Below are 56,948 nucleotides of genomic sequence, written 5' to 3'. Positions count from 1 at the left end.
ATGGGATTAAAATCATAGATTTTTCGTCCTTACAGTGTACGTTCCTTGTAAGCCGTGGGACCAATTGAAAGCCAATGTCTTTCAATTTAAATCGAGCCAAGGTCTCAATTTCATCCTCTTTCACGGCTAAGGAACTACACTTTCAGTCCTATAACCTGCTCCCATGATATATTTCAATCAAAATTTATAAGATTTTTTTCAAAGTAAAAGGCGTACACAACTCTTATTAAGATTTGCGTACGCCTTTTTAGCGGCCTTTTGTCTCAGCCTTTTTTCTTTAAAATTGATGAAACCAGTTAAAAATTGGCAGCATATTGCTTTCATTATCTTCGTCTGTCATCATTTCCGGATGCCATTGGACACCCAAAATTTTGTATGAGGATTTTCGCGTATCAGTTTCGAAAGCTTCAATCACACCGTCATCTGCCCAGGCTGTTGCTTTAAGACTTGTTGATAGGTCTTCGATTACTTGGTGATGGTAGGTATTGACATGTAAAACTTTTTGCCCATTGAATAAGTTGGCTAAGGTGCTGTCTTTTTCAACAGTGACTGAGTGGTGAGGGTATTGCATGCGCCCCCATTCTTGGATATGTTGCACAGCGCTTGCTTGACCAACGGGGTATTCGCTTAAATCTTGGTAAACGGTACCGTTTAAAAGGATATTGATTAATTGGAAACCACGGCAAATACCTAAGATGGGAATGTCTTTTTTGACAGCTGCTTCAAATAACGCTCGTTCCCAACAATCACGTGGGGGATAGACATTGCGTAGTTTTGGTGAAGGTTCCCTGCCATATAATAGGGGGCTAACATCTTGTCCACCAGTAAAAACGATGCCATCTAGATGGGCAATATACTGCTCTGCTAGCGATACATCCTTTTGAAGTGGGATGATAATTGGCATGTGTCCGGCTTTAGTTAAACTGCCACTATAACCATGTGGTGAATAGTCACGCATGAATTCATCCCAATCATGCTCTAATGCATTGTGATTGCCCGTGACGCCAATTAATCGTTTGTGTATAGGTACATTTTTATTCATAGTGTCACTCCAGACTTTAGTGTTCAAACTATTATACCAACAAAGGTAGGGGGATGGTCAAATAAGACTACTTTGGCCGTGATAGTTACATGTGTTAGCAGGTGATAGAAAATAAACATTACAAATCATATAAATAGTATGACATTTTCATGAGACTAGTGGTATATTAGGTCATAAGAAAATGTCAATCGACAAAATCGTTCAAGGAAGAGGGAAATACGTATGAGTTTATCAGTGAACCTACCAAGTTTTACAATTGGACCGGATGCCTATGATGAAATCGGTAAATATGCTGGTTTTTCCGGCGAAACTGTGGCAATTATTGGCGGAGAAACGGCACTTTCCAAAAGTCTTGATCGTTTAAAACCAGCGATTGAAAAGGCAGGTTTAACCATCACTAGTATCGAATGGTATGGAGGCGAAGCGTCATATGGTAATATTGACCGTCTTGTCGCTTTAGATGAGGTGGCTAAAGCTGATATGATTTTGCAGTAGGTGGTGGTCGTGCAATTGATACCGGGAAAACAGTGGCTGATAAATTACATAAGCCAGTATTTACGTTTCCAACTATTGCGTCAAACTGTGCGCCAACCTCTGCCGTTTGCATTCTATATTATGACAATCATGAATCAGCAGGATCTTATCGTATTGATGCTCCAGCCGTACATGCCTTTGCAGACACAACAATTATCGCTGAAGCGCCGGAACAATATATCTGGGCAGGAATAGGGGATGCCCTCTCTAAAGAGGTAGAAGCATCTTTCTCAGCTCAAGGACGTGATTTAGCTTACAAGAATACTATGGGCGTACATATTGTCCAAGGTACGAATGAACGCATTATGGCGAATGGTATTGAGGCGCTCGCAGCTGCGAAAAAACAGGAACTTTCTCCAGCTATTGATAATATCATTTTAGAAATTTTAGGGACTACATCCTATACTTCAGTCTTGGTCGACCATGCCTATAATGGACATTTTGCACATTCATTCTATTACGGTGTGACCGTTCTACCGCAAGGCGAAAAACACTTACATGGTGAAATTGTTTCCTATGGTGTATTAGTTGTCCTTCAATTAGCAGGTGAAACTGAACGACTAAACAGATTACGCAAGTTCATGATTGAAGTTGGTTTACCAACATCACTAAAAGACCTTGATATTACTAGCGAAGCAGATTTAGCGCTTGTGTTAGATAAAGCTATGACAACGGACCATGTTGATGTTTCCCCATTTCCTATTGATCGAGCTATGATTGAGGAAGCTATTCAAGCTGTTGAAGCATTAAATGATTAATTAAATGTACTTATCCCTGAGATTTTATCTTGGGGATTTTATTTTTCTATTTATGAAGGAGTATAGTAGAATTAAAGGTGAAATCTTGATATACTAGCAGTCTGAAAGCAAGAAATATGCGAGAATCACTTTTCTAAAGCCTGAAAAAGTGGTACTATTGAGTAGTTGCTTTACAGTTCTACATATAAATTACTATATAAAACGAAGAAGACAAGCAAATGCCAAGAACAATCGCGGTATATTGTCTTATTTTTTTGAGAGGAGCCAAATTTAATGGATTTAAAACAACAAGTAGCTCAGGTGATTCATTCGAGCATTGAAACTTCATTATCAATCGAAGAAATTCAGAATCTTTTAGAAATTCCAAAACATGACGGTCATGGAGATATTGCTTTTCCAATTTTTATCTTTGCAAAAGAATTACGCAAAGCGCCGCAAGCAATTGCACAAGACTTAGCACCACAAATGCAAGGTGACATTGTCGATCACGTTGAAGCGGTTGGACCATATATTAACTTTTTCTTAAACCAAACATTGATTACACAAGCAATTCTTGAAGAAATTTACCAAGCGGGTGAACATTTTGGTGAATTGACAATCGGTCATGGTGAGAATATCACTATTGATATGTCTAGTCCGAATATTGCAAAACCAATGTCAATGGGACATTTACGTTCAACAGTAATCGGTAATGCAATTGCAAATATTGTGACAAAAGTTGGCTTCAATCCAATCCGTATCAATCACTTAGGTGACTGGGGTACTCAGTTTGGTAAATTAATTGTAGGTTATAAAAAATGGGGTTCTGAAGAAGCAGTTCGCGCAAATCCTATTGCTGAATTATTAAAATATTACGTCAAATTCCATGAAGAAGCTGAAAAAGATGCGAGTCTTGAAGATGAAGGACGTCTTTGGTTCAAAAAATTGGAAGATGGCGATCAAGAAGCATATGAATTATGGGATTGGTTCAAGAATGAATCACTAAAGGAATTCCAACGTATTTATGATATGTTAGGTGTTCAATTTGATTCATATAATGGTGAAGCATTCTATTCAGATAAAATGCCAGCTGTAATTGATGAATTAGAAGCACAAGGATTATTGAAAATTGACCAAGGCGCTACAATTGTAGACTTAGAAGCTTACAATTTAAATCCTGCCTTAATAAAAAAATCTGATGGTGCGAGTCTTTATATCACGCGTGATCTAGCAACAGCTATTTACCGTAAGGATACTTATGACTTCTCTCAATCTTTATACGTTGTAGGGAATGAACAAAGTAATCACTTCAAACAATTAAAAGCCGTGTTAGAATTGATGGGTTATGATTGGGCAAAAGATATCAACCATATTCCATTTGGTTTGATTACCCAAGATGGTAAAAAACTATCTACGCGTAAAGGAAATGTAGTACTTCTTGAAGAAGTATTAAACGACGCGATTGATTTAGCCCTAAAACAAATTAATGAAAAGAATCCTGATCTTGCTAACAAAGAACAAGTTGCACATCAAGTAGGGGTTGGGGCAGTTATTTTCCATGATCTTAAAAATGATCGTTTAAATAATTTCGACTTTAATCTAGAAGAAGTTGTACAATTTGAAGGTGAAACTGGTCCTTACGTACAATATGCAAATGCTCGAGCACACTCAATCTTACGTAAAGCAAACTTTGATCCTGCAACAATTGCTGAAGGAAGCCAATTTAATTTAGAGAGCGAAGAAGCCTTCCAAGTATTGAAGGAATTAAACCGCTATCCTGAAATTATTGCCTCAGCATATGAAAAATATGAACCAAGTGTAATTGCCAAGTACTTATTAAGCTTGTCTCAACAATTTAATAAATACTATGCACATACACGTATTTTGAGTGAGGATGATCAATTAACAGCACGTTTAGCATTAGTTTATGCCCTGACAAAGGTTATTGAATCTGGACTTGGTATTTTAGGTGTGGAAGCACCATCAGAAATGTAACGCAGTTATTTCTCATGAAAACGAGTGAACCTAATCCGGTCACTCGTTTTTTTATTTTCATATTCTTTCATGAGATTTTAAGATAGCGCTTGAATTTTCAGTTTTCTATGCTTATAATAGTGAAAGCATAAAATCCTATGAAGATGAGTGGTCGAAAGACCGTTTATGTTTATACATGAATAAAAGCAATTCTAAAGGTCAACTTGCGAATGACCTTATTTTTTTGGGAAAAAATGGGGAACAGAAAAGAAGGAGATGTTTGTTATGGCGATTAAATCTAGACCACTTTTATTGGATGTAGAGGAAAAACCCTCTTTAGTTAAAGGATTATTATTGAGTTTTCAACATGTTTTTGCAATGTTTGGAGCAACAGTTTTGGTGCCGATTCTTTTAGGGATGCCCGTATCTGTTGCTCTTTTTGCGAGTGGGATTGGGACCTTAATTTACCAAGTGGCAACACAATTTAAGGTGCCTGTATATTTAGGTTCATCATTTGCCTATATTACTGCAATGCAAATTGCAATTAAACAAATGGATGGCGATGTTTCAGCAGCGCAAACGGGTGTTATTATTGCAGGTTTGGCTTACGTTGTGGTGGCCATAGTGATTCGTTTTATTGGTACAGGATGGATTGATAAGTTATTACCACCAATCGTTATTGGTCCTATGATCATGGTAATTGGTTTAGGCTTATCCGCAAGTGCTGTTACCAACGCTGGTTTTGTAGCTGATGGTGAAGTTCGCAACGTTGTTGTTGCAGTTGCAACTTTCTTAATTACAGCGTTTATTCAAACTCGTGCCAAAGGTTTCTTCAAAATCATTCCATTCTTATTAGGAATTATTGGTGGGTATATTGTTGCAGCGTTGTTTGGTTTAGTAGATTTCCAACCTGTATTAGATGCACCTTGGTTCTCAATTCCAGACCTATACTTACCATTTGAAACAGCTACTTTTAATTCATATCGCTTATACTTTGGTCCAGAAACTTGGGCAATCTTACCAATTATTTTGGTAACAATTTCTGAACATATCGGTGACCATACCGTGTTAGGGAAAATTGTTGGCCGTAATTTCTTGAAAGACCCTGGATTAAGCCGAACTTTAATTGGTGATGGTGTTGCAACAGCAGTCTCTGCATTTATTGGTGGGCCTGCGAATACAACATACGGTGAAAATACTGGTGTAATTGGTATGACACGTGTGGCTTCAGTTTCAGTTATTCGTAACGCTGCAATCATTGCAATTATCATGGCTTTCCTAGGTAAATTTACAGCGTTAATTTCTACTATTCCAAGTGCAGTAATCGGTGGTATGTCAATCTTACTTTACGGTATTATTGCAAGTAACGGTTTGAAAGTTATGATTGAAGAACAAATTGATTTTAACCAAGTACGTAATCTTATCATTGCGAGTGCAATGTTAGTAATCGGTCTAGGTGGCGCAGTGTTAGACTTAGGTTTTGTAACTTTATCAGGTACATCCTTATCTGCTATTGTAGGTATTTCATTGAACCTAATCTTACCAGCAGAAGTACCTTATGAAGAAGATACACACGTAAAAGAATAATTATACATTTAAAAAATTTAATTAAAAAAGCGTTAGCTTCGAAAATGAAGCTAGCGCTTTTATTTTTTAATCTCTGGCGTAGTCACTTAAATTACCTTGTAATTCAGGATGTGTTTCGACTTCTTTAAGCATATTATTACTTGCAAGTACAATAAATAAGAATAAGAAAGCTGTTTGCAACCAGAAAATGGTTAAATCGAACATGCCGTGTAATAGTACGACTGATCCAAAACTACAAATCAAGGCTAAACGTCTTCGTAAAATGGGATACTGCCGCATTTTATTAATATTACGTGCCAAGGAAGCAATAGGTATAGCAAGAATGCCCGTTCCAATCACCCCGTAAGATAAGAGGGTATCTAAGATGATATTGTGCGCATGTTGTGTGTATTTCTCACCATAATCTTGCCATATCATCAAGTAGGTTAAGGGACCTTGTCCGAACCAAAAGTTATCTCTTAAGCCTTTTAGTGCAATATCCCAAATCACGAAACGATCTTCAAAGGCAAAGCCTAGATCTTCAAATCGTGGCAATAAACCGGATTTAATAGCGATTAAGACCGTAATGGTCCCCGTCAGAAAAGTACCCACAGCAATTTTTTTGTAACCCATGATGTAGTAAAACACAAACAAAGTGCCAATAACCACAAGTAAAGAAGTTCTTGTACCTGTGTAAATAGTAGCAAATAAATTACAAAAGCCAATGAATAAGAATACAAATTTCTTTCTTAGTTTTGTTGTTCGCATAAATTTATATAAGGCGATAAAAAAGAAAAATTCTAACATCATCGCATAATAATTGGGATTCGCAAAGGTAGCCTCGGCACGTCCATTATGAACACGATTGATTTCTGGTGAGATGAAACTATAATCCCACTCTGGTACCCAGTTTAAATATTCCATAGTAGCAAAAATGAATATAATAAATGATGCAATCAATGCGATATTCAATAATTCTTCTACGAAATACGGTTGGATGACTTGTTGATAGTAGTTAAAATATAAAGCAATCAGGATATAAGCAATTGATATCCCAAAACCTGCCCAGTTTTGATAGACAAACGAAATAACTGCAGAATATGCGATAAATATCCAAATTGAGGTAGGTACTTCATTTTGATGTTGAGGACCAATTAAGCCCAACATGGATAAAAATATGAATATGACTGCAAAAGTAACTAAGGTAATATAAAAAGGAAAGAAGTTACTAATAAATAAAATCGATATCAGTATGGATTGAACTGGCCAGGCAAGTTGGTCAACTGGTTTTTTTGCCAAAAACTCACCTCCATTAGTTATTCCACTCCTTATTATATCAACAATTTTAATAAATAACATCTTAAGGCAATAATATTATTAGATTTTTAAAATTGCCCACATGCAAGCAGTAAAATTAAAATATAAAAGGTAAAATGGTATACTATTTTTATGAGAAGTTAGGAGGTTGACAATGGAACGTTTAATTTGGACAGGCCTAGATGAAAGCCAATTTCGTCGTTATAAATCCTGGATTAATAAATCATTTCCTGGTATATGTGGGACATATTGTGCGGCAGTTTTAACGCATCATACAGTCTTACAGGACACTGGTCACTGGATGAGTAAACAGCAATTACTGAATGCTGTCGAAACTGTAGTCGATGACTTTCACTTACATGAAGGTACATTTTATTGGAATGTAGCAGCTGGACTTAACAGTATTTTTAATTTTAAACATTATCGCGCAAAAACAGGCTTAATTCCTGATAAGGCTGTGCCTGAATTGATAGACCGTTATCAACAACCGGTGATCGTAGGTACCTTAGCGGTTTTAGGTTCACCTTACAAAAATCATTGGCTACTTGTATATGCGTATGCCTATGATAATCACAACCAACTCTATTTTAAAGCTTATGATAATCATGGCAGTTACAAAGCGGTTATTCCGGCTAAACATACGAATGCCTATGTTTATTTGGAGCCAATCCTTCAAGAAAAGGATAGCCAAGTGAATATTGAAAATAGACATGATGAAATCAACATTAAACCTAACCTAGCTAGAATTTCTTTCTTAGAAAAACAAGCGAAAGAAGCAGCAGATCATCAAAAAAAATTAATTTTCGGAAAAGAGTGGGATGAATGGAAAGATATGATTATATAACTATTGGTGGCGGTAGTGCCGGTATATCAAGTGCAAACCGTGCAGCCGAATATGGTGCCAAAGCATTAATTATTGAAAAACGTGATGTTGGTGGTACTTGTGTGAACAGAGGTTGTGTGCCAAAGAAAATTTCTTGCATGGCACTATGCTAAGAGAACAAATTAACGATTATGCTAGCGCATATGGACTTAATTTTGTAGAACAAGGACCTGTAGATTATAGTGAATTAAAGAAAAATCGTGATGCTTACATCGAACGTGTACATAAGGGATATGACGCTGGTTTCCAATCACGAGGCACGCATTATCTTGAAGGAGAAGCTAAATTCATCGATAATCATACTGTAGAAGTGAATGGTGAATTATATACTGCACCACATATTTCAATCGTAACAGGTGGACGTCCACGTCTAATAGGCCTACCAGGAATTGAATTAGTAGATACTTCAGATGATTTCTTCGAATGGACCAGTTTACCTGAAAGTGTCATCATTATTGGCGCAGGTTACGTGGCAACTGAATTTGCTGGTGTATTGAATGGGTTAGGTGTTCAAACAACGCAAGCTGTTCGTTATGACCGTCCATTGCGTGCCTATGATGCAGATATTGTTGAAGTCCTAGTGGATCAAATGACAAAATCAGGCATTCAATTACTGACAAATCATGACGTTTCCTCAATTGAAGAAGCCGCTAATAATCAATTACAAGTAAACTTTAAAAATGGCGCAACAGCTGTTGCTGACAAAGTAATATATGCTATTGGCCGTACACCAAATACGGATAATATCGGGTTGGAAAATACAGATGTTGAATTGACAACATCGGGTCACATCAAAGTTGATGACTATCATCATACCAATGTTGAAGGATTATATGCTTTTGGCGATATTATTGGTAAGGTAGAGTTAACACCGGTTGCTATTATGGCTGGTAGAACCTTATCTGACACGCTATTTAATGGTGCTGAACCATACTTATTAGATTATAATACCGTTCCTACAGTAATCTTTACACATCCAGCAATCGGCTCAATCGGTTATTCTGAAGAAGCAGCTAAGGAAGCTTTTGGAGAAGATAATGTAAAAGTATACAAATCAAACTTCACACCAATGTATTCTGCAGTTTCTGAACATCGCCAACCAGCCCGCATGAAATTAGTGACAACTGGGGAAGATGAAAAGGTTGTCGGGGTACATGGTATTGGTTACGCTGTAGAAGAAATGATGCAAGGATTTGCTGTAGGCGTTCGCTTAGGCTTAACTAAAAAACAATTTGATCAAACAATTGCAATCCATCCTACAGGGGCAGAAGAATTCGTTACCATGCGTTAACACACCAAAAAAGGCCTCTAAAAAGGCGTACATAATTCTTAATAAGAGTTGTGTACGCCTTTTTACTTTGAAGAAATGCTTATAAATTTTGATTGAAATATATCATGGGAACAGATAAAAGGACTGAAAGTGTAGTTCTTTAGCCGTGAAAGAAGATGAAATCGAGACCTTGGCTTTCAATGGTCTCATGGCTCACAAAGAACGTGCACTGTAAGGACGAAAAATCTATGATTTTAATTATTTGTTCCAGCCACTTTTTATTGATGAACCCGTTCGATTAAAATTTCAAAGCCGACATCGGTTACTGTATAGGTCACATAATCGATAGATGCAGATAAAATTTCAATGCTAAATGAATCATCTCTAGAACCAAGTAAATCTTCATAATAATATTCAAATTCCACTTGTCTTGGTCCATTTAAAAGATCCAAATCATCAATAAATCGTTGGGGTAGATGAGCTCTTTTACCTGTAAATTTAATCACAGAGGTAGCCAATTTATCTTCTGCAATTGATAGATCCATTGTATATCTATGGATATGATATGATTCAAAAAAATTCATAAATTCGGATACAATCCGGTTTACTTTAACGTGTTCTCTCATTATTATGCTTTCTCTCCTTAATAACATCTAGTAATGGTACTAGAAATGCTGCGACAAATCCTCCAGAAAAGCCATTATTATAAAGATTTAATCCAGCATGTGTATCACTGGTATTTTGTACAACAGCAGCATGTAATGCCCCTGCAATCATTCCAGCAAAGAATCCATATGAACCAGTAATTGGCGCTAGCGTTGTGCCAAATAAGGCGGCAAGTAACGAATTTGTTGAACTTGGACTACCAACACTCATCGCCGTCTGCATCAAGAAGACACCTAATACCACAGGCGTAGCATTGAATGGGTGTTTTCCAAATGCCGAAAAACCAATAACCGTTAATACACCCCCGATAACGGCACCATCTAAATGTCCACCTACAAGAAAAACATATGATAAAGCCAGTAAACCTTGTATCCCCATATTCATCAAAGTGATGGGGGTGCCCAATTCAGTAACAAAATCAGTAATTAAACGGCCTGGAATTTTAGAAATTTTCAGATAATTCTTCATACTATAACCGTTTAAAACAAAACCTGATAAGAATAAGCTTAATGATAAGCAAATAAACAGGAGGGTAATGTAGGGGCTTGTGATTTCCTTCGTTTCTATTGTATAGGTTACTGGCCACTGGAAAATCAGCATGATAGAAGTGACAATCATACCGATAACACCCGCTGTAAATCCTATGTTATACAGATTATACCCTTGGTGAAAACGCAAGAAACTTGCTGCTACAGGGTGGATAACAAAACCAATGATAACACCAACTGCAATACCAATAGGCATACTTAGATAGATTGGTAGATCCTGTCCAAAGGTGATAATGGATACCACTGGACTTAAAGCTGATGCAAAAAGGGCAGCAATCATCAATCTAGATAAGCTATTGCCACTATACTTGGAATAAAAATAGGTTCCAAAAAAAAATGGGATGGTGTTATACAAATTTTTACCGAAAAATGAAAAACCCATAACAGTCATCATAGCTGCTAGTAAAGGACCAGATATTTTGGATACCCGTTTTTGAATAAGATATGTATTGACTAATAATAAAGATCCAACATTTATAAAAGTTGCACCTATACCTCCAACTGCAAAGTAATCAGTGATCAAATTACTAGGTGATATCAAAATTGTCCAATAGCCGTCGATAATGCTAGGTAACGGTTGAATACTAAGGCCAAATAGGATAAATACTATTGCCAAAGTAAAAAAGAAAAGGGGCTTAATTGCCGTTTGATCAAAATAATAGGCCAATAATTGTTGTAGCCTTTGGTCAAGTGCGTGCGCCATAAAAACCTCCTTATAGAAATGTTAGTGATAATTTTATAGTAACAATACCAACCCGTATCTACAAGAAATACTTATAAGGTGATATAAAAAAAGTGACTGGGATAACCCAGCCACTTTTTTGTTATTCATATAATTGGATAAGCGATGAATTAACGTTTGTTTTGATCTGAACCAGCATCAAATTTTTCATCTAAACCAGTTGCACGGATGATAAATTTACCAAGCTCTACATATGGTATTACAGAAGCAGCTGATAAGATAATCACTGACCACATTTGTGGTGCCATTGGGTCACCTAATAAGTGGACTGTACCGAAGGCATTGTTTAAGCCAGGGATGAATACAGTGATTAACATAAGAACAGTCGATGCTAATGTAGCGATATTTAACCATTTATTGTTGAATGGATTTGAAGAGAATAGAGATTTAAATACAGATTTAGAGTTGTAAGCATGGAACAATTGGATGAATGCTAATGTTAAGAAAGCCATTGCTTCAGCATCTTCTAAAGGAACACCCATTTGGTAAGAACCATACCAGAATACAAATAATGTCACAGCACCTTCGTAGATACCTTGATAGATAATTGAAGGTAATACACCGTTAGATAATAAGTTACCTGAACGACCACGTGGTTTATGTTCCATTACATCTGATTCAGCATCTTCAAGACCTAATGCAATTGCAGGGAAGGTATCAGTTACCAAGTTAATCCATAAGATATGGATTGGTGCTAAAATTGACCAACCTAACATAGTAGCAACAAATAAAGTCATTACTTCACCCAAGTTAGCTGATAGTAAGAACTGTACAGCTTTTTGGATATTTGAGAATACTTTACGACCTTCTTCAATGGCAGTAATGATTGTAGCAAAGTTATCATCAGCTAAGACCATGTCAGAAGCACCTTTAGAAACTTCAGTACCAGTGATACCCATACCAATACCAATATCAGCTTGTTTTAATGAAGGGGCATCGTTAACACCGTCACCAGTCATTGCAACAACTTTATCGTGTGATTGCCACGCAGATACAATACGTACTTTATGTTCTGGAGATACACGTGCGTAAACTGAGTATTGTTCAACTTTTGCTGCTAACTCTTCGTCAGACATTTCATTTAAATGAGCACCTGTAGTAACAGCTTCTTCTTGACCTTCTTGAATGATACCAAGACGTGCAGCAATCGCAGCGGCTGTATCTTTATGGTCACCAGTAATCATTACAGTACGGATACCAGCTTTTTTAGCTGTTGCAATAGAATCACGCGCTTCTGGACGTTCAGGGTCGATTTCACCAACCATACCAGCAAAGATTAAATCGTGTTCTAACGTATCAGTTGTATACTCTGAAGGTAATTCATTAATGTAACGGTAAGACATTGCTAATACACGTAATGCTTGGATAGCCATACCGTGGTTAGCTTCTAATAATTCTTCACGAGCAGCTTCATCTAATGGTAAGATTTCACCATTTTTTAGGTAATGTGTAGATCTTTCAATAATTACATCAGGCGCACCTTTAGTCATTGAAACGTATTTACCATTTGCTTGTTCTTCACCTAAAGTTTCATGAACTGTAGTAGACATTTTACGGTCAGAATCGAATGGTACTTCACCTACACGAGGTTGTACTTTGATTGTGTCACGTACGTCGTAACCTTGGTCAAAACCAAATTGAATCATTGCAGTTTCAGTAGGATCACCTGCAAGCGAACCGTCATTAGCGATTGATGCATCATTTGCCATATTCATAATACGGAAAACAGGTTCGTTATGATCGATTTTTTCAGAAGCATTGTGAAGTTCACCATTGTAGTAAACTTTTTCAATTGTCATCTTGTTTTGTGTTAATGTACCAGTCTTATCTGAACAGATTACTTCAGTACCACCTAAAGTTTCTACAGCAGGTAGTTTACGTACTAAGGCATTTCGGTCAGCCATCTTTTGCGTACCTAACGCTAAGATAATTGTAGAGATTGCTGGTAAACCTTCTGGAAGGGCTGCAACGGCAATTGAAATTGCAGTAAGTAACATTTCTACCCATCCAAAACCACGTAATAAACCAATGAAGAAAATAACAACAGCGATAATTACGATTGCATATGTTAAGAATCGAGTTAAAGCATTCATGTTTTCTTGTAATGGTGTGATTTTTTTGTCAGCATTTTCAAGCATTTCTGCGATATTACCAACTTCAGTATCCATACCTGTTGAAGTAACGACACCTTCACCACGTCCGTAAGTTACGTTTGTAGATGAGAATGCCATGTTTACACGGTCACCAATACCAGCTTCAGCATCAACAACAGCTGTATCTTTTGTTACTGGTAAAGATTCACCTGTTAGTGCTGCTTCTTCAATTTGTAATGAGCTAGTTTTGAATAAACGCATATCCGCAGGTACTACATCACCAGCTTCAAGTACAACTACATCCCCAACAACGATTTCCGCAGAATCAATTGATTGGATTTCACCATCACGACGAACATTTGCACGTGGTGATGACATTTTTTTAAGTGAGTCAATTGCATCCTCAGCTTTGTTTTCTTGAATTACACCCATGATTGCATTAATTAAAACAACCGCTAAGATAATAACCGCATCAACTGCACCATTAACTCCTTCTAAGATAACTGAAAGTGCTGCTGCAATTAATAGGATAATAATCATTAAATCTTTAAATTGATCAAAGAATTTTTGAAGGGTAGTCTTACGAGCACCTTCCTTTAATTCATTTTTACCATTCTGCTCTAAACGACTTTTTGCTTCAGCATTTGTTAAACCTTCAGTGGTTGCGTTTAAATTTGCTAAAACTTGGTCAGTTTCTTGAGTAAAGAATGTTTGATTATTCTTATTTTCTGCCATTAACCATCTCTCCATCCTAAATTTTATTATGCTTAAAACGTTTTCCAGGACCTATCTCCAAAAAAAAGACCTATGACTACTCCAATGATGGAAGTAGCCATAAGTCTCATCTTTTAAGACGACACCAGCAGGTATCTGCCGGATATGTTGGCGCCGCCACGATTCAAAATCGCTGATTACTCCCTTATGGAACTGTTTTAAGTATAGGCTAATTATATTTTATCTGAGATAAAATTGCAATAAATAATCGTAATTTTTCTTACGAAAACATGAGATAAGTTTGAACAATAGCGAAAGTGCAAATTTTGTTATATAATGATTGTTCGTGAACAGAGAAAGGTGTTGAATATGGAATCATCTTACATTCAAATTATAAATAATCAGTTACCATTTACTCAAAAGCAAATAGAAAGTGTTTTGAGTCTGCTTGAAGAGGGCAATACAGTACCATTTATTGCTCGATATCGTAAAGAAGCGACACAATCATTGGATGAGGTTGCGATACGTGATATCGAACACGCATACCAATACACCAAACAATTGGAAGAACGTAAAGCATCCGTACTTTCTACTATAGAAGAGCAGGGTAAACTGACGAAAGAACTGGCTGACAAAATCAAAAAAGCCACCGTGTTACAAACAGTTGAAGATTTATATGCGCCATTTAAACAAAAAAGACGTACCAAAGCTACTATTGCAAAAGAAAATGGGTTAGAAGGCCTTGCACAATGGTTATTCTCCTCTCCTACGACAGGTAATGTGACAGAAGTAGCAAGCCAATATCTAAATGAAGATATTGTAGATACCGAAGCTGCGTTAGCAGGTGCCCATGAAATTATGGCAGAATGGATTTCTGAGGATGCTGATATTCGTGCATGGTTACGTAAATATACACTCAGAGAAGGGAACTTAGTAAGTGTAAAACGTAAAAATGCTGAAGATGAAAAAGCTACCTTCGAGATTTATTATGATTTTAGCCAAAACATCGTAAATTTAAAACCGTATCAAATATTGGCCATAAACCGTGGCGAGAAATTAAAAGTGCTAAATGTTTCAGTTGAGAGCGATGAATTCCCAATTATTAAACATTTAGTCAATAAATTTATTCTCGGTCGCCCCGTTTCTACTCGTGAAATTCAAGCGGCAATTCAAGACGCTTTAGATCGTTTCCTGAAACCATCTATTGAAAGAGAAATTCGTTCAAGTTTAACAGAAACAGCGGAAAAACATGCCATTCATACATTCTCAGAAAATTTGGGTCACTTATTAATGCAACCACCATTGCAGGGACGGACAGTGCTTGGTTTAGATCCTGCATTCAGAACAGGATGTAAACTAGCTATTGTTGATGCAACTGGAAGAGTATTAGCCAAAGATGTGATTTATCCACATGCACCAGTCAACAAAAAAGAAGAAGCTGCTCGTAAATTCAATCAATTAGTAACGGATTATCATGTTGAAATGGTCGCAATTGGTAATGGTACAGCATCACGTGAATCTGAATTATTCGTTGCAGAACAAATTCAAGCCAATAATTTAGATTTAGTCTATTCGATTGTAAATGAAGCAGGCGCTTCAGTATATTCTGCAAGTGATATCGCCCGTGAAGAATTTCCAGATTTTAATGTCGAAGAACGATCTGCCGTTTCTATTGCTCGTCGTTTGCAAGATCCACTAGCAGAATTGGTGAAAATTGATCCTAAAGCCATTGGTGTTGGTCAATACCAACATGACGTTTCTCAAAAAGAACTGGCCGAAATGCTAGATTTTACTGTAGAAACTGCTGTTAACCGGGTTGGTGTAAATCTAAATACAGCATCGGCATCATTGTTAAGTCATGTTGCAGGGCTATCTATGGCTGTTGCTAAAAATGTGGTTGCCTACCGAAATGAAAATGGTATTTTTACAAACCGTAAACAATTAGCGAAAGTCAAACGTCTTGGCCCTAAAACTTATGAACAAGCTGTAGGTTTTATTCGTATTCCTGGTGGAGATAACATACTTGATAATACGGGTATTCATCCAGAAATTTATGGCACGGTAACAGCTATATTGAAAGAACTAAATATTGCTGTTGAAGATATTCAAGCTGAAGAAAATCGTAGCAAAATTGCTGATTTAGACTTGAATCGATTATCTACCCAATTTGAAATTGGTAAAGAAACGCTAGTAGATATTCAAAAAGCGTTATTAACACCGGGACGTGATCCACGTGAAGATGTTGAAGCGCCAATTTTACGTTCTGATGTCCAAACACTAAAGGATTTAAAAATTGGTATGCAATTACAAGGTACCGTGAGAAATGTTGTTGATTTTGGAGCTTTTGTTGACGTTGGGGTAAAACAAGATGGATTAGTACATATTTCACGTATGTCTAAGAAGTTTGTATCAAATCCTGCTGATATTGTGTCAGTGGGAGACATCATCGACGTATGGGTGTCTGAAATCGATGAACAAAAAGGGCGAATCGGCTTAAGTATGTTACCAATCGCCAATTAAATGAGATTTTTATTAAAAAAAATTACATTTAATTAAAAAAAGATTAGTTTATGACTTGTTTTTTATCATTCTATTTGTTATATTATAAATATCTTAAAGAGAGGGAGGTAGAAGTAATGATTGCAGTGAATAAAATGAAACAAATGAATTTTACCCAAATGCGTATTATTTCTATCTGCCCACATCAAAACTTATTATTATTAGTTAACTGAGGATTCTACTATATATTGTAGAGTCCTATTTCTCGTGAAATACGGGCTCTTAACTAAGACGTCAGCCCGTAACGCGGGGCTGGCGTCTTTTTTATTGGCCGTAAACAAAGATGCAACTGATAAGTATGGTGATTTAAGGTTTGTATCGGGTAGGCAAATGGACAAAAACTAGGGAGCGTTAAAAATGAGAAAAAACAAATTTAAAACACTTATCATAGCAGCACTTTCAGCAACTTTTATTGTAGCAGGGTGTTCTTCGGTAACGACAACAGCAACTTCAACTGCAAATGATACATCTAGTTCATCGGCTACAAGTGAAGCGTCAGATACGGTTAATATTGGTGGGTTGTGGGAATTAACAGGCGCCACAGCAGCCTATGGTGTTGTTCAAGATAACGCCGTCCAGTTGGCCGTTGAAGAACGGAATGCAGCAGGTGGAATTGATGGCAAAGAAGTCGTGTATCAATCTTATGATAATCAAGGAGCACCTGAAGAAGCTGCTGCTGGTATGTCTTATTTAATTGATGAAGGTAATGATGTGGTTTTGGGTCCAGCGACTGCAGCTTTAACTTTTGCTGCTCAACCTATTGCTGAAAAAGCCCAAGTGCCTTTTGTTTCAGCAACGACAACGGTCGATAACGCTACGATAAACGCTGAAACCGGTAGTGTGTGGGAATATTTCTTCAGAACTAGTTTCCAAATTTCTTTCCAAGGTTCTGCTATTGCTGAATTTGCAAACCAACAAGGTTACAAAACTGCAGCCGTATTAAAAGATAATTCAACTGATTACGGTCAAAATTTAACTGACATTTTCGTTGAAAACTTTGAAGGTGATGTTGTCGTTGATGAATCGTATATTTCAGGAGACACAGATTTTTCATCTGTCCTAACGAATGTGAAAGCACAAAACCCTGATGTCATTTTTATTGCTGGTTACTACCAAGAAGCTGGTCCAATCATTAAACAGGCACGAGAAATGGGCATTGACATTGCAATTGTAGGTCCTAATGGTTTGGGTAACCAAAATATTATCGATCTAGCAGGGGCAGAAAATATGACAAATGTATACTATGTGGCACACTTTGTCTATACCGAGGATTCACCTCAAGAAGTTCAAGATTTTTATAATGCTTATGTTGAAAAAATTGGCACAGAACCAGACATGTTTTCAGCTGTTGCCTACGATGCGGCAAATATGGTAATGAATGCCGTTGACACAGCAGACTCAACTGATTCGACGGCAATTAGAGATGCTATCGCTGCTACCAAAGATTACCAAGGTATTGCTTATGATATTACTTTTGATGAAGACCATAACGTATCTGCGCCAGCATATATTCAAGAAGTAGTGAATGGGGAACCAACGGATAACGTAACCATTATTCAACCAGAGCCTTAATCAGTTGAAAAAATCTGTACTTTAGTCAAGTATTTGATAAAATGAGTGTAAGCATTTTAAATCATTACTGATGCGACAGAGAAAGGAGTTCTATCAAATGAAGATAAAACAATATATGAGCACTGACTTAATTACAGTCACACCTGAAACAGGGGTTTCAGCAGCCGTTTCCAAGATGGAAGAACATAAAATTCATAATTTACCCGTTGTTAAAGATGGTAAATATGTAGGTATTATTACACAAGACATCATCGATGCTAAATCTGCATCAGATGCAACTAGTTTAAGTGTATATGAATTAAACTATATCCTTTCTAAAGCAAATGTAGCAGAATTTATGGATGCTAAAGCACCTACGGCAACTACGGATTGGATGGTTGAAGAAGCTGCAGAATTCATGCGTACGAATGATTTACGTGTCTTACCAATCGTTGATGGTAATCAAAATGTAACGGGTATTATTACCTATAAAGACATTTTTAAAGCCTTAATTGACCTGTCAGGTTATTTAGCTGGAGATTCGGAATCACGTTTTGTCGTAAAAATTTCAGAAGACCGTATTGGTGTCATTTCTGAATTAACAAAAACACTGGCAGATGCAGGTATTTCTGTATCACACATTTTTGTTAACGATACAGACGGTATTGAAATTACCATCCAGGTTCATGGTGGCCAAGGCGAACGAGCTAAAGTTGTACTTAGCGAAGCAGGTTATACAGTCGTAGATTTATAAATAATAAATTGATACAAAAAAGCCGAGATTCAATTTCTTCGGCTTTCTTTTATTTTAAATATGCGGCTAACAAGAGTTGAACTTGCACGAGATTTCTCTCACTGCCCCCTCAAGGCAGCGCGTCTGCCATTCCGCCATAGCCGCAACTTAGGACTAGATGAATGTCTAGATCCTAATCATCAATGATTTCAATACACCTAGTATACCAAACCTACTAAGAATATTTCTAGTACAAAAAATATCGTGAGACTAGCAATGATACTATAAAACATTGTTGCGCGATGTGTTACTTGCCCTTGTATTAAAGAAATTGTAAAAGTAATTAGTAATAAAGCAATTTGTAATAAAACTATTAACAATACAATGATTGTAAAGATGAGTGGCGCAAGTAGTGAGATTAAGAAACAGATTAGGGCAATAATCACGGTAAAACTGTTCATCCCATAAAAATGATCTAACCATGCACTATTAGCAATTCTTTCTTTCGTTAGTTTTTCACGAATAAAATGTGAAAGGATGGGTAGCAACCATAATGAGATCAATAAAAAGACAAATGTTTTAAGACCAAAACGCCAAGCAATAAAATTGAAATTCAAATTTGGCAATACAGACAAATCAGCAAACCATTCATAATGCGTGACAAAGTAATTTGCTAAAAATGTAAATGAAATCGCATTGAATATGGATAGGACAAACAATGAAGTTATCCCATGATTTGAACGAGGGTTATCCTGCTTAAAGTTAGGTATTTGTAAAGGATTTTTTAGATAAGCAACCAAATAATTGAAATAAGCACTTAGGAAATTTTTATTTGTATTGGTATTGCGGCGACTTGGTTCTTGATTATCTGATGATGAACTTGTTTTTTTACTCTTGCCAAAAGAAAAACGTCCATTTTTTCTTTTTTCATTTTCCTGTTGATGGGCATCTGACATGATGATCGTTTCATCATTGTTTGTATTCGTATTTGAAGTATTTTGATTCGTACTTTTATTTATGCCTTTATATATTTTCATTTCATCATCTCTATCCTTAATTTCATTCATTAAAACGGGCATTTCAATAGTATCAGCGAAATCGTCATTCATATCAAAGGTATACTGATAAAAAGGGCATTTATTCGCATTTTCCGCGATACGAGCATGGTAATTTGGGCATATTTTCTGCATATTAACTCCTTACTTTTGACAGTTTCATATATGATTTGTTTAGGTTCATATATGACAATCTATTTTATTATTTTGATGTGCTTCTTTTCATTCCATGATAACATAATTTATAACAGAGAAAATTAGGTCGATGAAAAAATAAAGATAAATTTAAGGAGCGTAAAATGACATATCAACAAAAAACTCTACCTAACGATCAGGATCCTACAGAACATATTTTGACATTAGACGTTTCCAAAAATAAACAAGCAGACGCTTTAGCATTATTGGCTATATTTAAAGAAGAGACCGGCGTAACCCCTGTAATGTGGGGAAATAGCATTATAGGTTTTGGTGCGTATGATTACGTTACCTCATCAGGTATCGAGGGTGTCTGGCCAATAACCGGATTCTCCATTCAAAAAGCCCGTTTTTCTTTATATCTGAAATATGATCAAGATGAATCACAAATCTTTTTAGATCAAATCGGTAAATATAAAGCCGGTGTTTCGTGTGTTTATGTCAATAAATTACAAGATATTGATGAACAGGTGCTGCGTAAATTTATTAAAGCTGGTTGTCAATATATGCAATCCCACTTTGTGACAAAAGACCATATCTAAAATGATTTGAATTTTAAAAAAAAAGAAATCAGATTAAGGTTAACTTTTTCTCCAAACTTTGATAAGATATAGATAACTTAGAATAATTGAAGAAGGGAAGCGTGTACTAATGAAAATGGCGCATACTTGCTATCGTGTAAAAGATTAGTAGCAGCAAAAGACTTTTATCAAAAAGCTTTTGGTTTTGAAGTTGCACTTGAAAAAGATTACCCTGAAAATAAATTTACGCTAGCTTATTTAACCTTGCCTGGAGATGATTATGAATTAGAATTAACCTATAACTATGATTCAGAAGGTTATGATCTTGGTGATGGATATGGTCATATTGCAATTGCAGTCGACGATTTAGAGGCTGTGCATGCAAGTCAAAAACAACAAGGTTTTAATGTTACAGAATAAAACAATTACCAGGTGACACTAAACCAAGATATTTCTTTGTAGTCGATCCAGATGGTTATAAAATCGAAGTCATTCGCGCTAAATAATTTTATATTCAACCTTAATTTCTCAATAAGTTGTTATTTGACAAAAAGATTGTTTTCTAAAGAATTACATGCTATAATGACTTTATGCGATGAGGCGAAACGCACAGCATATGTAAGTCTGTGCATGTAGTTAAAGAGGGTACAGGCTCAAGCCACCACGTGAAGTGGGTACTTGGTCAAAAGCTGATGTGAACGGCTGCGACCCTAGTCTAGAAGAAAGCGAGGACATTTTTGTCCTCGCTTTTTTCTATTTTCAAAAATGAAAGCTTTTTCATGTAATTTAAGTTAATATAAGGTAAAATAGAATATATCATAAAAGTAAATAATTCGGAGGATTAACCTGGAAATGTCAGAGAAGAAATTAATCATTATTAGTTTAGATGCATTTGGAACAGAAGACTTAAACTATGCCTTAACTTTACCCAATTTCAAAAAATTTAGGGAAGAAGAGGCTTTAGTTGAAAAAGTTACTTCTGTATATCCTTCCTTAACTTATATGTGTCATACTTCTATCATTACAGGGCAATTTCCGAAAGATCATGGCATCATCAACAATACCTTTATTCAGCCTGATCGTATTTCACCAGATTGGTATTGGTACGCAAAATATATCAAAACACCGACGATATTTGATATTGCTAAAGAGAGTGGATTATCAGTCTCGACAATTTTATGGCCAGTTACCGGTAAAAGTAAGGCAATCGATTATAATATTGCAGAAATTTTTGCGAATCGAAAATGGCATTCGCAAGTTGCAGTATCACTTCTTGCATCTAGCCCTAAATATTTAATTCAAAAAAATAGCAAATTTCGACATCTGCGTAACGGCATTCAGCAACCTGAATTAGATGAATTCGTAACGGCGATTACAGTAGACACGATTAAACATGAACAACCTGACGTTTTGGCGGTTCATCTTGTTGATTTGGACGCCACTCGCCATGGCTTTGGTGTTAAATCGCCTGAAGCTAAAGCAGCGATTGATAGATTGGATAACCATTTGGGTCAAATATTTGCAGCTATAGACGATACACCGTCGTATCAGAATGCACATATCGTTCTCCTAGGAGACCATTATCAAATGGATACTACAAGCGTGATTAGACCAAACCATCTATTCAAAAAAGCTGGCTTAATTAAGGTAAATGATGACAATAAAATTATCCACTACGATATTTATGCGAAAGGTGCAGATGGTTCAACTTATATTTATAAAAATAAAGATAGTAATTTTACGATGGAAGATTTGCATAACGTATTAAAACCATTAGCACAATATATTGATGTAATTTATAGTCAAGAAGAGGCCATTGCAAAAGGTGCAGATCCGAACTGTTTTGCTTTAATTGAAGCTAAAACTGGTTATTATTTTGAAAGTGACATTGAACGACCAATCAGGGAAGCGACGAATAAAAATGTACCTGGGGTTAAACTACTGAAAGCTAGCCATGGATATGATCCTGAAAGAGAAAATTATGCGACAATGTTTATGGCTAAAGGTCCTAAAATTGAAGCCAACGCAGTTATAGAAAAAGGGCGTCTAGTTGATGAAGGACCAACGATGTTAGCAATGTTAGACTTATCCTTTAAAACACCAGTTACTGGGAATGTTTTACAAGGGTTGTTTAAATAAATGAAACAGCTATATTCCAGCAAATGAAAAGATAGGGTGAGTAATGTGAAGAACGAATTAAATGTGACAGGCCAAAAAACCGAGCAAAGATTATTGGATGAAATGTATTATTTTAATATTGGTAATCATTTTGAAGCCTTCAAATTTATGGGTGCAAAACCAAGTGTTGAATCTGAGCAAGATGGCTACCGATTCACAGTTTGGGCACCAAATGCGAAACAGGTATACGTAGAGGGTAGCTTTAATGATTGGCAAGAAATTGCTTTAGAAAAAATTACAGAAACGGGTGGCTGGTCCATTTTCATTGCCGATGTCAAAGAATGGGATTTGTATAAATTTGTCATAGAAGATCAACACGGCACAAAAAAAGAAAAACAAGATCCATTTGCTTTTGCTGGTGAAGTAGCGCCAAAGAATGCATCAGTCATTCAAAATATACCTTCATTTGAATGGTCGGATAAAAAATGGATCGACAAAAGAAAGCAATCAAATGCAATTGCAAGCCCTATCAATATCTATGAACTACATATGTCTTCATGGCGTAAACATGAAGATGGGACAGCGTATTCATTTGCTGATTTAGAACAAGAGTTAATACCATATGTACTAAAAATGGGTTATACGCATATCGAATTTATGCCATTGATGGATCATCCCTTGGAAGCATCATGGGGCTATCAAATTAGTGGGTACTTTTCTATTGCGGGGCGATTTGGACATGACTTTGGACCGTTAATGTCTTTTGTTAATGCGTGTCATGAAGCCGGAATTGGCGTTTTAATAGATTGGGTACCAGGGCATTTTATCGTGAATGATGATGCGCTTGCCAATTTTGACGGTACGCCAACTTTTGAATTTCAAGATCCCAACCGTGCAGTGAATAATCGATGGGGCACAAAAAACTTTGACCTTGGTAGAAAACAAGTACAATCATTTCTTATTTCAAGTGCCATTTTTTGGTTAGAAACATTCCACTTTGATGGTATTCGCGTAGACGCTGTATCTAACATGCTATATCTGGATTACGACATTGGCCCATGGACACCAAATAAGTATGGTAATAATGTCAATCTTGAGGGTGTTGAATTCTTGCGTCGTTTAAATAACGAAATCTTTTTGCGAGATCCTTCGTATTTAATGATTGCTGAAGAATCTACAGCTTGGGATGGTGTTACAAAACCCGCTAGTATAGGGGGCCTTGGTTTTAACTTTAAATGGAATATGGGTTGGATGAATGATACCTTAAAATTCTTTGGTATTGATCCAATTGGCCGTAAAAACAATTACAAATTGGTCAATTTTACGTTTATGTATATGCATGATGAAAATTTCATTTTGCCATTTTCACATGATGAAGTTGTTCACGGTAAAAATTCTTTACTGGGTAAAATGCCAAATCCTAATCGGTACGAACAGTTTGCCAACCTACGTGTTTTAGAAGGATACCATTTGTTATACCCTGGGAAAAAATTATCATTTATGGGTAACGAAATTGGTCAATTTTTAGAGTGGCGGTTCTATGAACAACTCGAATGGGATTCATTAAATAGACCGTATAATACTGAATTCCAACATTATATAGCTAGTTTAAACAAGTTATATAAAGAAAAGTCAGCCTTACATGAACTTGATACCGACAAAAAAGGTATCGATATTGTTGAAGCTGATGATGAAATTGAAACCACCTTATCTTTTATACGTAAAGGAAAAAAAGCTGGGGATGTAGCAGTTTGTGCCTTCAATTTTACCCCGGTTGAACGGAAAAAATATCGTATAGGTGTTCCTTTTAGTGGTAGTTATAAAGTTATTTTTAATAGTGAAATGAAAGAATTTGGTGGTAATTGGGAATCGCAAACACTTGTTTTTGAAACTGTAGATGTCCCACATAAATATCAACCATATTCTATTGAAATTACCTTACCGTCGTTGGCTGCCATTGTATTAGAACCAGACAAGGTGAAGATAACCAAGCAGCATAAATAGTGAATAGATCCGTAATGCATTAAAGGGGTGGATTACTGGTTTTTGGGAAAACAATTCTAAATTCAAATCAATTTGTTGATAGCTTTTGTCATTTGTGAAGGGGGAAGGAGTTTAACTCCACGATTATGTTAAGTAATGAAATGATTGCAATGATTCTTGCCGGTGGTAAGGGTACTCGTCTTGGTAAATTAACACAAAATATTGCAAAACCCGCTGTTCCCTTTGGAGGGAAATACCGTATTATCGATTTTACAATGAGTAATTGTACCAACTCTGGCATTTCAACCGTTGGTGTGATGACCCAATATGAACCGATGATTTTAAACGATCATATCGGTAATGGGGATCCATGGGATTTAGATACAAGTGATGGTGGGGCTTTCGTACTTCAACCTTACTCATCTAGTGACGGTGAAAAATGGTTTAATGGTACAGCTAATGCAATCTATCAAAATGTTTCTTTTATTGATAGTAAAAATCCTGAGTATGTCCTTATTTTATCAGGTGATCATATTTATAAAATGGATTACTCACCAATGTTAGCTGAACATAAAGCAAATGGAGCTGATTGCACTGTTGCTGTAAAACCTGTACCAATTAAAGAAGCATCACGTTTTGGTATTATGAATACTGATGCAGAAGGTCGCATTGTTGAATTTGAAGAGAAACCTGAAAACCCTAAAAGTGATTTAGCTTCAATGGGTATATACATCTTCACTTGGGCTAAATTACGAGAATACTTAACAAGTGATCCTGAAGGCATGGAAGATTTTGGTCAAAATGTAATTCCTGCATATCTTGAAAATAATGAAAAAATTTATGCCTACGCTTTCGATGGCTATTGGAAAGACGTTGGTACGATTGATTCTTTATGGGAAGCAAATATGGAAATTTTAGACCAAACACATCCATTAAACTTACGTGATAAATCTTGGCCAATTTTTTCAAGAAACTTTATTACAACGCCTCAATTCTTAACGCCAGAGTCTGAAGTTGCAAATTCAATGATTTGCGATGGTTGCATTATCCGAGGTGACATAAAAGATTCTATTCTTTCTCCAGATGTATTAGTGGGTAAGAATTCTAGTATTTCTAATTCAATTGTGATGAAGGGTACTAGTATCGGCGAAAATGTACGCATTGAATACGCTATTCTTGGAGAAGGTGCTGTGATTGCTGACGGTTCAGAAGTAATTGGTACACCTGAGGAAATCGCGGTAATTGGTTATGAAGAAGTTGTAGGGGGTAATTAAGATGTTCCAAAATAAAGTTACAGCAATTTTAAACTTAGATAAATCGCCAGAAGCTTTAATGCCATTAACTGAAAATCGTTCAATCGCCAACTTACCTTTCGCATGTCGTTACCGTATCTTAGATTTTTATCTATCAACGTTAGCAAATGCTGGTATTCGTACGGTAGCTTTATTCATGGCTGAAACTGGTCGTTCTGTATATGACCATATTCGTTCTGGTAAAGCATGGAATTTTGACTCTTATACAGGTGGGATTTTCACTTTTTCTCAAATGAATCACAAACGTGCTTTATATGAAGCAGCGAGTCGTAAAGGCCCATTCTATGATGATCATCGTTTATTCATCGAACGTTCAAACGCACAATACGTATTCGTATCAGGCGCTAAAATTGTCGCAAATGTCCACCTTGATGAAGTGATGCATCAAATGGACCGTTGTGAGTCTGATTTAACCCGCGTTTATGCACAAGTTCCTCGTGAGTTAATCGAATATCATCCAAATGAATCTATTATTCACTTTGCTGAAGATGGTTGTGTTGACCGCATTACTAAAGAGGGTGTAACACCAATCAACCAAGCAACTGTAAAGTATGATTTGAACATGACCTTAATTCGTACTGAAAAATTATTAGAAATGATTGAAAAAGCGGAAGAAGATAACTTCTACAAAGAACTTGATGAAGTGATTGTTGAATATATGGGCGACTACCGTGCTGAAGGCTATCAATATGAAGGGTATGTTGGCAATATTGATTCAATCAAATCTTACTACGATGTAAGTATGCAAATGTTAAATGGTGAATATTTCACCCAATTATTCCAAGATGAGCAACCAATTATTACGAAAGCACATAATGGTTCGCCAACTTATTATGGAGACCATGCTAATGTCATTAATGCTCAAATTGGTACGGGCTGCCAAATCTATGGTGAAGTTGCGCAATCACATATTTTCCGAAACGTTGAAGTTGCACCAAATGCAAAAGTAGATCATTCAATTATTTATCAAGGTGCAAAAATTGGTAAAGGTGCAACAGTTCAATATGCTATCTTAGATAAATCTGTTGAAGTTGAACCAGGTGCGATTATCATCGGAACGCAAGATGATCCAATTGTAATCCCAAAAGGGTCATATATTGCGGCATCTGACGATACTTACCAAAATGCAACATATAAATTTAAGGCTGCGCGTTAAATCTCATTCGTAAAAAATGTTATTTGCAGCATGGAAGGATGATGAAATGAAAGTATTATTTGTAGCCGCAGAAGGTGCGCCGTTCTTCAAAACGGGTGGACTAGGTGACGTAGCGTATGCTTTGCCAAAAGAGTTACGTAAACAAGGGATTGATATTCGTGTCGTATTACCATATTACACTCAAATGCCTCAAAAATTTGAAGAACAGTTAACAGACCTTACGAGTTTTCGTGTTGAATTAGGCTATAAAACAGCCTATGTAGGTATTAAAACTTTAGTATTAGATAATATGCAATATTATTTTGTAGATAATCTAGCTTACTTTGACCGTGATCAATTGTATGGTCAAGGGGATGACGGCGAACGATTCGGCTTCTTTGATATAGCTGTGATCGAAATGATGGAAAAAATTGATTTCATACCCGATATTATCCATGTGAATGACTGGCAAGCAGCGATGATTCCAGCCTTACTAGTAGATCGTTACCATTGGGTTGAAGCCTATAAAAATATACGTAAAGTATTAACTATCCATAATATTCGTTTCCAAGGTTGGCAAAATCCAGATGCGTTAAGCCATATTTTTAATACCACTATGTCTTTATACCATGTAAATGGTGTTGAAAAAGAAGGACAAGTAAATTATCTAAAAGGCGGCATTAATTTCTCTGACCGTGTGACAACTGTAAGTCCTAATTATGCCCGAGAAATTCAAACACCTGAATTCGGTGAGAAATTAGATGGCGAGTTGCGATACAATAATTGGAAGTTGTCAGGCATTATCAATGGAATAGATTATGATCAGAATAATCCAGCAACGGACCCGGCTATTACAGTTAACTACGATGCATCAAATGTGATTGAAGCAAAAAAAGCCAACAAGATGGCACTTCAAGAACGAGTTGGATTGAAAGTTGATCCAGATGTTGCTTTACTGGGTGTTGTTACTAGACTAACTGATCAAAAGGGTATGCAATTACTTCAAGAAAAAGCTGAAGAATTATTGAATAGTCGTAATGTTCAAGTTGTTGTGTTAGGTACGGGTGAAGCCCAATTTGAAAATTCCTTCCGCTATTTTGAATGGAAATATGCTGGTCAATTCTGTGCTTATATTGATTTTGATGTTGAATTAGCCCAACAAATATATGCAAGTGCCGATATGTTTCTAATGCCTAGTGCATTTGAACCTTGTGGCCTATCCCAAATGATTTCAATGCGTTATGGTACTTTACCAATCGTGCATGAAACAGGCGGATTGTCTGATACTGTTCAACCTTATAACCAATATACTGGTGAAGGTAATGGTTTCAGCTTCAACATCTTTAATGGAGATACATTTATTCAAACTATTCATTATGCACTTGATGTATATGAAAGCAATCCTGATGCTTGGTATCAATTAATCCAACAGGCTATGGCTACTGATTTTTCATGGACAGAGCCTGCAAAGGAATATATCAACTTATATGAAGGATTAGTCGATTAATGTAACATGCTATGTCATATTTTAAGTTATGCCGTAACACTAGTAGGTGTTGTGGCATTTTTCTATTGATGTAGAGGCGCTATTTATGATAAGCTAACGATTAGTTAGATTAAGATTGGATTGGAATGAGATGAAAAGATGAAAGTAATCAAATTTGGTGGATCTTCAGTAGCATCTGCTGAACAGTTGGAAAAAGTAAAAAATATTGTCGTAGAGGATACAAGTAGAAAATTTGTCATTGTATCTGCACCGGGGAAACGTGATAAGTCCGACATTAAAGTGACTGATTTGTTGATTGACTTAGCTGCAGAAACTTTGCGTGATAGTGACAACGCTTCAGCTACTTTTAACAAGATTATTGATCGTTTCAGAGATACTGCAGAAGGTCTACATATGGATTTAGCCATTGTAGAAAAATTATCTAAACAATTAAATCAGGTCATTAATGATGACCGTTATGAAAATACGGCTTATTTTACAGATGCTGTTAAAGCTTTTGGTGAAGATGCGAATGCACAATTGATTGCGACATACTTTTCTGAACAAGGTTTAGATGCAGTCTACATGAATCCTCAAGATGCTGGCTTGTATTTGTCAGACAATCCTGGCCATGCTCGTGTTTTGCCTGAATCCTACCAAAATCTATATAAATTGCGTTCGCATGAAGGGGTTGTTGTGATTCCTGGCTTCTTTGGTTATACTAAATCCGGAAAATTAGTTACCTTCTCGCGTGGAGGTTCTGATATTACTGGAGCTATTGTTGCGAACGGTGTCAAAGCAGATACATATGAGAACTTCACTGATGTTTCTTCTATTTATGTTGCTAATCCTGGGGTTGTACATGATCCTGTATCAATTGAACAATTAACTTATTCAGAAATGCGTGAACTTTCATATGCAGGATTTTCTGTATTCCATGATGAAGCCTTGCAACCCGCTTTTATTGCGAATATACCAGTGGCCATTAAAAATACAAATGAACCTCAAGCACCAGGTACGTTGATTACGCGTACACGACCAAAAAATAACCTACCAATTTCAGGAATCGCATCTACTAGTGGTTTTGCTAGTGTGTATATTCAAAAATACATGATGAACCGCGAGGTCGGATTCGTACGGCGCGTGCTTTCTGTTTTGGAAAAATACAACGTTTCTTTTGAACATATTGTATCTGGTATCGATGATATTGATGTTATTTTCAAAGAAGATGCTTTATCTAAGAGCGAATTTGAACAAATGGTTGTTGAAATCAAAGCTGAAACAGCAGCAGATGCCATTGAAAAACGCGATAATTTGAGTTTATTAATGATTGTAGGCGAAGGCATGATTGAAAATATTGGGAACACAGCGCGCGCAACCAAAGCCTTGTCTGAAGCAGGTATCAACTTGGAAATGATTAACCAAGGTTCATCTGAAATTTCAGTTATGTTTGGTATTGTGGAGGAACGCGAAAATGATGCAGTCCGTGCCATATACAACGAGTTTTTTCATCAATAATAAATAAAAAAGCCACAAGGAAATTTTAGAATTTCCTTGTGGCTTTTAAAATGTGTGTCATTTTCCTGATTATGTTAAATCCTTAGAATAATAGGAAATAAAGAATCACAATGATACCTAAAACGATGCGGTACCATCCAAATACCTTGAAGTCATTTGTTTTAATGTATTTCAAGAACAATTTAATGGTTAGTACAGATACGGCAAAGGCTACAATCATACCAACTAATAATAACCAAACCTCACTAGCCGTAAATTGGAAACCGTCTAAGAAAGCTTTCACAAGTTTTAAGGCAGAAGCACCAAACATAATAGGAATAGACATAAAGAATGAAAAGTTTGCGGCTAGGGGACGAGATGTACCTACAATAGTAGCACCTAAAATTGTAGAACCTGATCTAGAAGTTCCTGGCACCAACGATAGTACTTGGAACATACCAATTTTCAATGCATCCATATATGACATTTCAGCCAGGCTGTTAATACGCGGTTGCACATTTTGATGACGGTTTTCAATCCAAATGAACCAAATACCGTAAAGAATTAACATGATTGCAACGATGAACCAATTCATTAAATTAGCTTCCATCCAATCATCTAGTAACAAACCTAGAACGGCTGCAGGTAAACAACCAACAATTACTTTAACCCATGTCATCCATGTTTCAGATTTCTCTTCTTTTGATTTACTAGGTGCAAAAGGGTTTAATTGGTTAAAATTTAACCAAACCACGGCAAGAATCGCACCTAATTGAATGACAACTAGGAAAATATCCCAAAATTCTTGGCGGACGTCTAAAGTAATAAATTCTTCTAATAGAATCATATGACCAGTTGAAGAAATGGGTAACCATTCAGTGATACCTTCGACAATCCCGAATAAGATAACTTTTAATGTATCTAACATATATCAATATCCCTTCATTAAATAAATAATTACCAATTAAGTATAAATGAAAGACGATAATAAAACAAAAAAACATAGGAAATTTAAGAAGACCTTTATATTTTCAAAGTATAAAAGCCTTTGGGATTTCGTTTCATTATATTTATGAATATGGTATGATTTAGGCATAGTGATAGCTAAAGAAATATATAAGGAGCCAAAAATTATGTTTAATTTTTTCAAGAAAGACAAAAACAAACAAATAGCTCAGCAAAATGCAACTTCAAGTGAAGTTTTATTTGCTCCTGCTACAGGTGAATTCAAAACAATTGATCAAGTAGATGATCCTGTATTTTCTCAAAAATATGGGTAATGGTTATGCCATTGAACCTGTAACTAGTGAAGTATTTACACCTGTTGCGGGTACCGTTATGAGTATTTTCCCTACTAAACATGCAATCTATATCAAAACTGATGAAGATGTAGAAGTTTTAGTACATATGGGTATCGATACTGTTGAATTAGATGGTGCACCTTTCGATGTTAAGGTTTCTGAAGGAGACCGTGTTGAAGAGAACTCATTAATTGCTAACGTTGATCTAACTCAATTAGAAACTGCGGGTAAAGGTAAATCAATTGTAGTTGTCTTTACTAACTTAGAAGGTACTTCAAACCTTTCATTAACTGCTTCTGGTCAAGTAAACCATAATGAAGTGGTTGGTTCAGTATCTACAAATAATTAAATAAATGTAAAATATCTTCTATATTTGTAAATAGGAGGTATTTTTTTGAAACAAATTTAAGTGGTTTTTACAAAAATACCAATATTGTTCGTGATTTTTCATTAAAACAGCCTATAAAATAACTAAAATAGCAATTATTGAAAAGAACACGAACATGTCTGTAAATTTGTCTTTACAATTCTGAGAGAATCGAGTAACATTATCAATGTAATAAGCGAACGATAACATTCAATTTACAAACTAACATTCGCATTCGGGAGGAAAAATTTCATGTCATCAAAATTTAAAACAATTGCTTTATTAGGTGCTTCTGTATTTGCTTTAGCTGCTTGTCAAGGTCAAGATGCTGGTTCATCTAGCACAACTTCAGAATCTACTTCTTCAACTGCTAGTGGTTCTGAAAGTACTTCATCAGCAACTGGTGAATACGGCATTGCAATGGTAACTGATGAAGGTGGCGTTGACGACCGTTCATTTAACCAATCTGCTTGGGAAGGTATGCAAGCTTGGAATGAAGAAACTGGTAATAAAGTTCAATACTACCAATCAGATGATTCTGCTGACTTCGTACCAAACTTTAACACTGCAATTGCTGATGGTTACGACATCATCTTCGCTATGGGCTTTATGTTAGCTGATACAGTTGCCGAAGTAGCGCCAGCTAATCCAGACCAAAACTTTGCTTTTATCGATGGTGTTGTTGAAGAACCAAACGTAGTATCAATGACTTTTAAAGATCATGAAGCTGCTTTCTTAGCAGGTATTGCTGCTGCTGAAAATACTACTTCAGGTAAAGTTGGTTTCGTTGGTGGTATGCAAACTCCTACAATCGAACGTTTTGAAGCTGGTTTCAAAGCTGGTGTAGCTTTCATTGATGATTCAATCGAAGTTGACGCTCAATACGTTGAATCATTTGGTGATGCAGCTACTGGTCAACAAATTGCAAATGCAATGTACACAAGCGGCACAGATGTAATCTACGCAGCTGCTGGTGCATCAGGTAACGGTGTCTTCACAGAAGCTCGTAACAGATTAGAAGCGAATCCAGACGAACAACTATGGGTTATCGGTGTTGACCGTGATCAAAGTGCAGAAGGTGAATGGTCAGGTGGTAACTTCACTTTAGCTTCAACTATTAAAAATACTGGTTCAGCTATCCAAGCAATTTCAAATCAAACAATTAAAGATGGATTCCCGGGCGGAAAATTGGTAGAATATGGTTTGAAAGACAATACTGTTGATTTAACTAAAGGTAACTTGTCAGATGAATCTTGGGCAAAAGTCGAAGAAGCTAAACAACAAATTATCGATGGTGAAATTACTGTTCCTGAAACTTTGTCAGAATAATAGAATACAACAATTGAATGGAAAGTTGCGTCAGTCGTAATGGGCTGACGCTTTTCTGTGAATATCTAGAAATGAGAGGTTACACTTATGCATACGGAAAATGTCATTGAGATGCGCGATATCACAAAGATTTTCGGTACTTACAAAGCAAATGACAATATCAATCTTAATTTGAAAAAAGGTGAGATTCACGCACTTTTAGGTGAAAATGGTGCGGGGAAATCTACTTTAATGAACATTTTATCAGGGCTTTTATCACCAACATCTGGTGAAATCCTGGTTAATGGCCAAGTTGAAGCTATTTCATCACCTGAAATAGCAAATAAATTAGGTATTGGAATGGTTCATCAACATTTTATGTTGATTGATAATTTTACAGTGGCGGAAAATATTACTTTAGGTAAAGAAACAACAAAATTTGGCTATATTGACTCAGCAGCAGCCAATGACCAAATTAAGGCATTATCTGAAAAATATCATCTATCTGTAAACCCTGATGCATATGTACAAGATATTTCTGTTGGTCAACAACAAAGGGTAGAAATTATCAAAGCCTTATATAGAGGAGCTGATATTTTAATCTTTGATGAACCAACCGCCGTATTAACGCCTCAAGAAATCGATGAATTGATGAATATTATGAAGGCGATGACGCTTGAAGGTAAATCAATTATTTTGATTACCCATAAGTTAGACGAAATCACCACTGTAGCAGACCGTTGTACAGTTATTCGTCGTGGTCAAACCATCGGAACTGTTAATGTCGCTGATGTGAGTAAACAAGAACTTGCGGATATGATGGTAGGCCGTCATGTAAACTTCCAAGTAAACAAACAAGCGCCACAGTTAAAAGATGTTGTGCTTGAAGTAGAAGATTTAGTCGTTAAAGAAGCTCGTGGTTTAGATGCTGTAAAAAAAGTAAACTTTAACGTTCGTGGTGGGGAAATACTTGGGATTGCTGGTATTGATGGTAATGGTCAATCTGAATTAATCCAAGCAATTTCAGGATTGCGTAAAATCGAATCTGGTCGTGTACAACTTGGTGGCAAAGATGTTACGAATAAAAAACCGCGTAAAATTACAGAAGCCGGTTTAGGCCATATTCCAGAAGACCGTCAAAAACTTGGTTTATTCTTGCCATTAAGTATTGCTGAAAATATGGCAATGCAATCTTACTATCATAAGCCATTCTCAAGCCGAGGTTTGTTGAATCATAAATTTATTGAAGAACATGCACGTACTTTAATTCAAGAATTTGACGTTCGTACCACCAGTGAAGCTGCCTTAGCAGGTGATTTGTCAGGTGGTAACCAACAAAAAGTGATTATTGCTCGTGAATTAGACCGTAATCCTGATTTACTTATCGCTGCACAACCGACGCGTGGTTTGGACGTTGGTGCAATTGAGTTCGTGCACTACCGCTTAATTCAACACCGCGATGCAGGCAAGGCTGTACTATTGATGAGTTTTGAATTAGATGAAATTATGGGCGTTTCTGACCGTATTGCTGTTATGCATGAAGGTCAAATTATCGCAATTGTAAATGCGAATGAAACCAATGAATCTGAATTAGGTTTATTAATGGCGGGCGTACCATTGGCAGAAGCACGTCTTCAAAGCCAAGTTGGTCCTGAGCATGATATGACTACTGAAGGAGGAAAACCAGTTGAATCAATCTAAATCAAGTCGTTTTATCGACAAAATTAGTGTTCCCATCATTTCTATTTTATGTGGCTTCCTACTAGGTGCCTTAATCATGTTATTCTTTGGCTACAATCCAATCGCTGCGTATAATGCGATGATTATGCCTGTAATTACGAATCCATATTTTATTGGTGAAGTTTTACGTCAAGCGACCGTATTAACCTTAACTGGTTTAGCATTTAACATTGCTTATCAATCCGGTTTCTTTAATATTGGACTTTCCGGTCAATTAGTAGCAGGTTGGTTAACATCTGTTGCCATCGGCTTAGCATTCCCAGATATTCCTCGCATTATTATGGTACCTTTAATTTTAGTTTTGGGCACTTTAGCCGGCGCTTTATATGCTTCAATTGCTGGGGTATTAAGAGCATATCTTGGTACAAATGAAGTAGTTGTAACAATCATGTTAAACTACATCATGCTGTACACAACAAACTATTTAATTCGTGAAGTACTAGGTACAGGTAACCAAACTGAAAAAGTTGGCGACAATGCTAGCCTTGCACTTGGCTGGTTAACAACGCTTACGAGTGGTTCCCGTATTAACATTGGGATTTTCATTGCCATTGCGATGGTATTGCTTTATGGTTTTGTGATGAAAAATACGACAACAGGTTTTGAATTACGTTCAGTTGGTTTGAATAAAGATGCTGCAGTATATGCGGGGATCAATGCTGAAAAGAATATTGTTTTAGCCATTTTTATTTCAGGTGCATTAGCTGGTCTTGCGGGGGTAATACACGGTATTGGTACTTTCGGTAACTTGTATACCCTAAACTCATTACCTTCAGAAGGTTTCAATGGTATTGCTGTTGGTTTACTTGGTATGGGTACTCCTTTAGGTACATTCCTTGCATCACTATTATTTGGACTATTAAACATTGGGGCGTCATTTATGCCAACACGTGCTGGCGTACCTGATGAATTAGCATCAGTCATTACTGCTGCCATCATCTTCTTTATCGGTTCTTCTTATATCATTAGATATGGACTAGATAAATTAAAAAACAGAAAAGTAAAACAAGCAGGAGGGGATAAATAATGGATTTACTAACGACATTACAATTAATCGTTTCTTCAACGTTAATGTATTCCGCACCTCTGATTTTCACTGCTATTGGTGGTACTTTTTCTGAAAGATCTGGTGTAGTAAACATTGGTTTGGAAGGTATTATGGTGATGGGTGCATTTGCATCTGCGATTTTCAATATTGGCATGGCCGGTACTTTTGGCAATTTAACACCCTGGGTTGGGTTAATTGTCGGGGGGATTGTTGGTATAGCATATTCTAGCATTCATGCTGTTTCTTCAATCAATTTCCGAGCTGATCAAACAATTTCTGGTACAGTATTGAATCTTGCAGCACCTGGTTTAGCCGTTTTCTTAGTGCGTGCAATGTATGGTGCTGCACAAACAGGACCTTTAGCAAAACCATTTGTGACATATAATATTTTAGGTTTAAACAATATTCCAATTATCGGCCCAATTTTCTTTGAAAATACATCTGGTCCAGCTTATCTGGGGGTAATCGTTGCGATTATTGCTTGGTTTGTTTTATTCAAAACAAGATTTGGTCTTCGTCTACGTTCAGTAGGTGAGCATCCTGAAGCATCAGAAACATTAGGTATCAACGTATATGCTATGAAATATGCGGGGGTTCTTATCTCTGGTTTTCTTGGGGGTATCGGTGGAGCTGTTCAAGCACAAGCTGTACAAAATGAGTTCTCGCTTGTAACAGTAGCTGGTCAAGGTTTCATGGCTATGGCGGCTATGGTATTTGGTAAGTGGCATCCAATCGGTGCGATGGGCGCAGCAATCTTTTTCGGTTTCGCGCAAAGTCTATCTGTAACTGCAAACTACATTCCAGTTATTAAGGATGTACCATCAGTATACTTAGATGTAGCACCATATATTTTAACAATTATCGTATTGGTAGTATTTATTGGTAAAGCCCAAGGGCCAAAAGCTTTGGGACGAACTTTCATCCGTTCAAAATAATATACTTTCATAATGAAAAAGCAGAGGTTGGGACAATGATGTCTCAACCTCTGCTTTTTGTATACAATTATATAGGCCTTTTTAAAACATATGGGGCGCCAAAGTCGGTAAATAAATTACCTGCTAGACGAGCAACGGGTTCTAATTTGTCATAAATGACATAACCTTTTTCTTCATCATAGACACTGTCATCTAAGTGATAATCAGTGACCTCAAAGATAAACATATCCGTAATGATGCGATCTTCACGGTCTTTAATTGGAATGTATTGATAGACTTTTAATTCTAAGCGAATCAGCGAATCTTTCACTCCTGGTACTGAAACGGTATGACTTTCGATGGTTTCTATATCTGCCAATTGAATTTCACTCACTTCGGGTCCAACAAGCGCAGCTGTGGCATTCATTTGCTTGATTTGTGATTTACTCACAACATTCATTACTGCCTCAGGAACGTCCAACAAATTTCGTGCAGAATCTTTGATTGAATAATCCGCTTTTCTTAGAATTGCAATTGACAATAAGGGGATTTTTTGACCAGCACCACTTGTAAATGAAAAGGGTGCTAAGTTGATTACATCATTTTCTGTATTTTGGGTTGTAATCCACCCAACAGGACGGGGTACAACAGAACCCGATAATAATTTGTAGCGCAATTTTTCATCTATATCTTTGGCGGCTAAATGATGCATAAGCGTAGACCTTTCTTTATCCTCAATAATTCGTAACGTATTCAATAATTTGATAATGATAGTATTATCAATATATTTATATTAGTGAAAAATTAGCAAGTCTAGAAGTTAGACTTGCTAATGGTCGATTGTTTAAATCTATTTAATTGGTGTAAATTAGGCAGGTGTCACACAAACAATTTCATTTACTGCAATATTATCTGTATAAGTTAATAAACCAGTTTCAACATCACGTTTGAATAAGGAAATTTGTGGTTGGAATTGGTGACCAACAATGATAAATGTTTCATCAGCATTAAAGTTAAAGTCACGTGGGAAATCACCTTCAGTAGAAATATTTTGAATTTCAGTAAGGGTTTGACCATCCTCAGATACTGCAAATACAGTGATTGAGTTGTGGCCACGATTAGAAACATATAAGAATTTATTGTCAGCAGATAAACGAATAGCGGCGCTAGAGTTAAATTCAGTCCAATCACTTGGAAGTGTGTTGTAAATGTTACCAGCAGTTAAACTTCCGTCTTCGTTAATCGTTAAAACGGTAACCGTATAATCTAGTTCACCAAGCAAGTAGACAATTGATTCAGAATGGTGGAAGGCTAGGTGACGTGGACCTGTACCTGGTGCAGCTTTATATACACTTAATTCTTCTAATTTATGGTCGCTAGATAAACGGTATGAATGAACTTCATCGGTACCTAAATCACAAGATAAGATAAATTGGTGATCATTTGTTGGATGGATAAAATGTGCATGTGCAAAATCTTGGTTTTCATGAGGGCCAACAGGAGATGTATGTTGAACGATGTCTGCAACTGCTAATGTGCCATCTTGTAATATATCGATAACTGCTAATTCACCTTTTTTGTAATTAGCATTATAACTACATGATTTTCTTCATCATAAGTTACATAACAACCGTTTTCATTGAAAACTTTAGTACGATCTTTAAAAGTGAAGTTACCATCTACTAATTCATAATGAGCTAAACCAGGTTCATCACCATCACTTAAAGTGAATAAATGTTTGCCGTCAGCAGATAAAGTAAGGTAAGTTGGGTTATTCTCCTCAATGATTAACGATTCCCCAGCTAATTTACCAGCAGTAGTATCTAAGTTTAATGCATGAATTCCTTTATTATCCTCACGTGTATAACCACCTAAATAAATTGTTTCCATAAAATTAAAACCTCACTTTCTCTTATTGCTTTTATTATACTAAAGATTGTGGCATTTCACACGAAAAAGGGTTGCTGATGCAAAGCTTTCGGTCTATGGATTTGCTATAATAAAGTGAGCTTTCTAAAGGAGTGAACACTATGAATTCAAATGATTTTGAAAATACACCTAGAGATTTAAATCAAAAAATGTCAGCCGCGCAAAGAAAAGAAGGGCTGACGATAAAAAAGTACCCAATAGAAGTTGGTTTTATCTGCATATACTAAATAATCGCTATGTCGGCATTCTTTTCATATTGATTCTCATTTCTATTTTTGTGAGTCAGTTTAGTAAAATTGCTTTTTTATTTGAACCAATCATTTCGTTTTTCCAAGTGATTTCCTTACCTATTATCATAGCCAGTATCTTTTACTATTTATCAGTTCCCTTAGTCAATAGTTTAGCAAAACATAAAGTCAACCGTACGATAGGTTCAACGATTGTGTTGATTGTTATCGCCGTTGTGATTACCGGTCTAATTGCACTTATTCCTTCCTTAGTGGATGAGGGGCGCAATTTAATTAATAACTGGGATTCCATTTGGCAAAATTACCAAAGCCGTCTTCAAGGGTTTATTAAAGGTGATTGGTATGATCAGGTTGATTTAGTGATTCAAACTTTTTTGACAAGATTCCAAGATTTATCAACTTTTAATTGGGAAAATATCGCCAATAGCGCGCTTACCAGTCTTTCTTCAATTGTAGGTACCGTTACGCGTGTAACTATTGCAATTGTTACTGCCCCAATTATCTTATTTTATATGTTGCGTGACGGATATAAACTACCAGGGTTCCTATCGCAATATTTACCAACTCAAATTCGTCAATCGACCATGCAATTAATTGCAGATATGAACAAACAAATTAGTCAGTATATTCGGGGGCAAATTATTGTTGCGATTGCGGTGGCCATTATGTTTGTTATTGGCTATTCCGTAATTGGATTACCTTACGGTGCAATTATCGGTGTTGCGGCAGGTTTTTTAAATATCATTCCTTACGTTGGTTCTTTCCTAGCTATGATTCCTGCGATTATAGTAGCCATCGTAGTAGGCCCAGTCATGATTATACAAGTTTTAATTGTATTCGCTATTGAACAAACAATTGAGAGTAGAGTCATCTCACCACAAGTTTTGGGTTCAAATTTAGCAATTCACCCGGTGACCATTATGCTGTTATTAATAGCGGCGGGTAATTTATATGGTGTAGCTGGTGTGGTATTCATTATTCCAATCTATGCAGTATTAAAGGTGATTTTTTTTCATTTCTTTGCATGGTACAAAGCTGTTTCTGGTTTATATGAAGATGATGATACGGATGATGAATTAGATGAAATTGATGTGGCGCCATTTGAGGAAGCTGTGCCTGAAGAGGATTAATACCATTTATTTGAGAATTCAAAATAATCAGCGTATAATGGAAAAATCGCACTGTTTTATACAAATATATTTTTAGAGGAGGAGTTACATGTGGCGTTTAATTAAACGCATACCTTTATGGGCCATGGTTGGTGCAATTGTCTTTGCAATGACGCAGGCTGTAGGGGAATTGCTATTACCTACGCAGACTGCCCGCATTATTGATGACGGGGTAGCAACGGGTAATATGGAGGCAATATACAGAATTGGCGGGCAAATGATTTTAATTACATTGTTAGTCATTGCTTCAGCGACCATTTCTGTATTTATTGCTGCTCGAACAAGTCAAAATTTGGGGCGCGAATTACGTAATGAAATTTATTCAAAAGTGCTCAGATTTTCAAAAGAAAATATGGGGGATTTTGGAGAGGCTTCATTAATCACACGATCTTCAAATGATATTCAACAAATTGAAGTTACTGTGATGATGATTTTGCGTATGGTTTTATTAGCACCTGCTATGCTTATTGCAGCTATTGTGATGGCGGTTATTTCTAGTCCGGAATTGAGTTTGGTTTATGCTGTTACAGGCCCTATTTTAGCGATTTTAATTTTTGTTATTCTACGTATGGTGTCACCTTATTTTAAATCTATGCAACGAAAAGTAGATGAATTAAATTTAATCTTTCGTGAGGGATTAACTGGGGTGCGTGTTATTCGTGCATTTAATCGTTCTAAATTTGAAGAAGAGCGATTTGCTACTGCAAACAAGGATTATGCGGATACTGCGATTAAAGCACTGTTCCGGATGTCGTTTTTGATGCCAATAATGACAACCATTTTATCATTAACAAACATTACTTTATCATGGCGTGGAGCACACCTTGTGGCTGCTCAAAAACTTAGTGTCGGGGTTATTTTATCGTTTGTTAACTATTCATTTATCATTATGTTCTCATTTATGATGTTAGGCATGATTTTTGTTATTTTACCAAGAGCGCAAGTTTCTGCTCAACGTATTAATGAAATTTTAGATACAGAAATTACGATTCACTCTCCAGAAAATCCTGTTTCAGTTAACCCAACAGAACCTGGTAAAGTTGCCTTTGAACATGTTGATTTTAAATTCGGCAATGCAGAGGCTAATGTTTGCAAAACATCAATTTCCAAGTGGGCCCAGGTCAAACTTTAGCCATTATTGGAGGGACGGGATCCGGTAAATCTACTATAGCAAATTTGATTATGCGCTTTTCAGATGTTACCTCAGGATCAGTAAAGGTTCATGACCATGATGTCAGAACCTATTCACTAGATAATTTAAGGGAATTAATTGGGTATGTACCACAAAAAGCCAATTTATTTACGGGTACAATTCGGGAAAACTTGTTATATGGTAATCCCAATGCGACAGATGATGATTTATGGTATGCCTTACGCATTGCACAAGCAGATGATTTTGTACGTGGACTACCCGAAGGATTAGATGCGCATGTCTCTCAAGGTGGGAATAACTTCTCTGGGGGACAAAAACAACGATTAAGTATTGCGAGAGCAATTGTTAAACATGCCAATATCTATATTTTTGATGATTCCTTCTCCGCTTTAGACTATACAACAGATCGTAAATTACGCGCGGCACTGAAAGATGTGACTGCTGAGGCTGCAACGATTATTATTGCCCAACGTGTTTCTACTATCCGAAACGCAGATATCATCATCGTGTTAGATAAAGGTGAAATCTCAGGTATGGGTACCCATGATGAATTAATGGCCAACGATATTTATCGTGAAATTGTAGAATCACAGATTAAGGAGGCGGAGTAATGGGAGATAAAAAGAAACAACTAGATGGCCGCCGTCATAAACCTAAAAATTTCTGGTCTACTTTGGGTCGTTTTATTAAATACATGGCCACACGTAAATGGACTTTCTTATTAATTATCATCTTGATTGTCTTATCAACAATTTTCCAAATTGTTTCACCGCGTATTTTGGGTCAAGCAACGACCTTAATTACCGATGGGGTAAGCAATGGCTTACAAAACGTGGATGGTCAGGAAATGTTTATCATTGACTATACAGGTCTTGCAAAAATTTTAGCTACAGTAGTTACATTTTATATCACTTCTGCGATTTTTAATTTCCTACAAGGGGTATTATTAAGTCGTACTTCACAACATGTCATTGAAGATCTACGAAATGATATGCGTGCTAAACTGAATCGTTTGCCGATTTCATTTTTAGATGCTACACCAAATGGTGAGATTATGTCCCGTGCCATAAATGATGTTGAAAATGTGGGGATGACACTACAACAAACTTTACAACAAGTTTTGATGTCTGCAACCCAATTTATTTTAACACTCGTGATGATGACTTTAATTAGTCCTAAAATGACTTTAATAGCAGCGGGTACAATCATCCTATCTACAATTATTATGTTATCTGTTACACCTGTATCGCAAAAGCTTTTCGCTGCGCAACAACGGGTGCAAGGGAATTTAAATGCCTACATTGAAGAAAATTATTCTGGTCAAGTAGAAAATAATGCATTTAATCAAAATACGCATAAAATTGACCAATTTAAAGCAAAATCAGATGAATATTATGAAATTTCTTGGAAAGCACAATTTATTTCTGGTATATTGATGCCTTTAATGAATTTAGCCAAAAACTTTGGTTATGTAGCGGTAGCTATCGTCGGTGGATTCTCGGTAGCCAATGGTACGATGCCTATAGGTGATGTGCAAGCCATGTTACAATATGCTGGTATCCTATCAGAACCATTGAAACAAACAGCCAATATGATTAATCAGTTACAACGTATGGTAGCTTCAATTGAACGTATTTTTGAATTCTTAGATGTTGCTGAAATGGAAGAGGAAGCCTCAAATATTCCTGCAATTGATACTGAATATAAGATGATTTTTGAAAATGTCCAATTTGGGTATGACGAAGGTGCAGAAAACCTTCTGATGCATGATTTTAATTTAAAGGTGAAACCTGGACAAATGGTGGCCATTGTTGGTCCAACTGGTGCAGGGAAATCTACGATCATTAATTTAATTGAGCGATTTTATAATGTGTCTGGTGGTTCTATAAAGTTTGAAGGCGTAGATACACGTGATATTAGCCAGGAAGATTTACGTGCCAAAATGGGTATGGTCTTGCAAGACACTTGGTTGTTTAATGGTACGATAGCTGAAAATATCGCTTATGGTTCACATAAAGATCACATTACGAGACAAGATGTGGTACGTGCAGCACAAGCAGCTCACGTTGACGATTTTGTTCGTAAGTTACCGAACGGATATGACACAGTCATCAACCAAGATGGCTCCAACATGTCTCAAGGCCAACGTCAATTATTAACTATCGCTCGTGCTTTCATGTCTGATCCTGAAATATTAATCCTAGATGAAGCAACATCTTCAATTGATACGCGTACAGAAAAATTGATTCAAAAAGCAATGAGTCAATTGTTAGAAGGGCGAACATCATTTGTCGTTGCTCACCGCTTATCAACGATTCAAGATGCGGATAATATCATTGTATTAAACCATGGAGATGTTATTGAAACGGGTAACCACTTCGAATTATTAGCACAAAAAGGATTCTACTATAATCTATATAATGCACAGTTTGTTAACGGCGAATTTGAGTAAAAAAAAGAGGCTGGGACAAAAAATTAAAATCATAGATTTTTCGTCCTTACAATGTAGGTTCCTTGTGAGCCGTTGGACCATTGAAAGCCAGGATCTTTCAATTTGAAATCGAGCCAAGGTCTCGATTTCATCCTCTTTCACGGCTAAGGAACTACACTTTCAGTCCTTTAACCTGTTCCCATGATATATTTCAATCAAAATTTATAATAATTTTTCAAAGTAAAAGGCGTACACAACTCTTATTCAGAATTGTGTACGCCTTTTTAGAGGCCTTTTGTCCCAGCCACATTTTTTGTTTAAACTGCGTGAGCCATTAATTTTTGATGAGTAGAGTGTTGATATTGAAAAGCAAAAGTGTCATCTAGTATCCACTTTTTGACATCTTGTGCGGCAATCAATAAAGGCATCCGGTGGTGGATTTGGCCAACAACTTCATCGGGTTCTGTTGTTAATATGATGGATTCGGCTTGGCGCTGACCTGTTTTAGGGTCATTAAACATGCGGTAAAATCCACCAACATATAAAACATGCTTCGGTTCAGAAAATGTATATGGATCCTTATTAACGGAAAATTCATAGAAAGCTGACATTGGGAAGATAATTCGTCGTGTCTCAAAGGCTTCTTTAAACATTTTCTTCTCTCGGGCCGTTTCAATTCGCGCATTGATTAGTAGTTGGTTAGGCTTAAATCCAGTAAATCCCCATTTGGTTAGTGCAGGGACAATTTCCTTTTCTGGATTGGCACCTAATGTAATCACTTGACTACTTGGATAAATAATATCCACTGCAGAATCAGGGATTTCACCATCTCGTTGGCGAATTTCATTGTAATAGTCGAAGAGCACTTGTTCACTTTTATCATATAGATATCTTCCACACATAGCCATACCTCCGGAAATTTCAAAATGAATATTAACCCTCAGTTGGAAGGTTTTCTTTAGCCAGACGGGCATCCATATTTTGAATCGCTAAAGCAACGATTTCTTTGGTCAATTGGTCATTACGGACAAGTAGGGGACCATGGAAATATGAACCAAAAGTATTTTTATACATTACACCTTCAGTTTGGTCTTCGCCATTATTTCCAAATCCTGTTACAACTTTACCTAAAGCTTGTGTATTTTCACCTAGGAAAGTTCGACCATTATGATTTTCATAACCATAGTACGTTTGACCGAATCGTTCATTTTCAATCACAATATCACCAATAAAACGATTATGGTCTTGGTTTAAGGTATAGTGGTCTAGCGCACCAATACCTTCAAGTCGTTCACCTGCTGCATTAATATAGTACTTACCTAATAATTGGAAACCACCACAAATACCAATCGTAACACCATAGTTTTCTATATAGCTGTTAAAGCTTCTTTTTTGGATTGAATATCTCTAGCAACGATTTTTTGTTCGTAGTCTTGACCACCACCAAAGAAAACTAAATCATATTTATTAGGGTCAAAATCATCTCCAACTGAGACTAGTTCTGTTTCAACTTGAACATCTTGTTGCTTTGCTTCGTATTCAAGCATCAATAGGTTACCGTTGTCACCGTATGTATTCATTAAGTTTCCATATAAATGGGCAATTTTTAACGTTCGTGTCATTAGTTCATACGCTCCTTCACATAACCTGATTCTGCTAATTCTTTACGGATATTCAACATAGCAGTATAGGTCGCAAGAATATACACTTTTTCAGTAGGTGCTGTTTTAACGGCTTCGACGATAGCTTTAGGATCGTCCAATTTAATTAAAGTTTCGGTATTAAAACCGGCAACCATCAGACGTTTTGTTAAATCCTCAACCCGGATACCAGCGACAAATGTTGTATCAATGTTATCCATTTGGGCTAATTTTTCAAAGTTACCATCCCAAATCCAAGAAACATCTTGACCATCAGCAGGACGGTCATTTAAGACAGTGATTAAAGTAAACGGTGCTTTTTCGAGTAAGGTTAGTTCGATAATTTGATTTAAACCAACCGGATTCTTAATCAAGTTGATACGTAAATCATGTCCATCTACATTAATTGCTTCTTGACGGCCAAAAATACGTTTGGCACTTTGCAAGCCCTTAGCAATATCTTCTTGAGAAATACCAAAATAACGGCCCAATGAGTATGCAGCTAATGCATTGTATACATTATATAAACCGGCGACTGGAATTTCATATTGATAACCATCGATTGTAAACGTAGCTGATTCCGGCGTTAACGCATCTACATGATCCACTTTATAGGTTAATTCCGGACGGTGAACACCACAGTTGGGACAGAAATAGTCACCCAAGTTTGAATAAGTAATATCATGATAATGTAAAACATGTTCACAGTTAGGGCAAATGACACCATCTGTATTGTTATCAGCAAGGAAGTCGCGGGATTGATCCTTATTATCAAAACCGAAGAATATTTGTGGATTCGCTACCTCACGTGATGCAAAAATAGGCGCATCTCCGTTTTGTAGCAAGATAGCATTTGGTGCTTTTGCGGCACCTTGTAAAATGAAATCATAAGTTGTATAGATTTCTCCGTAGCGATCCATTTGATCACGGAAGATATTCGTTGTTAAAATGACTTCTGGTTTAATGTGTTCAGTGATGTGACGTAATGAAGCTTCATCTACTTCAAGTACGGCAATTTTTTTATCAGATTTCTTACCTGAATCTTCAATAAAAGATGACGTAATACCTTGTAACATGTTAGAACCAGAATTATTGGTCATCACATGGTCATAGGCTTGTTTTAAAATATTTACGGTTAGGGCAGTCGTTACTGTTTTCCCGTTAGTCCCTGTAATGATGACTACTCGATAGTTTTCACCTAAGGCTTTTAGGATATCAGGATCAATACGTTGTGCGATTTTACCTGGTAAAGAGGTCCCACCACTCGTAAATTTTTTAAGTAGTTGCTGGCTTGTTCTCCCAGCGAGTGTTGCTATTTGGCTTTTGAATTTCATATTGGCGCTCCTCCATTATTCAATGTTCATTCGAACTCTCGTAGAACAATTTTACCATAAGAGATGATTTTTCTGAAAAAAATCAGGGCATTTAAGATTTCTTTAAAAATTCACCTGCTTATTTTACGTAATTCGTAGAGAAATACTGAATAAAAATTGACTAGAGACAGGTTTAAAAGTAAAATGAATAGTTGAGTGTATCGATATAAATTGGATAGGAGTGTTTGGATGGCGCAATTATTTTTCCGTTACGGTGCGATGAACAGTGGTAAATCATTTGAGATTATTAAAGTAGCACATAACTATGAAGAACAAAATAAGCATGTTTTAGTCTATACGAGTGCGGTGGATAATCGTGCAGGTGTAGGAAACGTATCTAGTCGTGTTGGTGAAGAAAGAGCCGCTAGAGCAATTGCTGAAGATACAGATGTGTATGAAGACCTTGTTCAATACTTACGTGAAACTAATGAGAAAATTTACTGTATCTTGATTGATGAAGCACAGTTCTTGAAGAAAGAGCATATTTATCAACTCGCACGTATTGTGGATGATCTGAATATTCCTGTCATGGCATTTGGCCTAAAAAATGATTTCCTAAATAATTTGTTTGAAGGGTCTAAATACCTACTATTGTTAGCAGATAAAATAGAAGAAGTGAAAACAATTTGCTGGTTCTGTGCCAAGAAAGCAACTATGAACATGCGTGTCTCTGAAGGACATCCTGTCTATGAAGGCGCACAGGTTCAAATTGGCGGTAATGAGGCATATTATCCAGTATGTCGTAAACATTATCACCACCCACCATTGAAAGATGGTAAAATTTATATTGAACGCAACAATGAAGCTTAGGCATTAATTGAAAAGTCCTATTATTCAAGCACACAAGTATAAAAGCTATAGAAAAGAGTTGAAACAATGTTTAATGATCAATTAGATTCATTTATCGCTCGTTACGCTGAAGTAACAGAGCTTATGAGTGACCCGGATGTTATTAATGATAACCAACGTTTCCGTGCCATTTCAAAAGAAGAAGCGGATTTACGTCCAAAAGTAGAAACATTTACCCACTACAAAGAAGTTGTTGAAGGTATTGCTGATACTGAAGAGTTATTAGCTGAAACTACTGACGATGAAATGACAGAGTTAGCTAAAGAAGAGTTAAAAGAACTTAAAGAAGAACGCGAACAACTTGAAGAAGAAATCAAACGCTTAATGATACCTTCTGATCCTAACGATGACAAAAATATTATCATGGAAATTCGTGGTGCCGCAGGTGGAGATGAAGCACAATTATTTGCTGGCGACTTATACGAAATGTACAATCGTTATGCAACTAACCAAGGTTGGCGTGTAGAAGTTGTTGAATCTTCAAGTAATGATATTGGTGGTTATAAAGAAATCACACTGCAAATTCAAGGGGACAACGTATACTCTAAATTAAAATTTGAATCAGGCGCACATCGTGTGCAACGTGTACCAGACACTGAGTCTCAAGGCCGTGTACATACATCGACTGCAACTGTAGGTGTCATGCCCGAACTTGAGGACGTTGACTTCGATTTAGATGATAAAGATATCCGTCTTGATATTTTCCGTGCGTCTGGTGCAGGTGGACAACATGTCAACAAAACATCATCTGCCGTACGTTTAACGCATATTCCAACGGGTATTGTTGTATCTATGCAAGACCAACGTTCGCAACAACAAAATAAAGATAAAGCTATGATGATTTTACGTTCTCGTGTTTATGAAAAATTGGCTTCTGAGCAACAAAATGAATATGATTCTCAACGTAAAAACTTGGTGGGTACTGGTGATCGTTCTGAACGTATCCGTACATATAATTATCCACAAAACCGTGTAACTGATCACCGAATCGGTTTAACCATTCAAAAATTAGACCGTATTATGAGTGGTGAGTTGGATGAAATCGTTGACGCTTTACTATTAGCTGACCAAGCCAATAAATTAGAGGAGTTAAATGATTAATACGACGTACTTAGAGGTCCAAGCATGGGCCTCTTCTTTTTTAGATGAAAATAACCATGAAGCAGAAATTGCATATCACTTGATGTTAGACATGGCAGATTTTTCAGTTTCAGATTGGCAAATACATCGCCAAGATACCATGCCTAGTGAATTAAAGGATGCCTATGTTGAAGCTATTCATAAAGTAGTGACTGAAAATTATCCGTGGCAGTATATCGTTGGTAAAGCGTGGTTTTATGGTGAAGACTTCAAAGTAACACCTGCAACTTTAATTCCGAGACAAGAAACAGAAGATCTTGTAACTTTTGTGTTCAAATTAATCAAAAATGGGCAGATTAAACCGGATGCCAAAATTTTAGATATTGGGACGGGGACAGGTATAATTGCAATTACTTTAAAAACACATTATCCAAATCTGCAAATTACGGCAACAGACATTTCACCAGAAGCCTTAGCTGTTGCAAAAGAAAATGCTCAGGCCAAAAATACAACTATTCGATTTGAACTGGGGGATTTGTATGATCCCGTGGCAAACGAAAAATTTGATGTGATTATTTCTAACCCGCCATATATAAGTGAGGATGAGACAGATGTCATGTCACTTTCTACATTATTATATGAACCCAAGGGTGCCTTATTTGCCGATGATAGTGGCTACGATATTTACTGGCGCCTTTTTGAGGGGTTAAATGATCACCTTACCTCTGACGCACACTTCATCGCAGAGTTCGGATATAAGCAAGGTAGACACTTGCTAACACGTGCGAAAGCCATGTTTCCCAACTTAAAAGCAAACATTATCCAGGATTACACGGGTAACGACCGTATTTTATGGATAAATTCATAAAAATATAGATACAATTTTAATAGAACATGTTAAAATATAAATACGAGATGAAAGGGGTTTTCTCTGTTATGACAAAAATCATTCAGGCAAATCAACTAGAAGAAGGTGCTCAATTACTTCGTGCTGGTAAATTAGTCGCATTCCCAACGGAAACAGTATTCGGTTTGGGTGCAATTGCAAATAACGAAGCGGCTGTAAAATCCGTATACACAGTAAAAGGGCGCCCTAGTGACAATCCCTTGATTGTTCATATAGCTGATGCAGAGGATATTTTTGAATTTATGCAGGATGACGATCAAATGCGTCATTCGCTCATTGAAAAATTAAGTGATGCATTCTGGCCGGGACCGTTGACGCTTGTTGTACCAGTTAAAGCGGATACTTTTCCGGCTGTTGTTACAGGGGGGATGGATACGGTAGGTATTCGCTTACCAGACCTTGATACAACGCGTGAATTGATTCGATTAACTGGCTTCCCTTTAGTAGGACCTTCAGCTAATATTTCTGGCAAACCAAGTCCAACTAAAGTGGAACATGTCAAACATGACTTTGATGGTAAAATCGGAGGCATTGTGAATGCAGATCCTACCCGTATTGGTGTGGAATCGACCGTTTTAGATTTAACTGATGAGCGGGGCCTAATTATTTTGCGACCTGGTTTCATTACAAAATCTATGATTGAGAAAGTCATTGATAATGTGCCAATCTTTATTGGGGGTAGCATTGCGAGTGATGATACCACGGCACCAAAAGCACCCGGCATGAAATATATTCACTATAGCCAGATCAACCTGTCATGGCAGTAAGTTATGATGAAATGGCGAATGTGTTACAAGATTTGGAAAATCAAAACATGCCTTTTGCACTTGCAGCAACAACTCAAACCCTGGCTGAATACGGTACTCGTGCTCGAGCAACTTTCTCTCTTGGCGAAGATATCACCAGTGCTACGCATACTTTATTTTCTGCACTGAGAACCTTCGATGATGTACCTGAAATTACCCAAATTGTGGTTGAACTTTTCCCAGATGAAGAGGAAAATAGTGCCTACCGCAATCGCTTAATCAAAGCAAGTTCAGTGGTAATGGAATAATTTTCGTAACACCAAAAAATTTGTCTACTTATAGACAATGGAGGCTAACAATAAATGGAAAAAGATATTGTATTTGATTTATTAAACGAAGAATTAGAACGTCAACAAAATGGTATTGAATTAATTGCCAGTGAAAACTGGGTTTCTCAAGCCGTACGAGATGCGCAAGGTTCAGTAGCAACCAATAAATATGCCGAAGGTTACCCTGGAAAACGTTACTATGGTGGTTGTGAAGTAGTAGATAAGAAAACTTAGCAATTGACCGTGCCAAAGAATTATTTAGCGCAGCTTATGCAAATGTACAACCACATTCAGGTTCTCAAGCAAATATGGCTGTTTATGATGCCTTCTTAGAACCCGGTGACCTTGTTTTGGGTATGAACCTAACAGATGGTGGCCATTTAACACATGGTTCAAAAGTTAATTTCTCTGGTAAAAAATACAATTTTGTCAATTATAACGTTAGCCCCGTGGACGAACGCATTGATTATGATGAAATCGAACGTTTAGCTCAAGAACATCAACCTAAATTAATCGTTGCAGGTGCATCAGCATACACACGTACCATTGATTTTGAACGTATCAGTCAAATTGCTAAAGATGTTAATGCTTACTTTATGGTAGATATGGCGCATATTGCTGGTTTAGTAGCAGCTGATTTACATCCAAACCCAATTCCATATGCAGATGTCGTTACTTCTACAACACATAAAACATTACGTGGACCTCGTGGTGGTTTAATCCTTTCAGGAAATGCTACTTATGGTAAAAAATTGAATTCTGCAATTTTCCCCGGTATCCAGGGTGGGCCACTAGAGCATGTAATTGCTGCAAAAGCTGTTGCTTTTGGTGAAGCTTTGCAAGATGACTTTAAAGACTACCAAGCACAAATTATTAAGAATGCTAAAGCTTTTGAAGCAGTATTTGAAGCAGAAGGCATTCCTATGGTTTCTGGTGGTACGGATAACCATATGCTATTATTAAAAGTTGTTGATTTTGGTGTAACAGGTGCTGATATCGAAGTTGCTTTAGATGAAGTTGGTATTACAGTAAACAAGAATACAATTCCAAATGAAACTTTAAGCCCATTCAAAACAAGTGGTATTCGTATAGGAACTCCAGCTATCACCACTCGCGGTTTTAAAGAGACTGAAGCAACGACAGTAGCTCAATTAATTGCAAAAATCATTAAAAACTATGATGATCAAGAAGTATATAGTGAAGTAAAAGATGCAGTAAAAACTTTAGTAAGTAAATTCCCATTAAAATAATCAATTTAGCGTTCATGTAACCACTTGCATGAACGCTTTATATTCTGTATAATGTTTTAGGTTTAAGCCAATTACGAACAATGTAAAAAACAGGATAAAGAAAGATTGAGGTAATCATTAATGAGTAAGTTAGTTGTAATTGATCATCCATTGGTTCAACATAAAATGGCTATGTTACGTGATAAGAACTTAGGTACAAAAGGTTTCCGTGAATTAGTAAATGAAATCACGATGTTTTTAGGTTACGAAGTAACTCGTGATTTATCAGTGGAAGATATTGAAATTGAAACACCATTGATGAAAACAACTCAAAAAGTTATTTCTGGTAAAAAATTGGCAATTGCGCCAATCTTACGTGCTGGTTTGGGTATGGTTGACGGCATGTTATTATTAACACCTGCTGCAAAAGTAGGGCATATTGGTATGTTCCGTGATGAAGAAACTTTGGAACCTCAAGAATATTTCTTTAAAATGCCTCAAGATATCGATGAACGTGAAGTAATTGTTGTTGACCCAATGTTAGCTACAGGTGGTTCTGCAATTATGGCCATTGATTCATTAGTGAAACGTAACGTTGATCCAGTAAATGTTAAATTTGTGTGCCTTGTGGCTGCACCTGAAGGCGTTAAAGCATTGCAAGCAGCATATCCGCAAGTAGATATTTATACAGCTGCCTTAGATGAAAAATTAAACGAAGATGGCTACATTTTGCCAGGTCTTGGCGATGCTGGTGACCGATTATTCGGTACATTATAATTGTCATTGTTTAGACTTATATGCTAACCTTGATATGTTCGCATAAAAATAAATGACATAATAAGGTCAATAAATATAAATTTAGATAGGTGATAATGAAATGACGGAAAATATGATAATTAAAGGTGGCAACCGATTAGAAGGCCACGTAAAAATTGACGGGGCTAAAAATGCGGTTTTACCTTTATTAGCTGCAACTTTGTTAGCAGATAAAGGCCAAAGCCACATCTCAAATGCTTCATTACTTTCAGACGTATACGTAATGAATGACGTATTGCGTAATTTGAATGCAACTGTTGATTTTGATGAAACGAATTACGAAATCATTGTTGATGCTACAAAAGAATTAACAACTGAAGCACCATTTGAACTTGTTAGTAAAATGCGTGCAAGTATCGTTGTAATGGGGCCTTTATTGTCTCGTTACGGACATGCTAAATTTGCCATGCCTGGTGGTTGTGCAATTGGCTCTCGTCCAATTGACTTGCATGTAAAAGGTTTTGAAGCTTTAGGTGCTAAAGTAACGACTACCGCAGGGTATGTAGAAGCTGTTGCTGAAAAATTGATTGGTGCTAATATTTATTTAGATTTCCCAAGTGTTGGTGCTACCCAAAATATTATGATGGCCGCAGCCCTAGCAGAGGGCACCACTATAATTGAAAACGTAGCACGTGAACCTGAAATCGTAGACTTAGCTAACTTTATTAATAAAATGGGTGGGCATGTTCAAGGTGCAGGTACTGATACAATCAAGATTCGCGGTGTTGAAAGCCTAACTGGTACTGAGCATACTGTCATTCCAGACCGTATTGAAGCAGGTACATTTATGGTTGCTACTGCAATTACCGAAGGTGACGTATACATCGAAGATGCCATTTCAGAACATAATCAACCGCTTATTTCTAAATTAAAAGAATTAGGCGCAACAATTACTGAAGATGTATCTGGTGTTCGTGTACAAGGATCTGCCGTATTAAAAGCAACAAAAGCGAGAACTTTACCATACCCAGGTTTCCCAACTGATATTCAATCACCATACACAGTAGCACAGGCGTTAGCAGAAGGCACTTCTGAAATGGAAGAAACTGTTTTTGAAAACCGTTTTATGCATTTGGAAGAATTGCGTCGAATGAATGCAAACTTCTCAATTAATGGAGATACTGCGATTATTACTGGTCCAGCAAAACTTCAAGGTGCTGCAGTGGCAGCTTCTGATTTACGTTCTGCAGCTGCTTTAATTCTCGCTGGTTTACGTGCGGAAGGTTTAACGAAAGTTTCTGAATTAAAATATTTAGACCGTGGCTACCATTCTTTTGAAAAGAAATTACAAGCCTTAGGTGCAAATGTATTACGTGTTGACGTAGACGGTAAAACAGACGCAGAACTTGAAGCATTATTAGATTAGTAGGGGATAATATGAAACAATTCCATCAATATTTAGACGCACCATGGAAGAAATTTTTATTTTGGGGTATTGTCATTTTAATCCTGTCTATAGTACTTTTTATCATTGGTGGTATTATAGGCTATGGTGTTTCTTCTGATAATTCACCTTTTAATTTTTTAAGTAGTAAAACATGGAACCATGTATTTTCGTTTATCAAATAGAAGACGAAGTATATGAAAAGTACCGGGTAGTAGCAATTTGCTGCCCGGTTTTTTGATGTCTTTTATCGTCTTCTTTAGATTTTTCCTACTGCAAGTTCTTGACCATATGTTACAATATCTTAGATATGAGGTGAGTAAATGGACGGAATTTTACCTTTATGGAAAGAACGCGGCATGACAAGTCATGACTGTGTCTTTAAGGTCAGAAAAATATTACATATGAAAAAAGTTGGTCATACGGGAACGTTAGACCCAAATGTTGACGGTGTCCTCCCTATTTGCTTAGGTAGTGGGACTAAATTAGTGGAATTATTAATGGATAAAACCAAAGTTTATACTGGTGAAATTACCTTTGGTTTTGCAACAACAACTGAGGATTTAGATGGGGAAATCGTCCGTGAGGAAGTGATTGAAACAGCTATTTCCGATAAAGCTATTCAAGAGGCCATGCAAAAGTTAACAGGGCATATTGTCCAAATTCCACCAATGTTCTCAGCAATTAAAGTGAATGGCAAACGTCTTTACGAATATGCACGTGAGGGAATAGCGGTTGAGCGACCTGAGCATCCAGTTTATGTAGATGCATTCGAAATGACGAGTGCTTCAACCTTAGCAGATGGACGTCAACATTTTCAGTTTAAAGTGGTTTGCGGTAAGGGTACTTATGTACGAACTTTGGCAAGCGACTTGGGTGTCACACTTGGTGTACCTGCAACTATGACGAGCCTTACGAGAGCGGCGTCTACGCCTTTTAGTCAAGACGACTGCCTCACCCTAGACCAACTGCGTGAAGCAGTGGAAAAGGACGATTTTTCGTGGCTAGTAAGTATTGAAGAATCATTGTCGGTATATCCGCAGTGGCACGTATCTTCTACAGAAGTCATTTTACACAAATTAATAGACAATGGCTCGGTCTTAGATTTAAATGTTCTGCCAAAGGAATTACAGGATCAACTGCCAGTCACTGTTTTTTTAGATGATAAAATCAAAGCATTATACGACTTACATCCTTCAAAAGATGGTAAGATTAAACCGACAAAAATGTTCTAAGGAATAGATAGGGAAGGTAATTTATGGAGACAATATACTTACACCATCCATACAAACAAGAGGATGTCTATCAAGGTCATATAGTCCTTGCTTTAGGTTTCTTTGACGGTGTGCATAGAGGGCACCAGGCAGTAATTGAGGCTGCTAGAAAAGAAGCGAATCGCTTGCAGCTACCATTGGCTGTAATGACGTTTAACATGGCCCCACGCATAATGTACCAACAAATTCGACCTGAAGAAGTGACTTATTTAACCACCATGGTTGAAAAGCAACGTTTAATGGCTCAATTTGGTGTTGATTATTTATATGTTGCGCAATTGACTTCAGCTTTTTCAAAACTGGCTCCTCAAGATTTTGTGGATCAATATATGGTCGGCTTACATGCCCAAACTGTAGTTGCTGGATTTGATTATACCTATGGCAAAAAAGATGTTGCCAACATGTCTACTTTAAAACAACATAGTAAGGAGCGCTTTCAAATTATTGAAGTTGCACAATTAGCTGAGGCAGACGGGAAAGTTGGATCAACTGAAATTCGTCAAGATTTGGAGACAGGTTTATTAAGTCATGCAAATGAAAAGCTGGGCTACATTTACAGTCTTGAAGGAATTGTTGTTCACGGTGAAAAACGTGGCCGGCAAATGGGCTTTCCAACAGCCAATTTAATGATTCCAAGTGAATCATTAATCCCTAAAGAAGGCGTATATGTTGTTGAGATGCTAATAAACGGCACCATGTATCAAGGTGTCGCATCAATTGGTACTAATATTACCTTTGGCGAGAATCGAAAACGTACAGTTGAAATTTTCTTATTAGATTTCCATCAAGAAATTTACGGTGAAGCAGTCACTGTTTATTGGCATCAATACTTACGACCAGAATTGAAATTTGATGGTATGGAAAGCCTTATAGCGCAAATGGATGATGATGCAGCTCAAGCTAGAGCATATTTGACTGCCTATTCTCCGTATATATAACAGAAAAAAGGTTGGGAAAAAAGGCCTCTAAAAGAGGCTGGGACAAAACTACTTTTGCGAAAAAAGTAGTCCCACTTTCGTTTATTTTTATAAAGATATAGAAAAATACACTCCCACTACTGAACAAAAAAGTTCATAGTTTTGGGCGTGAATTTTTTTGAGAGACCTTTTGTCCCAGCCTCTTTACTTTGAAAAATCTTTATAAATTTTGATTGAAACATATCATGGGAACAGGTTAAAGGACTGAAAGTGTAGTTCCTTAGCCGTGAAATAGGATGAAATCGAGACCTTAGCTCGATTTCAAATTGAAAGACCCTGGCTTTCAAAGGTCCCACGGCTCACAAGGAACGTACACTGTAAGGACGAAAAATCTATGATTTTAATTTTTTGTTTTGTCCCAGCCTCTTTTTTTGTATTTAATATCCTACAAGATAAAATGTGGCATTATTTGTGGTTGGAAGTGAATCACTTTACATTTAATCAATATGATAATGAAAACATAAAACAGATTTTCTTATTGCAAGTAATGGAATTTTCTTTCGT

Annotated in this window: 42 protein-coding genes, 1 tRNA gene and 7 pseudogenes; 37 read left to right on the top strand and 13 right to left on the bottom strand. The window is 36.6% G+C overall.

Annotated elements, in window-relative coordinates; genetic code table 11:
* Positions 1–277: 277 nt before the first annotated feature.
* A complete protein-coding gene (locus B9P78_RS03315; RefSeq protein ID WP_094518124.1) occupies positions 278–1,042 on the bottom strand; it encodes a gamma-glutamyl-gamma-aminobutyrate hydrolase family protein in 765 nt (254 codons plus the stop codon).
* A 222-nt stretch (positions 1,043–1,264) separates the two neighbouring features.
* On the opposite strand from B9P78_RS03315, the gene B9P78_RS10040 reads away from it, so the two are divergent.
* From B9P78_RS10040 to B9P78_RS03300, 4 genes are all read left to right on the top strand, one after another.
* Positions 1,265–1,537 carry a hypothetical protein gene (locus tag B9P78_RS10040; RefSeq protein ID WP_233487684.1) on the top strand — a complete coding sequence of 91 codons (273 nt, stop codon included), beginning with the start codon at positions 1,265–1,267 and terminating at the stop codon, positions 1,535–1,537.
* A 32-nt stretch (positions 1,538–1,569) separates the two neighbouring features.
* On the top strand, positions 1,570–2,334 hold the full coding sequence (locus B9P78_RS03310; RefSeq protein ID WP_233487683.1) for an iron-containing alcohol dehydrogenase: 765 nt from the start codon (positions 1,570–1,572) through the stop codon (positions 2,332–2,334).
* A 273-nt stretch (positions 2,335–2,607) separates the two neighbouring features.
* Complete coding sequence (gene argS / locus B9P78_RS03305) at positions 2,608–4,308, top strand: arginine--tRNA ligase (protein WP_094518123.1); 1,701 nt, start codon at positions 2,608–2,610, stop codon at positions 4,306–4,308.
* Positions 4,309–4,572: 264 nt separating this feature from the next.
* Positions 4,573–5,874 carry a uracil-xanthine permease family protein gene (locus B9P78_RS03300; RefSeq protein ID WP_094518122.1) on the top strand — a complete coding sequence of 434 codons (1,302 nt, stop codon included), beginning with the start codon at positions 4,573–4,575 and terminating at the stop codon, positions 5,872–5,874.
* A gap of 66 nt (positions 5,875–5,940) precedes the next feature.
* Here B9P78_RS03300 and B9P78_RS03295 read toward each other — a convergent pair whose 3' ends face one another.
* Positions 5,941–7,152 carry an O-antigen ligase gene (locus tag B9P78_RS03295; protein ID WP_233487682.1) on the bottom strand — a complete coding sequence of 404 codons (1,212 nt, stop codon included), beginning with the start codon at positions 7,150–7,152 and terminating at the stop codon, positions 5,941–5,943.
* Between the two features lie 172 nt (positions 7,153–7,324).
* Here B9P78_RS03295 and B9P78_RS03290 point away from each other — a divergent pair, with 172 nt between their 5' ends.
* Positions 7,325–8,014: a dihydrolipoamide dehydrogenase gene (locus B9P78_RS03290; protein ID WP_094518120.1), complete on the top strand. Its 690-nt coding sequence runs from the start codon at positions 7,325–7,327 to the stop codon at positions 8,012–8,014.
* Positions 7,993–9,344: pseudogene (gorA, locus tag B9P78_RS03285) on the top strand (glutathione-disulfide reductase). Before B9P78_RS03290 ends, gorA begins: the two are co-directional and overlap by 22 nt.
* A 257-nt stretch (positions 9,345–9,601) precedes the next feature.
* Here the strand turns inward: gorA and B9P78_RS03280 are convergent.
* The 3 genes from B9P78_RS03280 to B9P78_RS03270 all read right to left on the bottom strand — a co-directional run bounded on the left by B9P78_RS03280 (position 9,602) and on the right by B9P78_RS03270 (position 14,107).
* Positions 9,602–9,949 (bottom strand): hypothetical protein, encoded by a 348-nt coding sequence (locus B9P78_RS03280; RefSeq protein WP_094518119.1) that lies wholly within the window; start codon positions 9,947–9,949, stop codon positions 9,602–9,604.
* Entirely contained in the window at positions 9,933–11,240 is a 1,308-nt protein-coding gene (locus B9P78_RS03275) for a DUF1576 domain-containing protein (protein WP_094518118.1), read from the bottom strand. The genes B9P78_RS03280 and B9P78_RS03275 overlap by 17 nt, the downstream gene beginning before the upstream one ends.
* A gap of 149 nt (positions 11,241–11,389) precedes the next feature.
* The gene (locus tag B9P78_RS03270; protein ID WP_094518117.1) at positions 11,390–14,107 is read right to left on the bottom strand and encodes a cation-translocating P-type ATPase; all 2,718 of its coding nucleotides are present in this window, start codon (positions 14,105–14,107) and stop codon (positions 11,390–11,392) included.
* Between the two features lie 348 nt (positions 14,108–14,455).
* Here B9P78_RS03270 and B9P78_RS03265 point away from each other — a divergent pair, with 348 nt between their 5' ends.
* From B9P78_RS03265 to B9P78_RS03255, 3 genes are all read left to right on the top strand, one after another.
* The gene (locus B9P78_RS03265; protein ID WP_094518116.1) at positions 14,456–16,606 is read left to right on the top strand and encodes a Tex family protein; all 2,151 of its coding nucleotides are present in this window, start codon (positions 14,456–14,458) and stop codon (positions 16,604–16,606) included.
* A 396-nt stretch (positions 16,607–17,002) separates the two neighbouring features.
* Positions 17,003–18,217, top strand: a complete 1,215-nt coding sequence (locus tag B9P78_RS03260) for an ABC transporter substrate-binding protein (RefSeq protein WP_094518115.1) — start codon at positions 17,003–17,005, stop codon at positions 18,215–18,217.
* 97 nt (positions 18,218–18,314) lie between these two features.
* The gene (locus B9P78_RS03255) at positions 18,315–18,950 is read left to right on the top strand and encodes a CBS domain-containing protein (protein ID WP_094518114.1); all 636 of its coding nucleotides are present in this window, start codon (positions 18,315–18,317) and stop codon (positions 18,948–18,950) included.
* 61 nt (positions 18,951–19,011) lie between these two features.
* Here B9P78_RS03255 and B9P78_RS03250 read toward each other — a convergent pair.
* Together B9P78_RS03250 and B9P78_RS03245 are read right to left on the bottom strand one after the other, a co-directional pair.
* A tRNA-Leu gene (locus tag B9P78_RS03250) sits at positions 19,012–19,094 on the bottom strand.
* Positions 19,095–19,147: 53 nt separating this feature from the next.
* On the bottom strand, positions 19,148–20,119 hold the full coding sequence (locus tag B9P78_RS03245; protein ID WP_094518113.1) for a hypothetical protein: 972 nt from the start codon (positions 20,117–20,119) through the stop codon (positions 19,148–19,150).
* Positions 20,120–20,283: 164 nt separating this feature from the next.
* Here B9P78_RS03245 and B9P78_RS03240 point away from each other — a divergent pair, with 164 nt between their 5' ends.
* From B9P78_RS03240 to B9P78_RS03205, 8 genes and pseudogenes are all read left to right on the top strand, one after another.
* Positions 20,284–20,721, top strand: coding sequence for a DUF1801 domain-containing protein (locus B9P78_RS03240; RefSeq protein WP_094518112.1), 438 nt, complete (start codon positions 20,284–20,286; stop codon positions 20,719–20,721).
* Positions 20,722–20,830: 109 nt separating this feature from the next.
* Positions 20,831–21,206, top strand: a pseudogene (locus B9P78_RS03235) (VOC family protein).
* A 346-nt stretch (positions 21,207–21,552) separates the two neighbouring features.
* Complete coding sequence (locus tag B9P78_RS03230) at positions 21,553–22,839, top strand: ectonucleotide pyrophosphatase/phosphodiesterase (protein WP_094518111.1); 1,287 nt, start codon at positions 21,553–21,555, stop codon at positions 22,837–22,839.
* 45 nt (positions 22,840–22,884) lie between these two features.
* The gene (gene glgB / locus B9P78_RS03225; RefSeq protein ID WP_233487681.1) at positions 22,885–24,822 is read left to right on the top strand and encodes a 1,4-alpha-glucan branching protein GlgB; all 1,938 of its coding nucleotides are present in this window, start codon (positions 22,885–22,887) and stop codon (positions 24,820–24,822) included.
* Between the two features lie 125 nt (positions 24,823–24,947).
* Positions 24,948–26,075 carry a glucose-1-phosphate adenylyltransferase gene (locus B9P78_RS03220; RefSeq protein WP_094518110.1) on the top strand — a complete coding sequence of 376 codons (1,128 nt, stop codon included), beginning with the start codon at positions 24,948–24,950 and terminating at the stop codon, positions 26,073–26,075.
* Between the two features lies 1 nt (position 26,076).
* On the top strand, positions 26,077–27,270 hold the full coding sequence (gene glgD / locus B9P78_RS03215; protein WP_094518109.1) for a glucose-1-phosphate adenylyltransferase subunit GlgD: 1,194 nt from the start codon (positions 26,077–26,079) through the stop codon (positions 27,268–27,270).
* A 46-nt stretch (positions 27,271–27,316) separates the two neighbouring features.
* Complete coding sequence (gene glgA, locus B9P78_RS03210) at positions 27,317–28,756, top strand: glycogen synthase GlgA (RefSeq protein ID WP_094518108.1); 1,440 nt, start codon at positions 27,317–27,319, stop codon at positions 28,754–28,756.
* A gap of 138 nt (positions 28,757–28,894) precedes the next feature.
* Positions 28,895–30,253 (top strand): aspartate kinase, encoded by a 1,359-nt coding sequence (locus B9P78_RS03205; RefSeq protein WP_094518107.1) that lies wholly within the window; start codon positions 28,895–28,897, stop codon positions 30,251–30,253.
* 82 nt (positions 30,254–30,335) lie between these two features.
* Here B9P78_RS03205 and B9P78_RS03200 read toward each other — a convergent pair whose 3' ends face one another.
* Positions 30,336–31,160 (bottom strand): undecaprenyl-diphosphate phosphatase, encoded by an 825-nt coding sequence (locus B9P78_RS03200; protein WP_094518106.1) that lies wholly within the window; start codon positions 31,158–31,160, stop codon positions 30,336–30,338.
* Between the two features lie 205 nt (positions 31,161–31,365).
* Between B9P78_RS03200 and B9P78_RS10035 the strand changes: the two genes are divergently transcribed.
* The 6 genes from B9P78_RS10035 (at position 31,366) to B9P78_RS03175 (ending at position 36,931) form a co-directional block, all read left to right on the top strand.
* Positions 31,366–31,512 (top strand): PTS glucose transporter subunit IIA, encoded by a 147-nt coding sequence (locus B9P78_RS10035; protein ID WP_233487680.1) that lies wholly within the window; start codon positions 31,366–31,368, stop codon positions 31,510–31,512.
* Entirely contained in the window at positions 31,505–31,882 is a 378-nt protein-coding gene (locus B9P78_RS03195; protein WP_233487679.1) for a PTS glucose transporter subunit IIA, read from the top strand. The genes B9P78_RS10035 and B9P78_RS03195 overlap by 8 nt, the downstream gene beginning before the upstream one ends.
* A 270-nt stretch (positions 31,883–32,152) precedes the next feature.
* Complete coding sequence (locus B9P78_RS03190) at positions 32,153–33,229, top strand: BMP family protein (protein ID WP_094518105.1); 1,077 nt, start codon at positions 32,153–32,155, stop codon at positions 33,227–33,229.
* Between the two features lie 87 nt (positions 33,230–33,316).
* Positions 33,317–34,909, top strand: a complete 1,593-nt coding sequence (locus tag B9P78_RS03185; protein ID WP_094518104.1) for an ABC transporter ATP-binding protein — start codon at positions 33,317–33,319, stop codon at positions 34,907–34,909.
* Positions 34,896–35,975 (top strand): ABC transporter permease, encoded by a 1,080-nt coding sequence (locus B9P78_RS03180; protein ID WP_094518103.1) that lies wholly within the window; start codon positions 34,896–34,898, stop codon positions 35,973–35,975. Before B9P78_RS03185 ends, B9P78_RS03180 begins: the two co-directional genes overlap by 14 nt.
* Entirely contained in the window at positions 35,975–36,931 is a 957-nt protein-coding gene (locus B9P78_RS03175) for an ABC transporter permease (protein WP_094518102.1), read from the top strand. Before B9P78_RS03180 ends, B9P78_RS03175 begins: the two co-directional genes overlap by 1 nt.
* A 67-nt stretch (positions 36,932–36,998) precedes the next feature.
* On the opposite strand, the gene B9P78_RS03170 is transcribed toward B9P78_RS03175, so the two are convergent.
* A complete protein-coding gene (locus B9P78_RS03170; RefSeq protein ID WP_094518101.1) occupies positions 36,999–37,622 on the bottom strand; it encodes a flavin reductase family protein in 624 nt (207 codons plus the stop codon).
* A gap of 156 nt (positions 37,623–37,778) precedes the next feature.
* Positions 37,779–38,800, bottom strand: a pseudogene (locus B9P78_RS03165) (lactonase family protein).
* A gap of 140 nt (positions 38,801–38,940) precedes the next feature.
* Between B9P78_RS03165 and B9P78_RS10500 the strand changes: the two are divergent.
* From B9P78_RS10500 to B9P78_RS03150, 4 genes and pseudogenes are all read left to right on the top strand, one after another.
* Positions 38,941–39,066 carry a hypothetical protein gene (locus tag B9P78_RS10500; protein ID WP_255377070.1) on the top strand — a complete coding sequence of 42 codons (126 nt, stop codon included), beginning with the start codon at positions 38,941–38,943 and terminating at the stop codon, positions 39,064–39,066.
* A gap of 50 nt (positions 39,067–39,116) precedes the next feature.
* The gene (locus B9P78_RS03160) at positions 39,117–40,217 is read left to right on the top strand and encodes an AI-2E family transporter (RefSeq protein ID WP_255377069.1); all 1,101 of its coding nucleotides are present in this window, start codon (positions 39,117–39,119) and stop codon (positions 40,215–40,217) included.
* A gap of 88 nt (positions 40,218–40,305) precedes the next feature.
* Positions 40,306–42,020: pseudogene (locus B9P78_RS03155) on the top strand (ABC transporter ATP-binding protein).
* On the top strand, positions 42,020–43,861 hold the full coding sequence (locus B9P78_RS03150) for an ABC transporter ATP-binding protein (protein ID WP_094518099.1): 1,842 nt from the start codon (positions 42,020–42,022) through the stop codon (positions 43,859–43,861). The pseudogene B9P78_RS03155 and the gene B9P78_RS03150 overlap by 1 nt, the downstream one beginning before the upstream one ends.
* Before the next feature lie 296 nt (positions 43,862–44,157).
* Here B9P78_RS03150 and B9P78_RS03145 read toward each other — a convergent pair whose 3' ends face one another.
* The 3 genes and pseudogenes from B9P78_RS03145 to B9P78_RS03135 form a co-directional block, all read right to left on the bottom strand.
* On the bottom strand, positions 44,158–44,748 hold the full coding sequence (locus tag B9P78_RS03145) for an SOS response-associated peptidase (protein WP_233487678.1): 591 nt from the start codon (positions 44,746–44,748) through the stop codon (positions 44,158–44,160).
* 25 nt (positions 44,749–44,773) lie between these two features.
* A pseudogene (locus tag B9P78_RS03140) lies at positions 44,774–45,462 on the bottom strand (type 1 glutamine amidotransferase).
* On the bottom strand, positions 45,462–46,814 hold the full coding sequence (locus tag B9P78_RS03135) for a Mur ligase family protein (RefSeq protein ID WP_094518097.1): 1,353 nt from the start codon (positions 46,812–46,814) through the stop codon (positions 45,462–45,464). The pseudogene B9P78_RS03140 and the gene B9P78_RS03135 overlap by 1 nt, the downstream one beginning before the upstream one ends.
* Before the next feature lie 228 nt (positions 46,815–47,042).
* Between B9P78_RS03135 and B9P78_RS03130 the strand changes: the two genes are divergently transcribed.
* The 10 genes and pseudogenes from B9P78_RS03130 to ribF all read left to right on the top strand — a co-directional run bounded on the left by B9P78_RS03130 (position 47,043) and on the right by ribF (position 56,405).
* Positions 47,043–47,663, top strand: coding sequence for a thymidine kinase (locus B9P78_RS03130; protein WP_094518096.1), 621 nt, complete (start codon positions 47,043–47,045; stop codon positions 47,661–47,663).
* Between the two features lie 66 nt (positions 47,664–47,729).
* Positions 47,730–48,803, top strand: coding sequence for a peptide chain release factor 1 (gene prfA / locus B9P78_RS03125; RefSeq protein WP_094518095.1), 1,074 nt, complete (start codon positions 47,730–47,732; stop codon positions 48,801–48,803).
* Entirely contained in the window at positions 48,796–49,650 is an 855-nt protein-coding gene (gene prmC / locus B9P78_RS03120) for a peptide chain release factor N(5)-glutamine methyltransferase (RefSeq protein ID WP_094518094.1), read from the top strand. Before prfA ends, prmC begins: the two co-directional genes overlap by 8 nt.
* A 26-nt stretch (positions 49,651–49,676) precedes the next feature.
* A pseudogene (locus B9P78_RS03115) lies at positions 49,677–50,743 on the top strand (L-threonylcarbamoyladenylate synthase).
* A gap of 54 nt (positions 50,744–50,797) precedes the next feature.
* Positions 50,798–52,014 (top strand): annotated as a pseudogene (gene glyA / locus B9P78_RS03110) (serine hydroxymethyltransferase).
* A 120-nt stretch (positions 52,015–52,134) separates the two neighbouring features.
* Positions 52,135–52,770: a uracil phosphoribosyltransferase gene (upp, locus tag B9P78_RS03105; RefSeq protein WP_094518093.1), complete on the top strand. Its 636-nt coding sequence runs from the start codon at positions 52,135–52,137 to the stop codon at positions 52,768–52,770.
* Between the two features lie 100 nt (positions 52,771–52,870).
* A complete protein-coding gene (murA, locus tag B9P78_RS03100) occupies positions 52,871–54,175 on the top strand; it encodes a UDP-N-acetylglucosamine 1-carboxyvinyltransferase (protein ID WP_094518092.1) in 1,305 nt (434 codons plus the stop codon).
* A gap of 11 nt (positions 54,176–54,186) precedes the next feature.
* On the top strand, positions 54,187–54,378 hold the full coding sequence (locus tag B9P78_RS03095) for a DNA-directed RNA polymerase subunit beta (RefSeq protein ID WP_094518091.1): 192 nt from the start codon (positions 54,187–54,189) through the stop codon (positions 54,376–54,378).
* 138 nt (positions 54,379–54,516) lie between these two features.
* On the top strand, positions 54,517–55,428 hold the full coding sequence (gene truB / locus B9P78_RS03090) for a tRNA pseudouridine(55) synthase TruB (protein ID WP_094518090.1): 912 nt from the start codon (positions 54,517–54,519) through the stop codon (positions 55,426–55,428).
* A 23-nt stretch (positions 55,429–55,451) separates the two neighbouring features.
* Positions 55,452–56,405, top strand: coding sequence for a riboflavin biosynthesis protein RibF (gene ribF, locus B9P78_RS03085; protein WP_094518089.1), 954 nt, complete (start codon positions 55,452–55,454; stop codon positions 56,403–56,405).
* Positions 56,406–56,948 lie beyond the last annotated feature (543 nt).

The organism is Aerococcus sp. 1KP-2016, assembly GCF_002252085.1.
GTDB lineage: Bacteria > Bacillota > Bacilli > Lactobacillales > Aerococcaceae > Aerococcus.
This window is presented reverse-complemented; position numbering and strand designations above follow the sequence as displayed.

Bases quoted from the DNA above. Each gene is read 5' to 3' on its own strand.
- B9P78_RS03315 (WP_094518124.1), bottom strand. From the start codon at position 1,042: ATGAATAAAAATGTACCTATACACAAACGATTAATTGGCGTCACGGGC.
- B9P78_RS10040 (WP_233487684.1), top strand. From the start codon at position 1,265: ATGAGTTTATCAGTGAACCTACCAAGTTTTACAATTGGACCGGATGCC.
- argS (WP_094518123.1), top strand. From the start codon at position 2,608: ATGGATTTAAAACAACAAGTAGCTCAGGTGATTCATTCGAGCATTGAA.
- B9P78_RS03300 (WP_094518122.1), top strand. From the start codon at position 4,573: ATGGCGATTAAATCTAGACCACTTTTATTGGATGTAGAGGAAAAACCC.
- B9P78_RS03290 (WP_094518120.1), top strand. From the start codon at position 7,325: ATGGAACGTTTAATTTGGACAGGCCTAGATGAAAGCCAATTTCGTCGT.
- B9P78_RS03280 (WP_094518119.1), bottom strand. From the start codon at position 9,949: ATGAGAGAACACGTTAAAGTAAACCGGATTGTATCCGAATTTATGAAT.
- B9P78_RS03275 (WP_094518118.1), bottom strand. From the start codon at position 11,240: ATGGCGCACGCACTTGACCAAAGGCTACAACAATTATTGGCCTATTAT.
- B9P78_RS03270 (WP_094518117.1), bottom strand. From the start codon at position 14,107: ATGGCAGAAAATAAGAATAATCAAACATTCTTTACTCAAGAAACTGAC.
- B9P78_RS03265 (WP_094518116.1), top strand. From the start codon at position 14,456: ATGGAATCATCTTACATTCAAATTATAAATAATCAGTTACCATTTACT.
- B9P78_RS03260 (WP_094518115.1), top strand. From the start codon at position 17,003: ATGAGAAAAAACAAATTTAAAACACTTATCATAGCAGCACTTTCAGCA.
- B9P78_RS03255 (WP_094518114.1), top strand. From the start codon at position 18,315: ATGAAGATAAAACAATATATGAGCACTGACTTAATTACAGTCACACCT.
- B9P78_RS03245 (WP_094518113.1), bottom strand. From the start codon at position 20,119: ATGCAGAAAATATGCCCAAATTACCATGCTCGTATCGCGGAAAATGCG.
- B9P78_RS03240 (WP_094518112.1), top strand. From the start codon at position 20,284: ATGACATATCAACAAAAAACTCTACCTAACGATCAGGATCCTACAGAA.
- B9P78_RS03230 (WP_094518111.1), top strand. From the start codon at position 21,553: ATGTCAGAGAAGAAATTAATCATTATTAGTTTAGATGCATTTGGAACA.
- B9P78_RS03220 (WP_094518110.1), top strand. From the start codon at position 24,948: ATGTTAAGTAATGAAATGATTGCAATGATTCTTGCCGGTGGTAAGGGT.
- glgD (WP_094518109.1), top strand. From the start codon at position 26,077: ATGTTCCAAAATAAAGTTACAGCAATTTTAAACTTAGATAAATCGCCA.
- glgA (WP_094518108.1), top strand. From the start codon at position 27,317: ATGAAAGTATTATTTGTAGCCGCAGAAGGTGCGCCGTTCTTCAAAACG.
- B9P78_RS03205 (WP_094518107.1), top strand. From the start codon at position 28,895: ATGAAAGTAATCAAATTTGGTGGATCTTCAGTAGCATCTGCTGAACAG.
- B9P78_RS03200 (WP_094518106.1), bottom strand. From the start codon at position 31,160: ATGTTAGATACATTAAAAGTTATCTTATTCGGGATTGTCGAAGGTATC.
- B9P78_RS10035 (WP_233487680.1), top strand. From the start codon at position 31,366: ATGTTTAATTTTTTCAAGAAAGACAAAAACAAACAAATAGCTCAGCAA.
- B9P78_RS03195 (WP_233487679.1), top strand. From the start codon at position 31,505: ATGGGTAATGGTTATGCCATTGAACCTGTAACTAGTGAAGTATTTACA.
- B9P78_RS03190 (WP_094518105.1), top strand. From the start codon at position 32,153: ATGTCATCAAAATTTAAAACAATTGCTTTATTAGGTGCTTCTGTATTT.
- B9P78_RS03185 (WP_094518104.1), top strand. From the start codon at position 33,317: ATGCATACGGAAAATGTCATTGAGATGCGCGATATCACAAAGATTTTC.
- B9P78_RS03175 (WP_094518102.1), top strand. From the start codon at position 35,975: ATGGATTTACTAACGACATTACAATTAATCGTTTCTTCAACGTTAATG.
- B9P78_RS03170 (WP_094518101.1), bottom strand. From the start codon at position 37,622: ATGCATCATTTAGCCGCCAAAGATATAGATGAAAAATTGCGCTACAAA.
- B9P78_RS10500 (WP_255377070.1), top strand. From the start codon at position 38,941: ATGAATTCAAATGATTTTGAAAATACACCTAGAGATTTAAATCAAAAA.
- B9P78_RS03150 (WP_094518099.1), top strand. From the start codon at position 42,020: ATGGGAGATAAAAAGAAACAACTAGATGGCCGCCGTCATAAACCTAAA.
- B9P78_RS03145 (WP_233487678.1), bottom strand. From the start codon at position 44,748: ATGGCTATGTGTGGAAGATATCTATATGATAAAAGTGAACAAGTGCTC.
- B9P78_RS03135 (WP_094518097.1), bottom strand. From the start codon at position 46,814: ATGAAATTCAAAAGCCAAATAGCAACACTCGCTGGGAGAACAAGCCAG.
- B9P78_RS03130 (WP_094518096.1), top strand. From the start codon at position 47,043: ATGGCGCAATTATTTTTCCGTTACGGTGCGATGAACAGTGGTAAATCA.
- prfA (WP_094518095.1), top strand. From the start codon at position 47,730: ATGTTTAATGATCAATTAGATTCATTTATCGCTCGTTACGCTGAAGTA.
- prmC (WP_094518094.1), top strand. From the start codon at position 48,796: ATGATTAATACGACGTACTTAGAGGTCCAAGCATGGGCCTCTTCTTTT.
- upp (WP_094518093.1), top strand. From the start codon at position 52,135: ATGAGTAAGTTAGTTGTAATTGATCATCCATTGGTTCAACATAAAATG.
- murA (WP_094518092.1), top strand. From the start codon at position 52,871: ATGACGGAAAATATGATAATTAAAGGTGGCAACCGATTAGAAGGCCAC.
- B9P78_RS03095 (WP_094518091.1), top strand. From the start codon at position 54,187: ATGAAACAATTCCATCAATATTTAGACGCACCATGGAAGAAATTTTTA.
- truB (WP_094518090.1), top strand. From the start codon at position 54,517: ATGGACGGAATTTTACCTTTATGGAAAGAACGCGGCATGACAAGTCAT.
- ribF (WP_094518089.1), top strand. From the start codon at position 55,452: ATGGAGACAATATACTTACACCATCCATACAAACAAGAGGATGTCTAT.